Here is a 56,932-nt window from a genome sequence, read left to right as displayed (position 1 = left end):
CGCCAGTTAATTCTACTACAACAGGATCTGGAGGCGCCATGCCTGCACGCCAACTTTCTCGTTGGCAGGCGATAACCAAAGGCATGAGTTTATAACGAGGATCCTGTAATTTTGCGGGATAAAAATCGAAAGTCTTACCTTTGTTATACTTGTCCTCAACCCTAACTCTGAAAGTAAGTCCGTGCTGACACATGCCTTCACAGAAAGCAATATCGTAGACTCCATTACAATTCGCATTTTTATGCCATGGGTCGGAATTATAATTAAGACAATATTCGGTTAACGTTTTTTCAAAAATAGAAGGAAGATCACTGTTAGAGCCTGTAAACACCAATTTGTTATGAGCAGAAACATATACTTCAGAACATCGGCTTGCGTTAAAAGCATCCTCGTCTTGCTCAAAAGTTAATTCATATAGCTTATCAAAATCATTATTAGCCCAGGTCACATTAGAATCGGTTTGCAAGCAGGGACGACCCTTACTATCAATGATAGTTCGGGTTTTTAAGATATCTGCAACACTCCCCATAGATTCGCAATTTCTTAAGAAATCAAGCTCTGCTTTTGAAACCTTTGTCTGTAGAAAATCTTTAATGAGAATTCCTTCTCCGTAAAATTTCCTGGCTTCATCAAGCATTTTTTGTTTTGTTTCTAGATAAGATGGTGATGTATAGTCTTCTCCCTTCCTCCAGTCTGGAACAAGAAATAAAGTAATTTCCACCTGAGGCAGTGTCTTCCCTCTTTTTGTAGCAGCAAGTTCCAGGCCTTCCTTTAACCGCAAAATATCTTTTTTGTTAGCTGCGCTAAAAATTCCTGTATGGTATCCAGGATTATTATCAATTCGCCTAGAATAGAATGTAATTGCCACCACTGGGGATTTTTTATTTGATTGGACACGAAACATAATCATTACCCAAATTCGAAAGTTAATCCAAATTTTTGCCCATTTCATGTCCAGTTAGGGCGTTATCCATTCACAAACTTCCTTTGCTTTGATTATATATGTCGTATATTATGTAAACATTAAGAGCGCGAAGTAATCACCATTTTCATTGAGAAGCGTTTTAACAATTTGATAATGCATTGAGGAACACGATTCATCAGAAAGAGGAATAAATTATGAGACGTAAAACCGACTTAATGGACCAAAGTTTATGCGAGGCTGTTTTGGATGGAAACCTTGATCAGGTTAAGTGGATTATTAAACATCATGATAATGTGAATGCTCAAAACCAATACGGATTTACACCAGCATTGATCGCTGCAAAACAAAATAACTTAGACATGTTAAAATTTTTAGTGGGGAATGGTGCGGATTTAAATCTCAGTGATGGCATGGGTCAAACACCTATGAATTGGGCTGAAATTAACAATAATCAAGAAATGATAGATTTCATAAAAGACCAAGGATCAAACAGTTCATTAAAGCCTAAATAATTTCTGCAAGCTCCATCTTATAACCTCTTTAAGTGACTTGGATTTGGCGTGCGTGATATCCCTCTAAAATTTTAATAGCTTCATCCATTTGCTCATCAGTAGTCACGGTTATCCAAAGTACGAAACCTCCTTTTCTTTCTTGTTTTCTTATCTGTTCGATCTGATGATTTCTTACGAACTTTGCGAGAAGAGCTCCACTAATCGCACCGATTATTGCGCCCAGAAGCCCGTAAAATAAATTATCAGAGGGGGAGCGTACATCGCCAATGAGAAAAACGCCAATGACTACACAGATAAAGACCGGGATAGCAAAGGAAAAACCAATAACCCAACCAAAATCATCGCGAAGGAAAGATTCTCTCTTGGGCGGATGAGAACTTTTCTGGATCTCCTCAGGTCCTACATAGGCTTCTCCATATTCACTAGCAACTGCTGCTGGAGAACCCTGGACACTTATATCGTGACGAGCGACAGTTTTTTCCGTTAATTTATTGATAATCAATTCTAATACGCCTTCACTGCTGACAATGGCACTTATCGTTTTAGTAGGTAAGCTAGCCATAGTAATCTCCCTTTAATGCACTCAAACTGCACTATCCTATTAATAAGGATAGTTGCTTTCCTTGCAACACTGAAATTTATCAGCTGGAATTTCTTTGCTTTTGCAATACGATAAGACATTCTGGCTTTAAGTTGAGTATAATTTGGATGACATTTTGCTTTAAATAGCCAGCAAGGGTAAGGCTAATTGATATAGTTATTCGCTAATTTTTCATTAGGGAGCGCTGCAATGGAAAAGGATTTCAGAGTGGAGCGCATGACCCAAGAGGAGCTCGGCTGTGCAATAGAATGGGCTACTCAGGAGGGTTGGAATCCTGGTTTGCATGATCTTGCATGCTTTTATCAAACAGATCCAAAAGGCTTTTTTGCTGGTAAATTAAATGATCAAATCATCGCTGTTGGTTCTGCGGTAGTCTATGATGCACAATTTGCGTTCTGTGGTTTTTATATGGTTAATAAAACTTACCGAGGGCATGGCTATGGATTGGCATTAACACAGGCACGTTTAGCTTATATAGGCCAACGCAATGCAGGACTAGATGGGGTTATCAATATGCTCGATAAATATGCCCGTCTTGGCTATAGAATTGCGCATTACAATAATCGTTATCTTGTAAAGAATATACCTACTCTTGAACATGTTGATGAGAAGATCATTCCGTTGTCAGCTATTGATTTTAATAGGCTTTGTACTTATGACCGCCTGCATTTTCCAGCCCCACGTGAAGTTTTCTTGAAATGTTGGATCAAACAGCCAGAGGGTGCTAGCCTGGGTTATGTTAGTGGAGGGAAGCTTTGTGGTTATGGTGTACTAAGAGCTTGTCAAAATGGGTTTAAAATCGGACCTTTATTTGCGGATAATCCAAATATAGCAGAAACATTGTTCTTAACGTTAGTACATCATGCTCAAGGTGAGGACGTTTTTATCGATATCCCTGACAATAACCCTAATGCTACTGAGGTCTTGATTAAGCGCTATCCATTAAAAAAAGTATTCCAAACCGCAAGAATGTATTTGAGAGGGCAACCGGCGGACCTTCCAAGTAAGCAGATTTATGGCATAACTTCACTAGAATTAGGATAGATGATGATTCGCGACATGGTGGGGTATGGACGAGAGACACCAATCATATACTGGCCCAATCAAGCCAAGATCGCTGTTAATTTTGTGTTGAATTATGAAGAAGGGGCTGAGCTTACCCCTTTAAATGGGGACAAACAGGCTGAAGTTTATGGGGGTGAATTTCCTCTGGCAAAGAAACCGGCAGGAATGCGTAACTTAAGCATGGAATCTTTGTTCGAATATGGTAGTCGTGCTGGTGTGTGGCGTTTACTTAGGTTATTCGATAAAGAGAACATCCCGCTCACCTTTTTTGCAACGGGGCTAGCGCTAAATTTGAATGACGAGTTATGCAATTACTTAAAGACCGCAAACCATGAGATTGCTGGGCATGGATGGCGATGGATAGATTATACTCGCGTCCCTAAAGAAGAAGAAAAAAAACATATTCTACAATGCAAGGAAACCATACAAGAACATACAGGCAAATCCATACAAGGTTGGTACACCGGAAGGCGAAGTAAGAACACTCGCAACTTGTTATTAGAGATTGGCGGCTTTGTTTATGATTCAGAAAGTTATGCTGACGATCTACCTTACTTTGAAGGTCAGCATTTGATCATTCCTTATACTCTAGATTGTAATGATTTTCGTTTCAGCACCTCCCCAGGCTTTTCCCATGGGGAGGAATTTTTTAAACATCTCAAATATACATTTGACTACTTATACCAGGAAGAAAGGACAGCTATGATGACGATAGGCCTTCATGCCAGAATATCTGGGCACCCTGGACGTTGCATGGCTGTTAAACAGTTCATTGATTATTTAAAACAATTTTCCAATATATGGCTAACGCGACGCATTGATATCGCTAATTATTGGCTCCATCATGAAGTTAAGAACGAAGGAAAAGGAACGTCATAGACGTTCCACAATGGGTTTACTCTGCCTCAGCAAGCTCCAGAGTAGCCGTTATTTCTTCATGCATCTCGCTGTTTATAAGGACGTGTTGTGATAAATAAAGGATGAGGATACTTAGTGGAAGAATCAAAATAATATCTAAAGGAAATTGCAATTGTTTTGTGCCCCCAAATGAACCAAAGTAAGAAAGAACTAACATTGAAATCATATAGAAAGCAAACCAATAAAGACTACGGCTGCAATCGCTAAATCGGCGTTTTTGGTAGATAAGATTGATAATAAAACCAATAAGAAGTGCTAAATCCAATTTCCATAAAATATCAAAGCCACACCAATATAACATCAGATTACAGACATAAAAGGCGACATGGCAAAAAAATAAACTAGCCCAAAGTTTGAAAGGACGGTTTCGATGCGGCTTAAGTTTTCGCATAGCCAATAGACAAATAGGTCCTATCCCATAAGATAAGATGCTGCAGGATGATAAGAAGGCTACCATCTTTTGCCAGCCAGGAAACGGCAAGAAAGATAAAATTCCAACCAGGAAATTGGCATATAGGGTGACATAAGGAATTTTATGCTTATTTAACTTTAAAAAGAGTTTGGGTAAATGTTTGTTTAAAGCCATGCCGTATAGTATACGAGAAGTAGCAGCTGTATAGACCAAGGTGGTTCCAAAAGGTGAAAATGCGGCATCAAACATAAGCAACATGGCAACAACCCCCAAGCCCACCAATAAGGTTAATCCAACCAATGGTCCACTATCACCGGGAAAGCTTAAATTTTGCCACCCCTGGGCTAAATAGGATGAAGGTATTGCTGCCAGGAAACTTAACTGCAGCATAAAATATAATACGAAACCAACAAACACTGCCCCTAAAATAGCAATGGGGATATTGCGTTGTGGATTTTGTACTTCACCCGCCAACATCAACCCATTTTGGAATCCGGTAAAAGCAAAGGCAATCCCTCCTGCGGAAAGTGCGGTGAAAATCTGTACCCAGGCGTTTTTATTATTTAGATTCACTTCGATATTACTCATGGAGGGTGCGCTAGAGAGCAGGGCGATAATGGCAATACTGGGAACCAAGAATTTGATAATACTGGCGATTTTATTGCATTCCGCAAGCATTTTAATGCCATAAGAATTTAATAAAACCACAAACAACATAATTCCCATCGCCACTACATACCCAGTGCCTGACAACGTAAATGCTGTGGTGTCTTTAACGATCAAACTGGGAAAAAAGTGACTTGAATACTGCAAGATAGCTTGAATTTCAATGGGCGTCATAACCACATAAGATAACCAAGATGTCCAGGCAAACAGAAAACCCACGTCATTGCCATGTGTAAAACTCGGATAGTTAGTCATACCCCCTGAGATAGGGAACATAGCACCGAGTTCGCATAAGGGTAAAGCAATAAATAGCATAAACAAAGCAGCAATAATCCAACTAATCAAGGCATTGCTACCAGCCATCTGAGCACTAATAAAAGGACTAAATAACCAGCCAGACCCTATCATGCCGCCAGCGGCGGCAATTAATACGTTTGTGCGGGAGATATCGCGTTTCAGCATAGCTTTATTCCTTGCTAGCTAGTGTGAGTGCAAAAGGGGAATTATATACTCTCCCAGAGAAGACGTCATCTTGAACGTAGTGATAGATCCTCTCAAGATACAGGGGATTCTTCGCTGTGCTCTGAGTGACAAGTTTGTTGTCATCCCGAAACGTAGAGAGAAAACTTCCTAACCCGGGAAAATTGCTACGAAAAAAAAGAACAGCAGCTTAGATGCTGCTGTTCGAAACCTAGGAGACGGTAAGTCAGGCTCAGTATTATTGAGTACCGGCTGCAGTGGTTGAGGTTGAGGCGCTTGCTTGACCTGTTGCCGCTAGAGCTCCGGTGGGTTGAGAAGCTCTGGCATTCTGCAGCAACAACATGCTATTGGTTAAGAGAAGCCGTTCTTCTTGTTGACGATTGAGATAGAGCTGGTAGTTAATTTCAGCAAGCAGGATTGCGATTTCTTTTTGAATAGTGGCTGCCGAAGCCTGATTTAAATTTGTTATCCATTGCGTTGTTGTCGGTTGACCCGGTTGGCCTTGAGTTTGAGACGCTGTGGTTGGATTAAAAAGCCGCCACGTGGCCATATTATACTCGCTAAGAGCCTGACTGGTAGTTGTGCTTTCAGTGGTTTGTGTTCCTTGGATTGGCTGAGGCATTCTTTTTGACAAAATATAATACAGATTGCCAATACCTACAGAAGCTTGTGCAGCATAAACTCTTAAGTTCGCAAGGTAGTTAGCAATGGTGGAGGCCGCTTGCCATTTTTGTACGGCTGTATACTTATTCGTAGTATCTATGATTTGCAGATACAAATTACCATAGTCATTGTAACTAGGAAGGGCAAGTGGAGCCACTGCTGATGTAGCATAGCGAATAAAATTTAGCGCCTGTTGCGCTTGAGTTTGCGCTTGTAGAGGACCACTGGGTGTCGTACCTGAGGGTGCTCCGATTGTCGCAGTGTTTACAAAATTAGATCCACTCTGTGTTTGGTCAGTACCAAGTGAGGTACTAGAGTACATCAAGGGTGCAATAAGACTATTACTATTGAGTTGTGGTATCACATTTTGATTAAATTGGGGGGTAAAAAAGGTTACTGGATTTGGGAGGGCACCAATGACATTTTGCATGATCTGAGCTTCATTTTTTAGCCCGGAGGGATAGTTGCACTGTTGGATAAAATTAGCACCCGCATTATCCAAGCAATAGCTATAATCAGGTGTTGTCAAAATATTAGCAACAGCTTGGCTGACTGGATCAGATTGGTATTGCTGTCCTTGGCTGGTGGTAGTAGCACCTACATTGGGTTGATCGATTAATGTGGATACTGAAATCCCGCTGGAAGGTGTGTAGAATTGAGAAGACATAAATGTGCTGTTAGCAGCGGCATTAAGTTGCGAATAGGTTTGGACATTCGCTGGAACAAAAATGGGATTAACTGTGCCGCTTAACATGTTAAGTCCAGCTGTATTCACAGGAAGAGCGCCCCATAGGCTTTGAAAGGCAGGTAATAATGTGGCTGTTAGTGCTTGTGTCGTTACCTGCATCAATGTGTCGCTGACTGGATTATCTTCAGTTTGCGGACTTTGGTCGATGTTGTAGCCTAAATACTGACCTAAATTTAGTAAATAAGTCTTGATGGTACTGAGAGAGTCATCGTCCGTGCTTCCGTTACTCCCTCCTTGAGAAGCAAAGATGGAGGTAGTAAAAAGTAATATACTTGATAAAACTAAGTGACGACTAAGTGATTTCATCTATTCTTCCCCTTCAAGAGCGCGAGCTACAAGTTTTAAACGATACTCGGAAAAAACACGGGCGAGCAGACGTAGCCGCTCAAAAACGATATTTCTTTTCAGAAAGAAACCAGCTGGATCATGACTGCCTGTACTGGTTTCTTCAGCATGTATTAAAATTCGTGAGGCACTTCCAGGATGAACGGTGTCAATGGCTTGCAAAAGTCGCAAACCCCTTCCGGATTTAATATTCCCAACCAAACGTATAAAATTATCTTCCTGACCTAAGGTACTCATGTCAATTTTTTCGATATCATCAAGTTCCTTACCCAGGCGGTTGATTGCTTCTTCTAACTCAGGGTTCCCATCCAAGGTCCAGTCTTCTACACTTTCCATAAACGTGATGACCCTGTAAATCATCGGATCAACATACTCAAACCAATACCTGGATGAGGCTTCATGACTAAGATCGGGCATTTTTTACTCTTTTTTTACGGTATAACTCATTGATGAACTGCGTATATTCTAACTACTATAGTATAGTAAGAAGAGTAAAAGTCCATTAGCAAAAAGTAAATTTTATGAAAATCAAAAAAAGCACCCGACTCGTTAATATTTTCAAGCAGGTTTTCAATGTGCGGGCATGGTCTGATTTTGATCGTACCAGATCGTTTACCAATTATTTGGTAGCTGGTTTTTTTAGAATGTTTGTTCCTCAAGGGAAAGCAGACAAAGGAGAGTCTTTTGATGCAGCAATCGCAAGAATGAATTTAAGTGATCAAGATTTGCAGGCTAAGCAATCTGCCTTGTATCGTCTGAGTATACTTATGTGTACAGCAGCGATATTTATCTTTGGATATGCTATATACCATCTTTATTACGGAAGTTATAGAGCAGTAATAATTAGTTTCATTTTGATGTTAATTGCGTTGGCCTTAGCCTTTCGCTATCACTTTTGGTACTTTCAGATCAAAACGCGAAAGTTAGGTTGCTCAATTAGCGAGTGGTACAGGCAGGGCCTGAAAGGTGATAAATGATGAATAAAATAGCATTTATTTTGCTGGGTATAATATTCCCTGGTCTGGTTCTCGCTTCAGATGGTGGTTCCTCTCTAAACTTCTCGCCACCACCGCAGGATTATTCTGTGGTTTTCTTAGGAAATATTTTCGGTATTGTTGACGGCATATTGCATGGTACAGGTAGCCAAATTATGGGGACGATGTTTGGAGTGTTTAACTCCGCAGTCCTTGCCATAGGCGGCCTCATCATCATGTATACCCTGACAGTGTCTACCATGAATACGGCACATGAGGGGCAAATGTTAGGGCAAAAATGGTCTTCCATTTGGGTTCCATTGCGTTCTGTCCTTGGTCTTGCCCTTTTATTCCCAAAAGCATCTGGCTACTGTGTAATGCAGATTTTTGTGATGTGGATTGTTGTTCAAGGCGTGGGGGCCGCAGATAAAGTTTGGCAAGCAGCCCTTGGTTATCTAAATCGTGGTGGAGCGATTATTCAGACCCAAATGAAACCTGCTGTCTCATTGGGGGCTGCTGGTAATGAAGTTGCTACCGGGGCTGAAACGATTCTGACTGGTCAGGTTTGTATGTTAGGCATTCAATCGGCACTAGAAACGCAACGCCAATCTTTTCTTGCTGCTAAAGAAAAGCAAGTTGGACCTTGTTTTAACGCTACGGGTGACATGCAGGATTTTTGTAATACCCCTGTACCGGATTTCTTAAGTAGCGTAAATGTGATTTCTTATGAGAATAACGCGAAAAAAGACAAATCTTTTTCTATACCTATGCCGAATCTTACCGTTAAGCCCTATAGTCAGCTTAACGGTATCTGTGGCAACATCGCGTGGAACAAATTTACTGGTGCAGATGGCTTGGATCAGCAGAATCCCAGTGGGGTAACGATTACCAAGGATGAACTTCAAACGACGCAAATGTCGAGAGCTATCGCTGTTCAGCAAATGTACATTGATCTAGGTATTGTTGCCCAAATCATGGTCAATAATGATCCCGGTTTAAACCCAACTAACCAAACAAACACGGATGACTCATCCGGGCAAAAAAACTTCTCAATAAATGCAGTACAGCAATTCGGTGTTCCTTTGCAGGCTAATGGCCAAACGGTCTGTACTAGTCAAACCGGGTCTGGTAATTGTATTAATTGGGGTTCAGATCCAGGAAGTTCAAACAAATCAGCACCTCTTTTTAATGGTACTGAATTCCAGGGCGCTATTGCCGATTACAACGGTATCATGCTACCAGCCCTTAATTTACTTGAGCAGGTTAAAAAAGGTTCTGCTGCGGCTAATGCACGGGCATTTATCCAAGATGCTAACAACTACGGCTGGATATTAGCAGGCAGTTACTTTTTTAACCTAGCGCAATTGAATTCTACCTCAATGCTCAACCCTGATAAAACGGATACAGGAACAGGTTTAAATGGAAGTAAAGTCGATCTGTCTCAACTAAATAATGCGTTTGTTGGTGGAAAATGCAGCACCGGAGAAACACCCTCCGTTTATCTATGTAATTGGATGAATGGTGATCCAACATTGATTAATCAAGTCATTGGTTTAATCAATGGCGCTAACCTTGGAAGTCCTCTTGATATGCCTGGCTCTAGTGCCATACCTGGTTTACAAGCTGGAACTTCAGATGCACAAACGGGGGCATTTTCTTCTACGGTGTATGGATTTCTACAAAACTCCATGATGGTTCAGTTGCCTGATCAACCTGGACAAAGTCCGCCACAATTCACAATGAAGTTCAATATCAATATTGATATGGGTAAATTCCAATTACCCGAGCAGAACTTCCCTTGTGGGGAACTTAAGATCATGTTCTGGAAGACTTGTTTCGGTCAGATGATGGGAAATCTTTTCTACAATTATATTATTAGAAATATTTATAACTTCTTCTTGAACATCGTGGCTCAAATAATAAATGCGGTAGTGCTGACTTTCCTTTCTGTGCCATTGATGGGTATCGCGGGCACATTTCGGGCCGGGGTAGCTCTGATTCAGCAGCCTGCTGTCAATCCCGTGATAGCCTTGGCTAATATGGGGGTGAACTATATTAACTATGCTAATGAGTTATGGATTGTCTTGCTGACCGTAGCCATTATGACCTCGTTGATCCCACTTTTTGGAATTTTCATATTCGCCCTGATAGCAATGGTATTTCCGCTGTTATTTGCCTGGATGGCAGTAATGGTGAGTATTGGCTTTGTAACGGCCTACTATATACCATTTGTGCCTTATATGATTTTCACCTTCGGCTCCATTGCGTGGTTGATGGTGGTCATCGAAGCAATGGTTGCAGCACCTATTGTGGCATTGGGAGTTACGCATCCTGAGGGTCATGAGGCCTTTGGTAAAGGTGAGCAGGCTATCATGATTCTCTTTAATGTTTTTCTGCGCCCAGCGATGATGATCATCGGTTACATTGCTGCAATTGCTCTCACTTATGTATCCGTTTGGATAATTAATGCTGGATTTGCAAATGCAATGTCCTTTATCCAAGGTAGCGCAAGTGGCATGACGTATAACTACACTTCAAACTGGGATCCGAATTCAAATGTACAGGCACAGGCTGGTAACATAGATACCACTCAAGGTTATTCGGGTTGGGCTGGTATTTATGGTTTCTTCTTCTCAATCCTCGTATATACCACAATGTATTTGATCGTTGTGCAGAAGGCCTTTACGTTGATTACCGTTCTGCCTGATAAAGTATTACGCTGGATTGGTGGGCAAGCTGAAACTGTTGGTTCAGAGGCTGCTCAGTGGGGTGAAGAAGCCAAAGGACAGGTAAAAGAAGGTGGGGGGGCTACAACGAAGGCTCAACAACAAATTGATTCTCAATTGTCTAGTCAAGGTCAAAAAGCCTGGTCTAAGGTCAAGGGAGCCTTTGGCGGCGGTGCCAAATTGGGAGCAGAGGGACAAACTCCTGAATCTACTCCAAGTAAAGAGGATCAATAAAGCGAATTTCGAAAGGTCTATAATCTCTCAAAGGGGAGCAATTTTGCTCCTTTTTTATTTTGCAGTAGGAGTTTAACGTTGGTATTCCTTGGTACCGGCAATAATTATCTTATAGGTTCTTTCACTAATGAGCCCTTGTTCGAATTTTTCTCTGGCATCAACAGTCATTAATTGTCCTCGTTGACGAACAAGTTTACGCGTCGTCGAAGTCACTTCATTTGGGTCGCCTTCTAGTAAGATATCACGAACTTCTTCATTGAAGACGAGGTATTCTCGTAATGCCACACGTTTGCCGTCCACTGTAGGCACGAGCTTTTGCCAAATACAAAGTCGAATAGTCTCCAAAATATCAATGGTTCTCCCAATTCGTTCTTCTCCAGCAAACGATGTAACCAAACGTCGCATGGTTTCAGCAACTCCAGATGTGTGGAGTGTAGTATAAACGGGGTGGCCGGTTAGGGCTGCCTCAAGTGCTGCGCTAATGGTTTCGGCATCACGGCACTCTCCAACCATGATTAATCTTGGTTTGCGGCGAAGGGCATTACGCACCCCATCGGCAAAATCTGGCAAATGACGTGGGATCTCGGATTGGCTCACAATAGCAGATATGGTTTCGATCTCATCGTAGACAAATTCGATAGGTGCTTCGTAAGTTAAAACCTTACGATGTGATTCTTCTTTCTCTATTAATTCGCGAATGATCGAGGCTAACAGGGTCGATTTACCTGAGCCAGTAGCTCCAGTAATAAATACAATGCCTTCTTGGGGAGCTATCGCCTCAAGAATGTCATCAGGTAAGCCCATGGTTTCCAGTTTTGGTGGTGTGGTCGGAATTGTTCTTAGCGTGATTTGTATAGCATCATGACCTTCAACTAGGCAAGAGGTAGCATTTACCCGATACCTGTAACGTACACCGCGGGTGGGTCTGAATTCATAATGGGTATCAATGTCCTTACCCGATAGCAATTGCGTAGTGGCATTTGGGCCATAAATTGCATTGATTAAATCACCTAACTCTGTGTTAGAGAGTCGCCGATTAGTAATCTTATAGAGACGGCCATAAACTTCAGCAAAAATAGGCTCACCTGTTTGAATGGTGATATCTGAAGCTTTTAAGCGTTCAGCATGTTCCAGCATTTTATCCATAAACACTGGAGAAAAACGCGTTGGTTCATCGGGCATTAAATTAACATTAGTACTACTCATAATTCTTACATCAACTTAAGAAATTGGTTTATCGTTAATGGGGGCAATAACAGGTTGCCATGCTTTACTAGTAATAGTAATTTTAGTGCTCTGTGCTAATTTTTCCATGTTTCTGAAGTGCTCCAATGCGTCTTCATCTTTGGCCACGGCAGCTACCCATTCTTTGCTATTAACATTAAGTCTGGGCAAGGCTGTAATACGTAAGACCCTATCATCAATATGCATTTCGGCTTCATCGCCAGTTACCCCTAAATCCGTGTGGGAAACAAAGGGTGGTGACACCATATTCATAGCAAGTAATTTGCGGTAAAGGATCATTCCTGCAAAATCTTCTTTAATTCGAGCAATACTTTCTTCAAGAATAACACCCGCTTGGTCAATACCGTTTTTCCAGCCTTTTTCAACATAATAGCACCACAGCTGTTTTTCTTGCTTTGTCTTTGGTAGGAGAGTCATATGGGGAGGATCAGGTTTCTTGTAGTCCATCCATAAATATTGCCGCCAGTTAGGAGGAGTCGTAACAAAACGTGCTTGCTTGGCCACTTTATAAGTACGATCAGAGATACGAATGGTTTGTGCATCTGCCAAATTCAAGGTATTGCGGCCCTCAAGTAAAACAGGGGGCAAAATATTATGTTCAAGAATTAAGGAATTGAAGTCAAAAATAGCATCAAGATTACGGGCTTGTTTAACCAGATGCTCATCAATTATTTTGGCACGCCAGGCAAGACCGGCTTGTGCTCCTAAACTTAGAGCAGTTTCTTTCAGTGCCATTTCCCGGATTTTACCCATACTGGCTTTACTGCGTTTTTTGGCGCTTTTAGTATTTGCCATGGCTTGCAGACCAGCAAGAGAACCTGTATCTGGGACGACTACCATTCTGTGGCAGGCAATCAACAGAGCCATGCATAAGATACAAAAACTAAGAATAAATTTTCGCATAGCGCAATTCAACAACTTGACTGTTAGGGTACACATAAATGCTTGCTTTCTTACCGGCCTGATAATCAATATCACGTAGGATTTCAGCTAAGCTCATATCTTTATAATTCAGACTAACCAGGATAGGCACAGCGGGCTCCTTTCCTATAACGCGCAAGCGAAAATGTGCTGCCCTAGCAACTCGTAACGTTACCTCTTCTATTGGACCAGACCAATCCACGGAAGCTCGTATCTGAAAATTATAAGCGTTGGGTATGGTCAACGTATTATCTTTATTTTGTGGGATGATGACTTTTTCTATCCGCTGAATTTCAAGCATCGAATCACTGACAGATGAAGCAGCTTGTGCAAGTTTTATGGTGGCATCGTCACTTGGGTCATTGATTGGTGGTTTCATGAAAATTTTGCTACCGCGACATCCTGTCAATAATATGGCAACAATGATAAGCAAAACCAGCTTGTTGGTCATCTTTTGGGCTTTGTATAGAGTGTGTATTCCGGTGATTGAAACAGGAGCCTTAGCCCTTGTCAAGGGAAAGGCGGGACCTTTCAGGATGTTAGTTCTTTTTATAAAGGCCATAGATTACTTGTCCTGCTTGTTTTGATTTTTTTTCTTCCCAGCGCTCTGGATCAACTGAAAGTTTATCAGGTGATTCAAGATAAACCAAGCCACCAGACACTAACAAATTGGAGTGAGACAAGATATCCAAACATTTCGGAAGAAGATAACTTTTCGCAAAAGGAGGGTCTAAAAAAACAATGTCAAAGGATTCGCTACTTTTTTGCATGTAGTCTTCGGCATTGCCATGAATGATCAATAAATTAGGGGAGTTAAAAGAGTGGGCAATTTTTTTGAGATTCACATAAACCTTGGACGAAGCTTCTACAAGAACAACGCTCCTGGCGCCCCGTGAATACGCTTCAAACCCAAGAGCGCCACTTCCTGCAAACGCATCAAGACAGTGCGCACCCCCGATATCGTGCATTAACCAGTTAAAGAGCGTTTCTCGCACTCTGTCTGGGGTTGGCCTTAGGCCTTCAATATTGGGAAAAGACAGTTTTTTGCCACGATATTGCCCCCCAATGATACGAACAGTCTGCTTCACAATTTTCCTACTGAAACCAAAAGCATTTTGTTTGGATTTACTTGCTTTTGAAAAGCTTTTTTTATGTCTGCAATACTGACGGCATTGACTCGTGCAATGTAAGTGTCTAAATAATCATCCGGTAAATGAAAAAATGCGATACGCAATAACATACTAGCAATACTGCTATTACTTGCCAGGGATAAAGGGAAGCTCCCTGTTAGATATTGCTTGGCAGCAGTAAGCTCGGCTTCATTAGGACCTTCGGTGATGAATTGTACTAGGGTGTCTTCTGTTATCTTTAGTGCTGTAATAGCCTGTTTATTCTCTGTAGCTAAGCTAATTAAAAAAGGTCCATCACCAGGCATCGGCATAAATTGGCTAACGACACCATAGGTTAATCCCCGCTTTTCTCGCACTTCATTAGCCAGTCTTGAAACCAGAGTCCCCCCACCTAAGATATAATTTCCTACTGTAAGAGGAAAATAATCAAGGGAGTGGTGATTGATGCCAATTTGTCCTAATCGTAAGATAGTTTGCGATGATGGAAAATTAACGGTTAGCTTTTCACTTGCGCTTAATTGGGGCGCTTTAGGGATAGTGGGTGCTGCTTGACCTCGGGGGAGTGCTTTGGTTAGTTGCTCCGCAAGTTGGCGGGCTTTTTCTTTATCGATGGCCCCAACCATAACAACCACTGTATTTGAGGCAACAAAATAGTGTTTGTAGAAGTTGCGGACATCTTGAGGCTCAATAGCCTTAACACTTTCTTCCGTTCCTATGACGGGGTGAGCATAGGGATGATCCCCATATAATTTATTAAAGAAAAGGATATTGGCGACATCCTCAGGGGATTCTTGTTTTTGCGCGATGGCTAAGAGCTGTTGACTCTTTGCCCGATGGAATGCATCTTGTGGGAAATCGGGTTTGGTCAGAATTAATGTAAACGTATCTAGAGCTTGTTTAAGGGCTTCCTGAGTGGTTAGCGTCTTTAATCTCAGCACCACCATATCGCGACTACTTTCCCCTTCAAACTGAGCACCAATATTTGCAAGTCTTTCTGCGATAGTGGTAGCGTCCAAACCTGCATTCCCTTGATTTAACAGATCTGTGGTTAAGCTACTTAAGCCAAAATGTTTCCCATCGTAGGCTGAACCTGCCGCAAAAGCCACACTAATATCCAACATGGGGACTTCTAGAGCCTGGTAAAATATAACGCGTGCGCCATTAGCAGTCTGCCATTTCTCTGTCTTAAACGTATCCGCAGTTGCCGCTTGCGGTAGCAACAATATGGCAAGGGCAAATAAGAGTTCTAAGATTTTCATGCGCTTTCCTCTTCGGGTATCGGAATCAATAATGCTTCGGTTTCTGCTGTTTCTTTGAAATAACGCTGCGCGACTTCTCGTATTTGTTCGGGGGTAATGCTGTTTATTTTGTTAGTGTAAGTATCTGCCGTTTCCCAACCAAGGCCGATTGTTTCCAGTAGTCCTAACTCCATAGCTTGACCAAAAATTGAATCTTTTTCAAAGGTCTTTTGTGCAATAATTTGTGTTTTGACTCGTTGTAACTCAGCATCCGGAACCAAGTTATTTTTTAAGTTGTCTACCTCTTTAACCATGGCGGTTTTCAACTGATCTACCGTGTGTGATTGAGAAGGGGTGCCAAAGACAACAAATTGGGTTTGATAACGAGCATATAAATTATAATAGATATCCACGCCACTCGCGATATGCTCCCCACGCACGAGATTCTTTGCAAATCTTGCGCTTTCGCCCGCATCTAAAATACCGGCAATAAGTTCTAGAGCATAAGGCTCCCAAGTATTTTTTGCCGTGTTTACACTGGGTACTGTATAGCCAAACATGAGCATAGGTAATTTGGCAGGTGCATAAACCTCAACTAATTTGGGACCAAATGTCGGGGGTTCAACCTGTAATCTGCGAGTGTAATGCGCTTTTTTTGTTATCTTGCCAAAGTATTGAATGGCTAATTGATGCACTTTTTCAGCATCCACATCCCCTACAACAACCAAGGTGGCATTATCAGGCGCATAAAATCGCCGGTACCAATCTCTAAGATCATCAATACTTATTTGATGCAAATCACTCATCCAACCAATGACAGGGTGATGATAAGGAGCTGCTAAATGAGCCGTAGCTAAATAGCGTTCAAAGGCAAGGGATTGGGGGTTATCGTCAGTTCGTAGACGGCGCTCCTCGCGAATGACTTTAATTTCTTTGGCAAACTCTTCTTTATCGAGAAGTAGATTTTGCATACGATCAGCTTCTAGCTCAAAGGCTATGGGCAATTGTGAGGCAGCAACTTTTTCAAAATAAGTGGTATAATCAAAATTAGTAAACGCGTTTTCTTGCCCGCCGCGAGCTGCGACGGTTTTAGAGAAGACGCCGAGCGGATATTTAGGTGTTCCTTTAAACATCATATGTTCTAAAGCATGCGAAACTCCGGTCAATCCACCAGGTTCATCAGCTGAGCCTACGTTATACCAAAGCATGGATACGGCAACAGGTGCGCGGTGATCTTCCTTAACGAGTACTTTCAAACCGTTTTCTAGAGTGAATTCTCGTACTTGGCTCATGACTTGACAGGAAAGTGCAGTCAAAAGCACCATTAAAGCTATCCGCATGGATTAACTCCGAAACAAAAAAAGTGATAGAATTCCACATTTCTTCTGTTTTGTATACTTATGATTAAATGGTTTAAGCGAAATCAAAATGAGACGGATTCAGTTGCGAACCCGCCCGAACTATCGACTACCGCCTCCGAAGAAGGAGCACGAAAAGAGGAGGTTGGTGAGCAAGATAATGTTCATGGTAATGAAAAACAAGGCTTTTTTGCGCGTTTTAAACGAGGACTAACAAAAACTCGACAGCAATTTGGTGATGGTATTGGTCGGTTGTTACTAGGCAAAAAAGAAATTGACAATACCATTCTTGAAGAGTTGGAAGTCCTATTGTTGGGCGCTGATTTAGGGGTTGAAACTTCGCAAACGGTCCTAAAGCAACTGATTGATGGTTTGGCAAGACATCAATTAACAGATGGTAATGCTGTTTTTGCGGCCCTTAAAAAGCGCTTGGAAGAGATATTACTCCCTTGTGAAAAACCGTTACAGATAGAAAGCTCAGCTACAACGCCCTTTGTCATCTTGACGGTGGGAGTTAATGGGGCAGGAAAGACGACGTCTATTGGAAAAATAGCCAAGCAATTTCAACAGCAGGGTAAAAAAGTCATGCTTGCTGCGGGTGATACCTTCCGTGCAGCAGCGGTCGAACAGCTACAAGTATGGGGCGAACGTAATCAAATACCGGTCATTGCTCAACACACCGGAGCTGATAGTGCTTCGGTGATTTACGATGCCCTGCAGGCAGCGAAAGCACGCGGTATGGATATTTTGATAGCAGACACAGCTGGTCGTCTTCATACGCAAGGTAATTTAATGGAAGAGCTAAAAAAAGTTAAACGTGTGATACAAAAATTGGATGCCGAAGCGCCACAAGAAGTTCTTTTAGTTTTGGATGCCAGCATAGGCCAGAATGCCCTTAATCAGGCTCGACAGTTTCATCAAGCTATAGGTTTAACAGGTATCATGATGACCAAGCTTGATGGTACAGCAAAAGGGGGAATTTTGTTTGCAATTGCCAATGAATTAAGAATACCATTTCGCTATCTGGGGATTGGCGAAGGAATTGATGACCTTCGTCCCTTCAATGCCTCACAATTTGTTAGAGCCATATTTAATGATGATTAAATTTGATCACGTCAGTAAGCGCTATCCAGGTGGTTTTGAAGCCCTAAGCAATGTTAATTTCTCCCTGCAAAAAGGGGAAATGGTTTTTTTGACAGGACATTCAGGCGCGGGAAAAAGCACGTTACTTAAGTTAATTGCCATGCTGGAGCAGCCCTCATCAGGGCAGATCGTTATTAATGGTGTGCGCTTAAACCAACTTAAAAAGAAAGATATTGCTGGATATCGCAGCCGTTTAGGAATTACTTTTCAGTCTCCTCACTTGTTAAATGACCGAACTGTTTTTGATAACGTTGCTCTTCCTTTGCAAATTCAAGGTCTTGCTCCTGCGATGATTAGCAAACGGGTGCGTGCTGCTCTTGATATGGTTGATTTACTAAGCAAGGAGAAAATGTTGCCTATCCATTTATCAGGTGGTGAGCAACAACGGGTAGGGATTGCACGTGCGGTCGTTCATAAACCAGCTCTTCTCCTTGCTGATGAGCCAACAGGCAACCTTGATCCAAGCTTATCTTCAGAAATCATGAAGCTTTTTGCGCAATTTAATCAGGTGGGAGTGAGTATTCTTATTGCTACTCATGATCTTGCCCTAATAGCAGGGATGAAACATCGCATCGTTATGCTTAAAGGGGGGCGGATGTGTTAAAGACGATTCGATCATTGGTTTCATATCATCTACAAGCCGCGAATGGTAGTCTTACTTTGCTTATGCGACAGCCTATGGCAACAATGATGACTGTCATTGTCATTGCCATTACGTTAACTTTACCGGCATTGTTTTGGGTGTTTAGTGACAATCTGCAAAACATTACTAAACATTGGCAACGAGGCGGGCATATTTCCCTTTACTTAAAGACCGCATTATCGGCTACAGAAGAGCAAGGTCTCTTGGAACAGGTGAGAGCCATGGATGGGGTGGGAAAGGCAAGTTTGAAATCGTCCGCGGAGGGATTGACTGAACTCCAGAAGCAAGAGGGGATGCATGATATTATGCGTTACCTACCTGAAAATCCTCTCCCTGCGGTCATTGAAGTTATCCCGGCTCTTGCGCTTAGTCAGCCATTTCAAGTTCAGCAACTATTTACAAGGTTGCAAACGTTGCCTCAGGTGGAGCAAGCCAAATTGGATATGGAGTGGATAACTCGTTTGCATGCTATTCTTGGTTTTGCTAGCAAAGCAGCTCAGGCTATTATGGCGTTGTTGGCCTCAGCTGTCGTCCTTATTATTGGCAACACATTACGTCTTGCGATTCATAATCGCCAAGAAGAAATTCGGGTGTTGAAGCTCATTGGAGCTACTGATCCCTTTATTGCTCGCCCCTTCTTATACTCGGGAGTCTGGTATAGTCTTGCTGGTGCAATACTCGCGGTACTTTTTGTGAACATATTTATGCTAGCTTTTGCTGTAGCTATCAAACAGCTTGCCTCGGCTTATCAAATGCATTACCCAATTATGGGGTTGACAGTTAAACAAGCTTACTTGCTTGTATTGGTATCTAGTATACTTGGTTGGTTAGGGGCTCGGTTATCAGTAAACCAACAACTTGCTTCAATTGAGCCCTATAATTAGTTATAATAAGGAAATTTTACCAATCAAACCGTGTCATTCCCGCGTAGGCGGGAATCCACTCAGGACGGATCCAAGTCCTGAGTGGGGATGACCGTTGGATTTAATACGATGTTGGTAATTGGAGGATGTATATGAATCAGCAGTTACAATTGGCATCATTGACACTACCTATTGGTAGCCTGGATGCTTATATTCATCGTGTCAATCAAATACCGGTACTGTCTGCTGAAGAAGAGTATGACTACGCCGAACGTTTCCAGAATGAGGGTGATCTGGAGGCTGCTCGTCAGTTGGTGCTCGCTCATTTACGCTATGTTGTGCGTGTTGCCCGGGGCTATTTAGGTTATGGTTTACCCCTCAATGACTTAATCCAGGAAGGAAATATTGGTTTGATGAAGGCAGTTAAACGTTTTGATCCTAAAATGGGTGTTCGTTTAGTTTCCTTTGCTGTTCATTGGATTAAAGCTGAAATCCATGAATTTGTATTGCGCAATTGGCGCATCGTGAAAGTGGCTACAACAAAAGCTCAGCGCAAGTTATTTTTTAATCTTCGTCATATGAAAAATCGCCTGGGCTGGTTGAGTCACGAAGAAGTGGATGCTGTAGCCAGGGATTTGGGGGTTAGTCGCGAAGATGTTTTGGTAATGGAGCAGCGCCTTAGTGCCATGGATGCCTCTTATGATGCCCCAGCTTCTAACGATGAAGACGACGCATATAAAGCACCTGAGAATTATCTGCATGATGCGAATAATGATCCTGCTTATTTGATTGAACAAGAAGTTAGTGGTGAGCATGGTCGTGAACAATTGTTCCTGGCTTTGGAACAATTAGACGAACGCAGTCAGGATATCTTGCAGCAACGTTGGTTGACAGATGATAAAGCAACTTTGCATGATTTGGCTGCCAAGTATGGTGTTTCGGCAGAGCGGGTGCGCCAGCTTGAGAAAAATGCGATGAAAAAACTTCGTCAATACATGGAAGTTGCTTCATCTTGATGGCATTGTCTATGCCATGTAGCCCGTATTAGCGCAGCGTAATACGGGAAAGCACACAAGACATGCGCCTAGACTTCCCGGATTACGACTTCGTCTAATCCGGGCTACATTTTTCTAACTACTCCAGCCAACGTAAGGCGCTGGGTTTTTCCTGTCGAAGATTTTCTGTGTGCTCTCTGAGATTAAAAATGTCGCTTAAGGTCATGCCTTGTTGTAATTTATCTAGAGCCTTTATTTCTCTAGCTTTAATTTCTGTGGCAATAGGTAAAATTTTGTCCATTTCATCAGCACTCATTGCAATAAGACCGCTGTCATCACCAAAAATAATATCTTCAGGATAAACGCTGACGTTGCTACACATGATGGGGACATTAAGTTGACCCAGCCTAAGTTTTGCTCCGGCTGCAGGGTAAGATCCTTTAGCATAAAAAGGTAAAGCAAAATTGCGAATGGCCTCTACATCACGACAATAACCATCCAACACAACCCCCTTTACTCCTTTTCGCATAGCAGCTGTTGAAAGTATTTCTCCTGCTAACGCTGTTTTTACGCCACCTGAGGAAATAACTAACACATCACCAGGCTCAGCCAATTCGATCGCCTGCATAATGGGGAGTAAATCACCGTCTGTTTGCACAGTCAACGCTTTACCTATCATGCGTACATTCTCAGAAATACAACGAAGGTCTGAATCAAAAATCTTAACATTGGGAGAGGCGTCACAAAAATGAGTGGTGCTTAGTAATGCCAGTTTGGCAGTTAGGTCCTGTGGCTTCATGGGATAGCGTCCTTGTTATAAAAAGATAAAATAATATCATCTTTTTTTATTTATTACAGGAAGGCATTGCGATTAAGGTTAACTGTTTTAAGGGAGATGTACCTGGATGGTCGCGTTAGCGAACCTCCAGGTTATCTAAAGAGAAAAATTGATCAGAATCTTATATTTCAAGTTTTTTTGCAGACGCGAATAACTCATGTAAATCGTCAACCCCCATGCTCACTAAATTTATGGAAATCAAATTTTTTAGTTTGGGATCATTATAGATTGGATTTTTCAAGAATGCAGTGTCGTCGACAGCTTCGTCTTTCGATAAATGCTCAAGCGCCTTTTTAAGAGCCTCTGCAGCTTTTATCTTATCTGAATTAGAAAAACTATAAAAGTTAAAACGCGAAATCTCTGGTTCTTCTTTTAGTTGGGTCAGATAGCCTTCCATGTCTTTAATAAATTTGCCTAGGTTTTCTTTATTGATTTCGGGAGGTTTGGGTTCAATAAAAATAATAGAGCGCATTAAGGTAGACGTAGACAAATCTTCATTTATTACACGTGGGGATTCAGAAGTCTGCGCTTTAGGCTCTATCATCTCCCTAAATTCAAGATCCGTTATACTAAATGTTAGCAAATCCGGTTGTGGCGTTTTAAACTTACCAAAATGTATGGTGGATTGCATTAGCTGACTCTCTTCTACTGTTTTTATACTTAATAATTGCTTCAATTCCAGTTGATAGTCTTCTAATAATTTATCTGCAGCTGCAAGCTCTTTAGATTTTAAAACCTCGTCTTTCTCGGTCGTTTTCTTAGGTACTGCCTCATCGCATTTTACGATTTGTTGACGTAAGGCCATAATTTCATTATGACAATCGTAGATGTAACACGCTAAAGCCCCCGTTTGCTTTAAAGTATTTCTCTCCCCCATTGCTTTGAGAAACTCTTTTGTTGTAGCAATCGTTTGCCTTATCTTTTCAACGTATTCGGGGGTTGGTTCTGGAGTCAACTGAGCTTTTGAGTTTTCGTAAGAAAACATGGTTCGCTCGGTATCAGCTTTCTTAATTAAGAAGTCTTTTGCTTCTGGTGCAATCATCATTCTTGGCGTAACCGCTTTGGAAGCGTAAGCTAAATCCACGCGGATAGCATCAGCGATATACTCCAGATCGCTTAGCGGACGTTTGACACCCAATGGGTCTTCGATACTGGGACCAGATTTATCGCGCTCAATAAATAAAGCTTGCTGCATGACATTGTCGAATACAACTTTGGGATCAATGTGCAGTTTTTCTCGTGCAAATGTTTCAATTTCACGTCGTACCAAATCATCAACGCGAAGGTTGTTTGGATCATACAAGCTTGCTAGTTGTTTAATAAGCAGTGTTCTATATAAAATGAATTCCATACTGTTTTCGAAGGGCTCATCCAACTTGGAGGATTCATAGGTTTGTACGCTTCGATTAAGAGAATAAAGAAAATCAAAGGAATGATTTAAATATTGCTTAATATTTCCAGCATTGATTTTATTTTCGATTCGCTCACTAGGACTAGTAACACTTAAGCCAAGCATGTCACGATAACCATCATCACCTCTTAAAATAAAGTCTCTATTTTCAGCTTGCGTCAAGGCATAATTAAATCGTTGTGCCGTAACCAATATTTTATTATAGGGATGGAATTTATTCGCTGGCGCGTCAGTTATAGGAGCTAAAGCTCTTACTTGCTCGAGATCTTGTTTTAAACCACCCAAACCACCTTCTGCAATAGGGGCTGTATAGAAAGCTATCAGTTCTTCTGGTAAGGGGCTTTCTTTATCCTCTTCTGGAAGCGCGGCAACGATCTCTAATACCTGTTGCTTAATTTTCTCAACCAGTTTAAATCTTTGAATAAAATCGCGATGTTCAGGTGTACGTAAGTATTCTTGCGTGTGCTCAATAAAATGTTGCAATTTAGGAGCTTTCTTGTTATGTACTGCGTCTTTTAATTGTGCCTGCATTTCTTCAGTTTGTCTTAATCCATTGTCGATAATGCCTGTATGTTGTTCAGATAAATCGATTTCCACGAATTTGCTGTGGCGATAGCGAGAAGCATGCTCTCTAATCCATGCGGTGTTAGCCCCCATGGCAACTTGTTTTTTCCCTTGGCTAAAAATGTTGAAATAAGATAAAAATCCCTCTGGCACACCTTCTTTTTTATACTCCGCTAATCGTTCTACATCCTCCGGTGTCGTGTGAACCACGTCTTGAATTAAACGCTCCAGGCGCTCACTTTCTTTGGTGACATCATCAATGGCTTGTTGAATGGCAGTGCGGTTTTCTTTACTACGTTTGAAATGTAAGCTGTCAATATTATTCACTGCCCAATAAGTAGCAACGGCAGTCACGCAAGCGATAACCAAACCGATGCTTAAGATCCCCAAGGTGATTGGGCCACCAATGATGGCTGCGGCCAATCCCAAAGCAATCGCGCCAGCTATTAAGCCGCTCATACTTGCCGTAGCATAAGGGTATTTAGCAAAGAAGCTGGGCTCAGCCATTTGGGCTTCGAGATAATTTAAGCATTGCTCCATGAAGCGAAGTTGCAACTGCTGACTAAACTCTTGTCTCTTTTCCTTATTTTCAAAAAAACTTCTTAACCATCTGACGACTCTATACTGAGCACTATCTTCTTCTATTTCTTCATCATGAATGGCGTAAATTTCTTTGAAGGCATTGTTAAATAGCTCATTTAACTGGGCCAAAAAATAGACCTCAATGGCGGCATTGAGTGCTTCCTCATTGTAGGGCTCGCTATCAGGCGCATATTTTTCTTTGAATTCCTCGCGCATATTCATACCAGCGGTATCTTTCAGACCTAACAAAAGACATTCTCTGAAATGGAATAACTTCACTATCTCTTCGGATAGTTTTTCATATTTCTTATTGGTGAATCCTGCCTTTTCCATGGCCTCTTTAAACATTTTTTCATCAGCTTCTGCGGGTTTTTCAGTCCATTTTTCAAAGGCGTTGTAGGCTAAGTAACTGACGCCTACTCCTATTACAGCGCTAAAAAGACCTGCTGCGGTATTTTGTACCCCTGCTAAGGGATTGATTGCGTCGGTAATAGAACTGCTTTTTTGAGCATAAAAAGCAAGCCCACCCGCACCAACCCCGAAAAGGGCGGCCAATGCACCATGACCTACTTTAGTAGCCAATGAGGCTTGTTCAATCGCACGATTTAAATAACGTTGTTTCTTTCCATGGTAAGAACCTATTTTTTTAGTATATTCATCAACTAACTTGGCCTGTTTTAGATCGCCTGTCAGCTCAAGATGGGTAACCATATTTTCTTCTAAATACTTTCTATGGTTTTCTTTGATAATTTCAAAATATTTGGCTGTCGGTAACTTCTTAGGCATTTTGGGTTCTCGTTTAACTTAGCTACATGAAGTATAACAATTAAACATTAAGGGGAAATTAAGGATCTTGTTGCGGGGAGAATGCGCGAATTGCCTCAAATTATCTGTTGCCGAAGGATGACGTAAATAAGTCCATAAATTGCTTCGTTGCCTCAATATGGCTGTTGCCGAGCGAGAGGAACAGAAATGGGGCAAGTGAATATGGATTTGTATCTAAAAATACAGCGTATCCGCTATCAACGAGGCAATAGAGCGTTAAAAAAACGCATTCTGGAGGAATTTTGCGAGACGCATCATTATCATCGCAAAGCAGCAGCTCGTTTATTAAGACAGTTACCCATTTCTGATAAAAGTCCGAAGAAAGTTGGAAAAAAGAAGACCTATGACCCATCCATATTGCTGGAGCCTTTAAAAAAGATATGGCTTGGCACGGATCAGATGTGTGGTAAACGATTAAAGAGAGCTCTTCCCTTATGGTTACCTCATTATCAAAATCATTATGAGCCTTTAGCGGCGGAGATATCCTCTCAACTGCTAACCATGAGCGCTGCTACAATTGATCGCTTACTCAAGCCTGTTAAAACTCGCTATGGAAAAGGCTTAAGTGGAACAAAGCCTGGAAGTATTCTCAGGAATCAAATTCCAGTCAATACGAATCAGTGGAATACTAACGAAGTGGGTTTTATGGAGGCCGACAGCGTTGCGCATTGTGGAGCATCACTAGCCGGTGATTTTGTTTGGTCTATTACGCTGACGGATATTTTCAGTGGCTGGACAGAAATGCGGGCCACTTGGAATAAAGGAGCTCATGGTGTCTTGGGGGGTATTCAAGACATAGAAAAAAATTTACCTTTTGAAATCAAAGGGTTTGATTGTGATAACGGCTCAGAGTTTCTCAATTGGCATCTCATTCATTATTTTACTGAGCGGGACCCACAAAAAGCGGTTCAATTTACTCACTCTCGTCCTTATAAAAAAGACGATAATGCACATGTTGAACAAAAGAACTGGACTCATGTGCGTCAACTGTTTGGTTATCATCGTTTTGGTAATCCAAAGCTCGTTGAGCTTATGAATGACTTATATTCTAACGAAGTCTCCTTGTTATTTAATTTTTTCTATCCTTGCATTAAGCTCATTGACAAAGTACGAATTCAATCCCGTGTAATCAAAAAATATGATCAACCCCAAACGCCCTATCAGCGACTGATGACGTCGAATGGTCTTACTCTCGCTCAGAAAACAAAATTACAAGAGACCTTTAATACACTCGACCCGTTTGACTTGCAAAAAAAGATTCAAAAAAAGCTAAAATTAATATTTAGATTAGTGAATATTCAACATGTAAAACAAAGAAAGGCTCTTTAATGAAAGTCTTATTCAATATTGTAAAAAGACAGGAACATAAAGCCTGTGGATATGATGGACGAGTCCTTCGGACCAGCCTGTGCCCTATGGGACGTGTGGACAAAACCATGAATAACAAAAAGACGTTATTCACAGTTATTGCCCACACTCACAGGCTTCTCGCCCACACACCCACCAGGCTCAATAGCAATTATTTTTTAATCGCAACAAAACCTCTCAAAAGCAACACCTATTCTGAGGCAACGACTCAGTATATTTTTTGTCCTTCGGCAACAGGTTCTATTGAGGCAACAGGTGCGCCTTTGTATTGGACAATTTTTAAAAGGCAGTCTACATGAGAGAATTTCAATCATTTAGAATGATTAATGAATGATTTGCATACTTGACGATTATTGAGCTCACGAGTATCGAGAGACCTACTTGAAAGAGGCTGCTTTGAGGTCTTTATCTCTCTAGTTGTTTCTTAAGTTTTGCTTTGGTGTTGTCATCAGCAAAACTCGATTCAATAGCCATTACCGTAAAATTCTTCATTTGTTCATCCGTGTATTGATAACTCTGCTGTACACGCTCGTATTCTTTGGCAAGGTCGGTACGAAAAAAGGGAGGATCATCAGAACCTAAGCTAATGGTAATGCCAGCGTTCACAAACTGCGGGAGAGGATGAGCTAGCATATCTTTAAAAAGTCCTAGGGTAATATTGCTGGAGGGACATATTTCCAAGGCAATGTTCTTATCCTTTAGTTTTGCCAGGGTTTCGGGACAATGAATAGCCTGAACACCATGCCCAATCCGTTTGACTGGCAAGTGTTGTATGGCTTCAAGCACGCCGCTAGCAGGGGCAAACTCTCCTGCGTGTACTGTACAATGAAGACCGCCAGCAGCAGCGATTTCATAGGCTTTCTTGAATAATTTTGGTGGGAAATTAATCTCATCTCCTCCCAAGCCAAAACCAACAATACAGGATTCTTTCTCTTTAGTAGCTTGTTTTGCTACCTTGGTAACGGCTTCTATGCCAAAGTGACGTACTCCAGTAATAATAATTCGTCCAATAATGTTAAATTTCTCCTCAGCATCATCTATGGCCTGCTGGATTGCTTTTAAATGTTCACAGGAATGAATTCCGCTTGCTTGTTCAGCATGATCGGGTGAATACATCATTTCTATGTAAATGGTATCGTTTTCAGCATTCATTTTCAGATATTCGAAGGTAATGTCATAGTAATCTTCAGGCATTCTGATGACCTCGGCTACCTTATCGAAAGTCTTTAAGAAATCCAGGAAATCTTGATACTGATAGCTATGCTCATCATCCGAAAAAAGCGCAGGTGGCAAAGTCATTTTATTGCGTTTGGCCAGTTTTTTTGCTAGCCAGGGAGGAATAGTTCCTTCGAGATGACTGTGTAGTTCTGCCTTTTTTATTGTCATAATAATTTCCACCTGGCTGCTATAATGATCTTGATGGTAACTAAGTGCAAAAACCGATAAAATGCTTCGTTTATACTATTATACCTCAAGCAGGATGATTCAATGAGCAAACAAACAAGAAAACCAGATATTGATAAGGCTTATGTAAGTCCTTACGATAAATTTTTATCTAAGTTTGATGCTACACATAAAAAATCAGCATCACAATTAAAAGAAATTAAAAAGCATCAACGTATTTTTTACCTCCGTGACAACCCCAACCCTAAAGACGAGGAAGGCGAAATCTGGGAAGGTTTCTAGAGGGGGCCGGTTGAAAAGTGTAGGTTTAAGTTATTCCTTACGTCGACACGCCGACTTCCCGCGGCTTGACCGCGGGCTCCAGGATCTATTAGCATCACTGGGTTCCGCGGTCAAGCCGCGGAACGTCGAGCCTACACTTTAAACAGCTCCTCCATCTCCATGATGTTTCCTTACCCAATAAGAATATGCAAGGCTTTATAAGAAAGAATAGTGAGCAATGATGCGGCAGGTAGGGTTAAAATCCAGGATGTGAAGATATTACGGATAACAATTAAATTTAATGCACCAATACCTCGAGCCAAACCTACGCCAAGTACAGCACCCACCAAGGTCTGTGTCGCGGAAACCGGTATTCCTGTGCTTGTGGCCACTACGACCGTGGTTGCAGCAGCAAGAGTCGCTGCAAAAGCGCGGCTTGGTGTTAACGCAGTGATTGAACTTCCCACTGTTTCTATTACTTTTCTACCATACATGAGAAAACCAATAACAACACCAGCAGAGCCAAGAAAAATAATCCATGCAGGATAATTGGCCGCTGCCATGGGCTGATCTCCATTCATGAGCAAACTGTATATGATGGTTAAAGGGCCGACTGCCAGAGCTACATCATTGGAACCATGGGCAAAAACCATGGCACAGGCTGTCAATCCCATGAGAACAGCAAAATACTTCTCTACTTGCAGAAAACGTTCACGTCGTCGGATACGTGGTACTTCAGGAATACGTTTGATAAAAATCATACCGATAATGGTAAGGCTAATACTCGTAGCTAGAGTTACTGCTAAATCCTGCTTTAAATTCAGGTGGATATCGAAATGATTCAGACCTTTAAAAACAGTAATAAAAGACAAGACTGATCCCACTAAAAAGAGGTAAATGGGGACATACCATTTGGCTTTTTCTAATGGATCACTTTTAATAAAGATGGTTTGCTGGATACTTATAAATAAAGCATAACCTGTGAATCCAGCAATCAATGGGGAAGTAAACCAGCCAATGGCAATATGATAAACTTGCTGCCAATGAATCGCATTGGTGCCTAAAACCACCGAACCAAAGCCTACCATGGAACCTACCAAAGCGTTGGTAATAGAAACAGGTACACCCAAATAACTTGCAAGATTCATCCACACCGTGCAAGCAATTAAAACACCAAGCATGCCTTCAATAAGGATTAGCGGTTGATTCGATAATTGACTGCTAGTAATAATACCATCACGCATGGTTTCAGTTACGCCACTCCCACCAAGAAAGGCACCGGCAAATTCAAAAATAATAGCGATAATCATGGCTTGGCGGACCGTAATGGCTTTTGATCCCATCGTTGTGCTCATGACATTGGCAAGATCATTAGCTCCCACACCCCAAGTCATGAAGAAACAAAAAGCAATCGCAAGGAAAAATAATAAAAAAGGATAAGTCATAGGAATTTACTACCGAGCAATAAGAATTTGTAGCCGACCACCTACTGTTTGAGCATGGTCTGCTAATTCACCAATCCATTGAACAAGTTTATAGAGAAAAACCACCTCGATGGCAGGTAAATCCTTTTCCAACTCAAAAATACGATGTCTGATGTCAGCGAGTTTATCGTCACTGTCATGCTCAATCTCATCCAGGGTCACAATCATTTCTTCAACGATTTTGACTTCGTTTCCACGGAAGCCGCTTTCAAGCAATTCGTCCAGTTCATTAATCGCTTTACAAGCTTGTCTGGAGGCATCCAGGCAACGATCTAAGAATGGCATAAAGACAGAAACCAGGGCTTCAGGGATAACCATTCTTCGGCTCACAATTAATCCTGCGATATCTTGCGCTTTATTGGCAATACGATCTTGTGCGCTTAGCAGCTCAAGTAAATCCGTGCGTGATACTGGCAAGAATAAACCTGTCGGTAAATGTAGCCGCAAATCTCGTTTAATTAGATCCGCTTCTTTTTCAATGCTGGAAATTTTTTCTTGAATGCCTTCAGCAGTCGACCAATCTTGTGTGAGCACGGCTTCAAAAAAAGGATGTAGTTGCTTAGCGCAATGATGCGCTTTACGCATATGCTGTTCTATCGGCCGGATAGGCGATGGCCCGAACATGTTAAATATACGACTACCCATACCCTATTTTCTTGAAAAAAAATTTTGCAGGAATTATAAACCAAACCTAGCCTGGAACAAATATAAATTGTTAAAAACAGAAACAAAACGCCTCTGTCGTTCTGAGCGTAGTGAAGAATCTCCTGAATCTTGGGAAATCTTCATTGCATCCGGCATGACAGCACATTTATAAGACTTGACAATATTTCTGCGTGGAAAAACAATAGCCACTCCAAAGTTCACTATCTGTAAGACGCAGATCTTTCTCAGAGGCTAATATGCAAATAGTCAGCATCAAAGGGCGAGAAATTCTTGATTCCCGAGGTAATCCAACGGTCGAAGCCGATGTCATTCTAAACAATGGTGAGATGGGGCGAGCTAGTGTGCCCTCTGGCGCATCGACAGGAAGTCGAGAAGCTTGTGAACTACGTGACGCAGATAATAGACGCTATGCTGGGAAGGGGGTGCGGCAAGCTGTTACACATATTAATGAGGACATTAATCAGGTTTTGAAAGGATTCTCCGTGAGTGATCAAGAGCGCTTGGATAAACGACTCATCGAGCTGGATGGCAGTGCTAATAAATCTCATCTTGGTGCCAATGCTCTCTTGGCCGTTTCTCTGGCTAGTGCCAGAGCTTACGCCAATAGCGTTAAAAAACCTTTATATGCCGCTCTTAACGAAGGTCAGTCGATGTGTTTGCCAGTGCCAATGATGAATGTCCTCAATGGTGGTGCTCATGCTGATAATAATCTTGACATTCAAGAATTCATGCTTATGCCAGTAGGTGCGTCCGATTTTCCTACAGCCTTACAGATGGGCACTGAAATTTTTCATGTTCTGAAAGCTGTTCTTAAGAAACAAGGTCTGAACACCGCTGTAGGTGATGAAGGAGGTTTTGCTCCGGATCTTAAATCGAATCGACAAGCTTTAGACATTCTTGTCACAGCTGTAAAACAAGCAGGTTATCAATTAGAACAGGATATTGTCTTTGCACTTGACGTTGCAGCATCAGAATTATTTAGCGATGGCTTTTATCATTTATCTTCTGAAAATAAAAAACTAACGAGCGAACAAATCATTGCCTACTATGCTGATTTAAAAGCAAATTACCCCATCGTAAGCATTGAAGATGGCTTGGATGAAAATGACTGGGATGGATGGAAACAATTAACAATGCGCTTGGGAAATCGAGTCCAACTTGTTGGAGATGATTTGTTCGTAACCAATAGTAGCATTCTGCAAGAAGGAATCACGCAAAAAATGGCCAATGCCATCTTAATCAAGTTGAACCAAATAGGAACTTTAACAGAAACCAGGCAAACCATTCATTTAGCGCATGCCAATGGCTATCGTTGTATTATGTCTCATCGCTCAGGTGAAACTGAAGATACCTTCATTGCTGATTTGGCGGTGGCCACAGGGTGCGGTCAAATTAAGACAGGTTCTCTCTGTCGTACAGACCGTGTAGCTAAATACAATCAGTTGTTACGAATTAATGAAATGGTCGCCATGCCTTATGCTGGTAAAACGGCTTTGCAATTAAGTTAAGGCTAAGATTGGATCTTCGAGACTGTGTCATTCCCGCGCAGGCAGGAATCCATTCTGGAGTGGCACAAGGGTTTGAATCAAGGGATCACCCCTACGCGAGGATGACAACTCAGTAAACACTCTCGGCCCTTCTAGCCAAGGGCTTTTTATTGAAAATACCTGGAATTGATCGAAAGATTTTGAGTTTCGGCAATTCGCCAAATAACGAGCAATTAATATTCTCTTAATTTTATTCTTTTACTATATATAGCATTTTTAGCTTTAGACGTTTGCTATGTTTAGATTACGGTTTACTACGTTTAATCTGTTTGAGGAAATTAAAAAAACACGTTCTGCTCCGACTACATTTATACCTAGTCTTGTTGATCTTAAGAAAAATATATTCCTTAGAGACAAGTGTGGAAATACGCCCTTACATCTTGCTGCAATAACGAACCATTTCGTTGCGGTACAGCGATTTCTAGAATTAAATAGACCTCATCTTTCTACTACCGAGCCACAATTTGGAAATACTCCTTTATTATGGGGAATAGCTAATAGCTCCATTGAGTCCGTAATGCTTTTACTAAATCCTCAAATTGTTACTGATAAAAACGAGATGACTCAACAGATTAATCAGGCTTCTCACAATGGAAATACACCACTAATATTGTCAATTGCTAAAGGTTGGGAACATAAAGACAGTGATAGAAAAAGCGAGCGCTTCCAATCGGAAGTTGCTATGCAATTATTGAAATTAGGAGCAAATGTTCATGCTAAAGATCGTTTTGGTCGAACAGCGTTACATTATGCTTGCCTTCATCGAAATAAAGAAGCAATCGAAGCTCTTGTTGAGAGAGGCGCTGATTTACATGTTAAAGATCTGGAGGATGTAACTCCTCTTGATATGAAAGAGTATTCTGGTTATAAAGCTGATGAAATTTTAAGGTCAGCTGTAGGAATCTACACTCGCAATCATAATCTATGGGCAATCTCATCCAAGACCACCGATGCATCAGGCACCGCTTTTTTCAACTCTAACAGCAAGATTTCATTCAATCAAATAAGTCTATGTCCATCACCTCTAGTCATGATTAAAGACCCTCTAGGGGTAGAGGAGCAGTGTGAAGTAAAATCGCCCTTTACATCGATTTTTTGCATTTGACATTACACTCTCAGAAGATGATGTCCAAGACTTTCTACCCCTGACTGCCGGAAGGATTCGCAAACAGTAATCACAGGTATATAATGTAAGAAAAATTATTTTTTATTTCTTATGCGAATGATCATTGCCATTTTGCTCTTAGCACTTATTGGCCTGCAATATAAATTGTGGTTAGGTGATGGCAGTGTTTTGCAATGGAGAAATCTTGAGAGAAAACTGGATGCGCAGGCACATGAAAACGAAAAATTGCTTGCGCGTAATCGTGCAATGGAGGCAGATATCCTGGAATTAAAAAGTGGTGATCAAGCGCTGGAAGAACAAGCTCGCCATGAATTGGGCATGGTAAAAGAAGGAGAAATTTACTACCAGTTCGTCGATTAAGCAGCTAGTGAATTTTATTGATAATCAATAACTATTCCCTAGGAATTGCTATTCTAAATCTTGGTTTGCTAGAATGGTTTGGTTGTAGGCCGTACCTAATAACTAAAAAAGGGATGCTAACCATGAAATCAAAAATTTTATTTTTGTCGTTGTGTACGATGGCTTGCTCTTCAGTTTTTGCGGTAACCCCGAGTCATACAACCAATTCCGGTACGGCTGCCCAAGCCTCTGCCGCCCAAAATCAACAGGATGGTGAGGTCATTGGGTTTCTTATCGTTCTCAACCAAAATGAAATGGCTGCTGCTAAAGATGCCTTAAACAAGAAAGTCAATCCAAAAGTTAAATCCTATGCAAGAATGCTTTATAACGATCACAGCAAAAATTTGAAGGATACAATGAAAATCAGTAAAAAAATAGGGCAATCTCCGGCACAAACAAACAAGGTTGCTTCTTTAAAACGAAAGGGAGAGAAAGCGCAAGCCTCTTTAAGTTCTTTACAGGATACTGATTTTGAAGTTGCCTACATTGATGCTATGGTAAGGGGTCATGAAGAAGCGCTAATTATCATTGACGAAAATCTTATCAATAACGTCAATAATCCTGATTTGAAAAAGCACTTAAAAACCACTCGCTCTCATGTGCAGCAGCATTTGAATGCAGCCAAACAGATTCAACAAAATCTCAAATCTCAAGCAAGTTCTTAAAAGCATCAAGGAGGCTCTGTCTAAGCAGAGCCTCTGTCAAATTTGATCATTTTTGTCATAAAGCAGCATCGTGGAGAATACTCTGAATCTCGAGGAGCTCCAAAATGCACTATAATAAAATCGTTGAATACTTAAGGTATTTATGCGATGAAAATTAATCCGGAATCAGTAAAAGCTCTCTGTGGTGAAAACAGCGAAGTGGTGGTATATGGTTTTAAAATTTTTAAGTATCTTGAGTTATGCGAGGCAATTAACGATTTACCAAAAATGAAAGCTTTGCATTCCGATGATTATGTCTTTAAGAATGAAGTCTTTGATAAAAGACAACCTTATAGTATGTACAGTCATTTTAAATATATCATCAATGATCTAGTGCTTGAGAATTATAAAAAGCAACAAAGGGGCGAACCAATCACTCCATTAATTTTTGTCGTGGGGTTAGATAAAGAAGAATATAAGACATCTAGAATCGCGGAAAGAGAAGACCCTTATGATAAGGGGGTGACTCTAACTGAACTTCGCAGATGCTATAAGATTGCTCATGAATTTGGTGATCAATTAAGTGATGTAGCGGAAAAAACTTTCAAATTTGTTAAATTAACCCCATCAACAAATGGTTATGAATTAACAGTTGTTGAACCCTTCTGGAAAGAAAAAGAATGGCAGCAACAATGGAGTACTCGCAAGCAAAGTACTCAAAAGCAGCCTCATAGTGAAAATAAATATAATTATTGGCGAGAAACTTATAGAAATCTTATTAGTAAATCAACTGTTGAAGAACAGAAAAAAGTTGGAGAAGAGAAAAAGACAGAAGGAACATCAAAAATTGATACTCCTTGATAGATTTACGGACTTGGAAAAAATGCTCATAAGCGTTGCCACAAACATCACAAGTTGTTATAGCTGATATCTTTTTATCATCAATGACATGAACTATATATCATGATGACATAAGCATGGAGAATAGTGCGTTAAACCGCTATAAAATCAATAGACAGTGCTGGCGGAGGGGTTTCTTTCCATAGGCTCAAAACATAACCGCCTCCTCCTGAGCCAGTGGGTTTAACGGCTAAGGCACCGGCGTCCTGCAGTTTTTGCATATGAGACTGTAAATTGTCACTAATTAGCCCCCATTCTCTAAAACAGGCTGCAGCTTGCTTTATCGCTTCAGCCAAGCGTTTTAAAGAAGAATCATTGTTTTCCAAAGCTGAACGCGCCTTTCTCACGCTATCATTCATGTTTTCATCAATGAGTATTGCTTTGGTAGCATCTGTTTTCCATAAATCTTGTACCTGGTTGATGCAATGAGAGGTGATGCCAATTTGTCCACAGGAAGAGAGAAACCATTGGGGACGCCAAAATTGTTTGATTGGACTCATCTTGCCTTCTTGGAAATAGATACCGGAACTTGCAGCTACCCCCGCTATATCTAACCCACTACTTTTCCCATGAAATAAATTTTCTAAATCTTTTGCAAAAGCGTAGATGGAATCCGGTGGGATCATTTTTTGTGCCGAAAACCAGCGAGCCATGGCAGCACAGAGTGCAGCAGAAGCTCCCATACCAACGCCGATAGGAATGTCATTGTATAGATGAAAATGACCATGCAAATCGGTGAGTGATTTTCCCAGCAGCTGTTGTCCTTGTTCTAATACACTCCAAAATAATAAATGGATGTCTGCACTTGCTTGGCCTTCATAACTAGCACTTAACTTTGAATTACTTCCCTGATAACTTAAGGTAAGCGTTTTTCCAGGAATAGGAAAAACCAACGCCCCGTGACCTCTAAGAACAGCATGTTCACCAGCAAGTATCCATTTACCATAGGTGGTTGTTTGAAAATCATAAGAAGACATCGTAATTCCCAATCAGATAATCCTGCCTAAATTGTCGTGCCATTTCAGCTTGATCAGGTCTATAGAGCAAATGAATATTTGGACCCGCATCCATTGTAATAAGTGGGCCGTCACCTTCACGCTGCCACAAGTCCTGTAAACTGCGTAAGGCTTGCTCGCTTGCTTCAGTCATATAAGTGAAAGGCTGCGCACAACTGGTAAATAGTTGGTGCATGTCTTGAAATTCGCGCCAACAAATTTGATAGGCGCTTGCCCAATCTTGAGCACGTAGGGCTGTCAATAAAACTTTGAGGTTTTCTGTCGCACGTTGACCTCTTGTCGAGTATAGATTGCTCGTTTTAATTCGTTGGTGAGCTTCGCTAGAGGAAATTTTTTTTTCGTCATGACTTATAATGATAACTTGATGTTCTAACCTAGGATAGGGGATTTCAATAGGGCCAACTTTATCATCTTGCCAAATAGCCCATGGAGAAAAAAAGGAACGGCAGGAAGAGCCTGAACCCAAGCGGCTCAGCTGCGCTTGCTCTTCAATTGAAGGAGCTGGCTTTTGGGTTAGTTCGCTTAGAGCTAATATTGCACATTTCGTTAAGGCAGCAAAACTTGAAGCAGAGCTTGCTAAACCACTGCTATGAGGAAAATTATTCGAGGAGCGGACAACAAATGCACCCGTATATTGAAAATACTCTTTAAAGCGAGCTAAATGCTTTAAGAAGCGCGTTTGTGCTGTAGCTGATAAATTAAAATTAGCGCCACCAGGGATGTCTAATGCTTCCCAAAAATCTTTTTTCCCGGTATAAGTTTCAAGCATCACACTGCTTAAGAGATGATTTAATGTATAGGACAAAGAGGGATTAATGGGTAGATTATTCTCATCGTCTTTTTTGCCCATGTATTTGATTAGAGCAATATTAGATGGTGCTTGCGAGAACCATTGCATATAATTATCTCCTCCTAGTGTCCTGGCACATCACCCCATAGAATTTTATGCAGCTGCAATTGAAAGCGAACAGCTAACTTATCCTTTATTATCCATTCGGCAAGTGTAGTTGGATTTAACTCACCCCAACTCGGGGAAAACAAAACTTGAACTCGTTTCGGCAAATGATATTCTGCCATAATCTGACAGGCCCATTCATAATCTTTGCGATCACAGAGCACAAACTTGATTTGATCGCTGGATTTCAGATGAACCAAATTGTCAAATAAATTCTTTTCACATTCACCCGAACCTGGTGTTTTTAAATCCATTACAATCATTACACGCTGATTAACCTGACTGATATCACGAGCCCCGCTTGTTTCCAACGAAACATTATAACCTGCATTACATAACTCGTTAAGGAGCGTTAGACACCCTGGTTGCGCTAAAGGTTCCCCACCGGTGACACAGACATGCTTGCTGTGATAGGTGGCTACCTGCGAGAGGATGGCATCAATAGAATGTATTTCGCCACCACTAAAAGCATAAGCTGTATCGCAGTATTGACAGCGTAGTGGACACCCGGTTAATCGAATAAAGACCGTGGGCAAGCCCACGGTGGTTGATTCACCTTGTAGGGAATGGAAGATTTCGGTAATACGTAATTGTTTACTACTTATCATGAAACGCCTAGGGACTCCAGTTTCGTTGTTGCTAATTGTGCAGTTGGCGTATCAGGATAGTTTCTTAAGACTTCGTGTAAACGCATTCTTGCATCTTCAATTTTACCCGAAGCAGCGAGTGCATACCCAATCTTCAAGGTGCTAGCTGCAGCTTTACTTGAGGATGGGAATTGTTTTAATACAATTTCAAAATGCTCGATGGCTTTTGGATAATTATTCTTAACCATGTACAGCTCGCCTAGCCAATACTGAGCATTTGCAGTATAGCCGCCTTGAGGGTATTGAGCAACAAAGGTTTTCATTGCGGTTAAGGCTTCATCAAAACGTTTGTTTTTGACTAAGTCATAGGCCGCGAGATAGCTGATTTGTTCATCAGCAGGATTGCCTCGAGAGACATTGGTTATGGGTTGAGTGTTAATTTTCTGCTCGTGAGTAGCAGACTTCGTCGCTGTTCCAGAAGGGTTGGCAGGTGTTTTTGCATCTGGCCCAAGGGATAAGTTCGTTATTTTTTCTTGTGCTGGAAGCGGCGCGGCAGCGTGCGTTGATTTGGAGCTACTACTATCATTGCGTAAGCGGTTATCGAGATCTTTATAAAATGCTAATTGTTGTTGTTGTAATAATTTCAAATCCCGCGCTTGCACTTCTAACTGTCCACGCAATTCTTGAATTTCTTGCTGCAATCCTTGCAACTTATCCAGTAATCCTGCGTTAGCATTGTTACTATCGTGATTATCTTGCGCAAGAGCAATCTCTTCCTCATTATCAATATCTTCTAATTGAGCTTTGGCAACAGGCTGCTCTATGGCGGCCTGTTCATCCAAAATCGCAAAATTCTCGCTATCATCAACTACAGGCGCTTCAGCTAAAACCTGAAAGGGGAAAAGACAGGTAAGGCATAAGCAAAGTAGAAGTCGATGGGATTTGATCATCGCGTTGCCTCATAGGTTAGTTCGACACGACGATTCTGCATATGAGATGCCTCGTCATGCCCGAGATTTGCCGGACGTTCTTTACCATAACTTACAACACGAATCTGATTTCTGCCAACCCCAGCCATACGCATAAGTTCAGCTACAGTATTCGCGCGACGCTCTCCAAGAGCAATGTTGTATTCACGACTACCACGCTCATCGGTGTGACCAGCTAATAGCACACGGGCACCTGGATGGGTTTTTAAATATTCCGATTGTGCGTTAAGAGAGGCGGTATATTTGGGATTAAAAGAGGCGTCATCATAAGAAAATAGATAAATTTGGTTGTGTGGTGCTTGAGTAGTATAAGACTCACCAGGCTCTTGACCAGCAAAACGACTCAATTGTCCGAGACCATGAGCAGATGCTCCGCCTGCGCCCATGCCATCGGCACTACCGGGTGTCTTGGAACAGGATGCGAGCAGCACCACGCTGGCGGCAGCAATTCCCAACTTGAAAAACAATCTGGCTTTCATCCTCTTATTCTCCTTCTTCTTCGAATTACTAATAATTACTAACAGGGACGTTCCCTAGTGAAACCTAGAGAACTACTTTTTCTAGGTTAAAGCGCCAAATGGCGGCTCATTGTACAATTGTTTTCTTGATTTCGCCATTGCCTCTGAAGCATTAAGATAAAATTACGAAGCGTGGCGATCTGCTCTAATCCGGTTCACCGTAAAGTTTGTTATTGCTGCGGTCAGCAGTTCTGTGGCTCGATTAGCGGCCACAACTCCACCATAAGGGGTATCTGCTGCACAGGTGACTTTATAGTTAAAAATTCGTGATGCCACAACATGATTATCCTCAACGCGTACCAGAACAACTTTAACAATCAAGCTGACAAAGCTGGGTTTCGTTAAAAAGTTTTGATGTAACTCAATTAATTGAGTATCTATGCGGTATTCCGTTATCTCAGCACCTGGACTTGAAGCAACCACATGAAAATAACCGCTACGTTGTAAGCTTTGGACAATTAAAGGCAATAACATTTCGGCCGGTTGGTCAACCCAAGCACTGTGAACAAAATGTTTCAATTCAAAGGGTCTATCCGTATATAGCATTTCTTCACCCTGATACCCAGCCACAGCATCGGGAGTATTAACAAAAATAGAATGACGAGAAGCTCTGTTCGTCAATTGTTTTTTACTATGAGCGGCTAGTTTAAATTGATCAGTAACCAAGGGTTTCACCGCACACCCAGTTAATCCAACGAAAGCACAGGTAAGCAAAAGGAAGATAAATTTTTTCACAGTTACTCTCCTGGCCCGGGTTTAGGAGGTTGCGTTCCACGAATAAGAACGGAAGGATTCTGACGCATTTGCGTGCTAATTTTCTCTAGATTGGCGGCTATGACATCAAGGCGGCGCAATAAAACCACCGCTGGAGGTACAGCTTGCTGCGAAATCTTATTAATCGCTAGTTTCCCAGCTTGCATGGTATCAGCAACTTCATTACCTGCTTTACTAACAGAGGTCGCCATGACATTGAATTTGCGCACGCCCGTTTTTAACTCAGCAACAACGGTAGGGAATTCCTGGCTCACCCGAGCAGCATTTTTTAAAAAGACATCAGCATTTTCTAGGCTTTTGTGAATATGTTCGCTATCTTTAGCGATAACGTCTGTAACAGTTTTGAAATTAGCAAGCGTCTTTTTAATGTATTCGGAGTTTTCTTTGTCAAATATTCGACTAACCTCGATACTGACCTTATTGACATTCTCAGCAACCTCTTTAAGTACTCTATCCAGTTGGTGGAACAAAGAAGGTTTTGAAGGGATGATGGGATAACGGTGATCGGGTACTTTTTTTAGGGGTGTTAAGTCCGATGAGCTGGCGGAAAGACCAATATAGGTAGTCCCCGTAATTCCTTGAGAAATTAAGGTCGCGCTGGTGCTTGTAGTAATTGGTATTCCCTCTTCGATACTAAGAAGCAATTTAACTTGTTGCGGATCAGCATGATTAAGTTCGATTTTGCTTACAAAACCAACTTGCACGCCATTGAATTTCACAGAGGCTTCATTGCTGAGACCTGAGACGGCTTCATGCATGTATACTTCGTAAATCTTATATTTTTTTTGTTCAAAACCAACAGAAAGCCATAAACCGGAGGCGATAAGGCCTGCGATAAGAATTAAAACAATTATCCCGACAACGGTGTAGTTGGTTTTAGCTTCCAAAAAGCATGCTCCTATAGATTTTATGCACTTTTATGTATCAGTTAAGAGTTTTAAGAAATACTCTCACTCAGTTTAAAGTTTACTGAAGTAATCGGCAATTAATGGATGCTTATTTTTCATAACTTTATCCAATGGCCCAACATCCAATATCTTACCTTCGCCAATAAAGGCAATTCTGTCTGTTGTTTTCTTTAACGACTCCATGTCATGACTAATCATAACGATTGTCAACTTTAAAGCATCTCTTAAAAAGAGCAGTAAATCATCAAATTCCCTGGCACTATGTGGATCAAGTCCCGTTGTTGGTTCATCTAAAAATAATAATTCGGGATCCATGGCAAGGGCACGGGCAGCAGCGGCTCGCCGCTGCATGCCCCCGCTTAATTCAGAAGGAAATTTACCAGCTGCTTCTTTTGGCAATCCCACCAAGCCAATTTTAAGCATAGCGAGCTCCTCCATGAAGTTTCGATCGAGGGTCGTGAATTCGTGCATGGGGAACATAATATTTTCCATCACCGTCATCACTGAGAAAAGGGCGCTATGCTGAAACATCATGCCCCAGCGACGTCGGAGTGCATCTGCCTCATTTCCCGTCAATTGATAAATATCTTCGCCAAAGATTTTTAAACGGCCTGCAGTAGGTTTTAAAAGCATAAGTAGGCTGCGCAAAATGGTTGTTTTGCCGCTGCCGCTCCCACCAATGATGGCTAAAATCTCTCCTTGCTCGACAGTGAGATTAACATCAGAATGAACCCACTGCTCCCCAAGGCGATTTTTTAAACCGATGATTTCTATGACCGGCTCACTCATTTTATAAATCCAGCCAACTATAAATGATGGAATAAACAGCATCAGCCACAATAATTAGGAAAAGAGCTTGCACAACACTCTTGGTTGTTTGACTACCAATGGTGTCTGCCTCGACTTTGAAGCCTTGGTAACATCCAACAAGGGCAATTAATATGGCAAAGGCAGGCGCCTTATACAAACCTAACATCAATTGATCCAGACCGACGGAATCTCGCAGGCGTGTCATAAAATCGATATAACTGACATCCAACATCCATTTAGACATATATAAAGATCCGAGGATGCTAAATACATCAGCCCAGAAAATGAGCAAAGGAAAAATAAAAAGCAGAGCTAAAACTTTGGGTAAGACCAAAAGCTCGGTGGGCGATAAGCCCATGGTCTTGATGGCATCAATTTCTTCATTGATTTTCATGCTACCAATTTGCGCAGTAAAGGCAGAGCTTGTACGGCCTGCGACAATAATGGCAGTGATGAGAGGTCCAAATTCACGAAAAATAGCTAGCCCGGATAAGTAAGCTATAAAAATGTGAGCCCCATATGTTTGCAACTGCAAGCCCATCTGATAGGCGAGCACAATACCAATCAAAAAAGCCAACAAACCCACAATAGGTAGTGCTTGGATACCTGCAGAATAGATATTGGAAACAATGCTGGGTAACTGGAAGCGCCGCCAATAGCCAAAAGCTTCGAAAATTTTAGCACTCAAATCACCGATCAGAATAATAAAACCATCTAATTGCTTTAATTTGTGAATGGTTTCTCTACCGATAGTGGCCAGGATATTTTCCTTTGGTGGAGGAGGTGGTTTGTAATGGAGAATGTCCTGTTTTTTTTCAACAAGTTTCAATAGGGAAAGCTGTTCCTCGGTAAATTTCGTGAGATTGACTTCATTATTTCTGATTTTAAGTGTTTTAATGCATTCTAATAAGGCTATTGCACCTGCACTATCAAAATAATGCAGTTCTGCACCACTGATGGTCAGTTTGCTTTCTTTAGGAGTAGTAGACTCTAGAAATTGTTTTAAAAGACCATCCATGTGAAGAACGGACCAAGAACCTTCACAGCGGTATGTATTATTTTCTTCATCGAAAAGAAGTTGAGCCGCAGGTTTTACCTTAGTCATCGTTTGCAATCATCTCAATAAATAGCCTATTGTCAACAGACCCTAGCATAATACGAATTTTTCTTTGCAGCAAAACCAATTGCTGCGCAAATTATCGTCATCCTGAGCGTGGCGAAGGATCTCCAACAGATAAACATCGATGTTTACTCGAGAAGCCCCTCGTCATGCTCATGATAATGCCATTTTGATCATATTTTGATAAAAATATGATTTTGCCCCCTGATAGGTTTGTATCATACAGAATATTTCAATAAATTGTGCTAGAATAAACGGCATTTTTTCTGGTGCAGTATAGCGTATGCAAGACAACTACAGCCAATTTGAAAAACGTAAACAAGATCACATTGTACTTGCTTTAAAGGACAGTAATCAGGCCAGTGAATCAAATTTTTTGGATGATTTTTTTCTCGTGCATGAAGCATTGCCCGATCTCAATTTTGCTGACATTGATATACAGAGCAAGCGTTTTGGACGACTCATAGCAACGCCATTTTTCGTAAGCTCTATGACCGCAGGACACCAGGATGCTATGAATATTAATCAGCATCTGATGGAAGCTTGTTCCCAAAGCAATTGGGCTATGGGCGTTGGTTCGCAACGACGCGAATTAACAGATAAAAATGCGGCAAATGAATGGCAAATGCTGCGGCGTAATTTTACAAAAGTAAGCCTGTTTAGTAACTTAGGTATTGCCCAATTAATTGAGACGTCTATTGATCATGTACAACGGCTAACGGATGCCTTACAAGCCGAAGCTTTAATCATTCACTGTAATCCTTTACAAGAGGCTCTGCAGCCTGAGGGTACCCCGCAATTCAAGGGTTGTTGGCAAGCGCTCGCCGATTTAGTAACGAAACTACCTATTCCTGTTGTAGTCAAGGAAACAGGGTGTGGTTTTTCCATATCGACGCTACAACGTTTAAATGACATTGGCGTCGCTGCTGTTGATGTCAGTGGTTTGGGTGGCACGCATTGGGGACGAATAGAAGGGCATCGTGCTGTACAGGGTAGTGTTCAACAAAAGGCGGCCATCAGTTTTCGCAATTGGGGCATCGATACCGTGCAGAGCGTCAGGAATGCTGTGGTAATAAAACCAACTTTTGAAATATGGGGTTCAGGTGGTGTTCGTCATGGTTTGGATGCGGCAAAATTGTTCGCTTTAGGCGCATGCTCTGTAGGTTTTGCTAAGCCAATGCTAAATGCAGCCTTACAAAATGCTCAGATTGTTTATGAACTCATGATGACTATCGAATATGAATTAAAAGTTGCTATGTTTTGTACAGGTAGTCGCATACTCACTGAACTCAAGGAGAAGGCATGCCGTTAAGCAGTCAAGCCAGTCGTTTATTCCAAGGGTTTTCCAAATTAGAACCTGAAGAACGATTTCAGCGTTTATTGGATTTAGGTGCACTCACGCTTGAAGATATTCAATATCTAAAAAATGGCGGCGTTAAAGACACCGTGCTTGCAGATAAATTAATCGAAAATGTGATTGGTTACTTTCAACTTCCCTTAGGTGTAGCGACTAATTTTTGCATTGATGGGCAGGATTATGTGATTCCTCTGGCTGTGGAGGAAACGTCAATTATTGCCGCGTTATCAAAAACGGCCAAGTGGATTAGACAGCATGGCGAAATTCACACTTGGGTCACTGGTGATTGCATTCTGGGACAAATTCAGATTGCAAACGTGAGTGATTTTTCACGATTCTCAGCCATATTCAGCAAAAATAAACACTTTTTTCTTGAAAAAGCCAATGAAGAAGTAGCTGCTAATATGGTCAAGCGCGGCGGTGGAGTTATGGATCTGCAATTACGCCATATACCTCGTGAAGATGGTGGTGATATGGCAGTAATTCATATCACTATGAATACCTGCGATGCTATGGGTGCGAATATTATTAATCAAGTTTTGGAGTTTCTAAAAACACCTATCGAAAATTTAACTGGTGAACAGGTCACCATGTGCATTCTCTCCAATTTGAACGATGAGAAGCTAACAACGGCCAACGTTCTGATTCGTGATGTGGAACCAGAGTTAGGGAAGCGTCTTGAAGAGGCTTCTCTGTTTGCAGAAATCGACCCTTATCGTGCCGCCACCCATAACAAAGGGGTAATGAATGGAATTGATCCTGTCTTGATTGCTACAGGTAATGATTGGCGAGCAGTAGAAGCAGGAGTTCATGCTTATGCAGCACGATCAGGTCATTATCAGGCGATCACTCGTTGGCGATATAAAGATGGTTTGCTAACTGGTGAATTGACAGCGCCGATTATTGTTGGCACCGTCGGTGGAGTAACAGCGCTGCATCCAACAGCAAAATTGTGTTTACGCATGATGGGCATTGAATCTGCAAATCACTTATCACGGGTACTTGCTGCAGTAGGATTGGTGCAAAATTTAGGTGCTCTTAAGGCACTGTGTACTGAAGGGATTATTCAAGGCCACATGAAACTGCATATCGATAATTTGCTGCTCGTTGCAGGTGCTTCTGACAGTGAAATACCTCTCCTCAAAGAGCGCTTACAAAGCTGGTTAAGTGTTAATAAGCGGGTGAGTTTAAACAATGCTTATGAACTCTTAACTGAAATCAGACAGGCCAAAATTGCATCATGAGATGGCGTATCCCAGCTAAAACGTTTCTATTAGGTGAGTATGCTGCTTTGGCAGGAGCTTCGGCAATGTTATTAACAACTACGCCTTGTTTTGCATTGTCAGTTACGGCTGATGAAGGTCTGAATGGAATCCATTCTGATTCTCCAGCAGGCCAATGGTGGATACACCATCGTATCCCAAAGCAAGGACTATTGTGGCATGATCCTTATGAGGGCAGGGGTGGATTAGGCGCTTCAAGTGCGCAATTTATAGCAACTTATCTTGCCACCAGCCGTATATTGCGTGTTACAGCAAATCATAAAAGTTTACTTGATGCGTATTATCAATCAACATGGCGCGGTGAAGGACTAAAACCAAGTGGTTATGATGTATTGGCACAAACGCAAAATCGCTGTGTTTATATTAATCGTCAGAATGATTTGCTGCATTCCTATGATTGGGTTTTTAAAGATATTGCATTTTTATTACTGCACAGCGGTCAAAAATTAGCGACACATTATTATTTACAAAGGGTCAAGTTACCTACTTCAATTCATACCTTAGCGGCCATTGTCGAACAAGGGAAAGAAGCGTTTGAGAAAGAAGATAGTTCTGCTTTAATTGCTGCTGTGAATAGCTACCAGGAGCAGTTAGTTACTCTAGGGCTCATGGCTGCTCATAGCTTACAACAAATTCGTGCTTTTAGAGAGCAACCGGATATCTTAGCAGCAAAAGGATGTGGAGCATTAGGCGCTGATGTAATGTTGTTGATCGTGCCTAGTTTGCTTTTAAAAGCCAAAGCTACTAGCCTCACAGCGGAAGGTTGGAAAATTTTGGCAACAAGCGATGATTTATACGCAGGTTGTGCATTATTAAAAAATAAAACCCAGAAAACACTTGAAATTTTACCTTGATCCGGTATGATTCCAGCCTCTTTAGGGCCGTTAGCTCAGTCGGTAGAGCAGGAGGCTTTTAACCTCTGTGTCATAGGTTCGATTCCTATACGGCCCACCATTTAAGTGTAACTTAAGTGTTATACTGAAATATTTAAAAAGAAGCATCTGATCAAAAATTATTAGCTGTAGAGGGCCGTTAGCTCAGTCGGTAGAGCAGGAGGCTTTTAACCTCTGTGTCATAGGTTCGATTCCTATACGGCCCACCATTCTGGGCTCCTACCGCAAAGACCAGATAACTAGTGTGACATTAACGATTTACCTAAACCATCCTATGCGCTCGTAGCTCAGCTGGATAGAGTACTTGGCTTCGAACCAAGGTGTCGGGGGTTCGAGTCCCTCCGAGCGCGCCATTTAAAATCGGTCTATTCCGGAGACATGGGTTACAAATTATACCGGAGACATAGGTAACACTTTAGGCCCAAAAGGATTGGGTAAAGGCTCCAATTTACATGTCTGCTCATCAAAATATCCTAGATCATACTGCATAAAACTAACTAACCAAATATCATCATCTACCTCCTTAATTCCAACATTTTGCCCTGCCAAAACGCTAGTTAGATTTATTTTCTTGCCCTTTAGACAGACTCTACCACAATGAGTGACCGTAATGGTTTTATCATGAAAGGGATACTCAACTTCGGGTAGACCTTTGTATTCTTTATTTGAAGGAACATAAACTTCACCTGGGTATCTCATTTGCAAAGCCTGATGTGGGCGGTCATGGTTATACTCTTGTATAAAGCGATCAAACTTCTCTTGCTGTTGCAAAAAATTTTCTCCCGCAGGTTTCGTCGTTTCTTTTTTCAAAGTTAAATGCATACGTTCATGACGGCCATTTTCCTGTGGGTTCCCCGGTTTTATTCGTTCTATGCTAATGCCTAATCGAAGCCACCATACGGAAAGTTTACTTAGACCAAATAAAGCATGCGGAGAAGAAAAAGGAACGCCATTATCGGTGCGAATAGCGTTTGGGATACCAAACTCTCTAAAAACACGTTCAAATACAGTAATGGCATATTGCTCTTTAGTAGTCACTAAACCCTCACAAGCAAGTAAATAGCGACTATTAAAGTCTGTAATTGTTAATGGATAACAATATTGTTTATTCCCTAGTTGAAACTCGCCTTTATAATCTGCACACCATAATTCGTTGGGCTTCTTGCCAAATGATAGATCGGTCCCTTGCGCTTTATAGCGGCGTCTCTTCTGCCGAGTAACAAGCCCATATTTATCCAAAATAGTGTGAATCGTGCTAATCGCTGGTGGTTTTACATCGGGGTATTTCCTTAAAATCTTTTCTCGAATCTTGGGCGCCCCCCATGAAGGTTTTTCTTTTTTTACTTTTAATATTTCTTTTTCCAGCTGGAATGGAAGTTGATTAGCATATCGATGCGGTCTTCTACTCCGATCATTTAAGCCTTCTAATCCACTATGTTTATAGCGATCATAAATTTTATACCCAGTTTTTCGAGAAATACCGAATTCTTGGCATAAAGTAGACATTTGCTCGCCATCTAATAATCTTGCTACAAATTTTATCTTTTCATCCACTTTATTACACTCCTTCCAAGGGCATTCCCTTCTCCTGAAATGCCTATGAGTGTAACCTATGTCTCCGGAATATTTTGTTACCTATGTCTCGATAAGGACAATCAAAGACTTAGCCAAAAGTTTGACTTAGGAACCAAGTCGGGGTGACGTAAACGTGCCTGATACTCTCTCTGAAGCTTTCCGTAAATGGTCACTTGCAAGATGTGCGTAGCGCAGTACAGTATCATATTCTGACCATCCACCAAGTTGCTGTAACTCGTGTAAGGATGTACCATTTTGGACATGCTAACTCGCCCAAGTATGGCGTAAGTCATGCCAGCGAAAATCTTTAATGCCTACCCGCTTCAAAGCCTTCAGCCATGCATGGTTATTACAACGAGTTATTGGTTTTCCCTGATACGTAAATACAAAATCAGGGTGTTTTCCTTTTTGCCTTTCTAATATTTCCAGTGCAATAGAATTTAACGGCACAGGGATTGCTTTTTTAGTTTTGGATTGATCGGGATGAATAAGTGCATGGCCTTTTTTCATATCCACTTCATTCCATTGCAGTCCTGTGACATTTGATTGTCTTAACCCAGTAACCAGAGTAAACGCCGCCATATCTTTTAGATGTGGTGGTAACTCATTCAGCAACTGCTGTGCTTCAGCCCTTGTTAACCACCGTAACCGCTTATTTTCAAATTTTCGCATTCGAATTGCTGGAACTGAATCCAACCATTTCCACTGTTTATATGCTCGATTTAAAATTGCACGGATTAACTCCAATGTGCGGTTAACAGAAGAAGGTTTTAATGATAAAGGGAGTCTCATCTTGTATTATTCTTTAGTTGTTTTAACAAGCGCAGTTTAATTGCGCGTTTGTGATTAGAATTAAGAAAGTTTGTTGCATGGGCTTGATCATTAGTTTGCGTGTTTTCTTGATCGATTAATTATCATTAAAATCCTTGCCAATTAACACTTAACCATGCTCTAAAATTCTTTAATAATTCTTCCGCTTGATCAATACAAGTTGTTACGGTACTTTCAGGAATAAAGTCTCCGGAATAATCAGCAAGATTACGTTGTTTACGCATGGCATCCAATATAATTACGGTATTCCTATCAATTCCCAAGGTCTGAGGTAATAACTGAATCATGGTTTGATGATGACCTGGTTTACTGGTTAAGGTTCGGTAGCCATTGGCTTGTAACGCTGTATTTGCGATTTGCATGATCGCTTTATAGGCAGCATCAAAACGATTCTCTGCGCTCACGGCGTTGATCTTGGAATCAGCAATATTTCTTTCAGCAGCATGTAAAAGTCGTTTTATTATGTCTTGATGAGGTGTAGTTTTCTCAAGGGTTTTACCAACGAGATTATCTAATGTCATCAAACTCTCCAATAACAAAAAGTTTGGGACTGTTCATAATCTCTTGGATAAAAACATCCTGATCACTTAAACATTTTTTCCATTGAGTCTGGGAATATATTTTAGGGTTAATTTCTCGCCCCAAACTTGTTTGGGCAGGATAGAGTGCTGCCACAACTTCTGCAAAGCCAACATTACCAATGATTAGAACATCAATATCACTTCCTAAGTTTTCGGTCCCTCTTGCCACAGAACCAAATACAAAAGCCACTTCAATTTTTTCGATTAACGGCGCTAAAGCATCCGCCAATATATCTACTAATCCAGAAGTTTTCTTTAAAATGCTAGCGAGCTCATTAAAAATAGGAAAATTGCGATTAGCTTGATAATAAACTTGATTGCCACTGACTTCGCGTATTAACACCTGAGCTTTAGCAAGTTTAGAGAGTTCACGATGAAGGGTTCCTGCAGTTGTGCTGGTTAGTCGAGCAATCTCACGAACATGATAACGGTTTTCTGGATGAAGTAATAACAGTCCAAGTACGCGGCGCCGATATTCAGAAAACAATACTGAAGTATTTACCATAAGTTTTTATGAAGCCAAATAAGCTACAAATATAGCTTAAAAAGCTACAATATACAATTTTCATTAGTGTTGTTTTTATTGGTTTCAACTGAGTAGATTGCAGTTAATATTAGTCCGGATTCCTACCAGGATTATACTTCAGGTACCATTGCTCTTTAAACCATAGTGCAACATTAACTAATAAAATTAATACCGGGACTTCAACAAGAGGACCAATTACTGTCGCAAAAGCGATAGCTGAGTTTAGACCAAAGGTTGCAATAGCAACTGCAATGGCTAATTCAAAATTATTGCTAGCTGCGGTAAAAGAAGCCGCTGTCGTTTTTTCATAATTGGTATCAATCAATTTTCCCATGACAAAACTGATTATAAACATGACAAAAAAATAGATAACTAAAGGGATGGCGATATGAATAACATCAATGGGAAGTTGTAAAACCATAGCGCCTTTCAAAGAAAACATAGCAAAGATAGTAAAAAGTAAGGCAATCAAGGTAAGTGGTGTAATTTTGGGTAGGAAAACTGATTCATACCAAGATAAGCCTCTCTGTTTGATTAAAATATAGCGGCTGGTAAAGTCTGCACGAAAAGGAATTCCTAGATAAATAAACACACTTTCCGCGATGGTGAGGAACTCAACATGAATGGTTTGTCCCTGCAGTCCAATCAGTGGCGGAAGGATTGTTAAGAAAAACCAGCATAGATACTAAAAAATACTAGTTGAAATAGACTGTTAAATGCAACTAAGGCAGCAGCATACTGATTATCGCCTTGAGCCAATTGATTCCACACAATTACCATTGCAATGCATCGAGCAAGACCAATCAAAATCAATCCAGTCATGTATTCAGGATAATCGTGCAGAAAAGAACAATACCCTGATCGGTTGCGTAGTCATTACCTGCAGCAACTTGTGGATTTTGAGGTTGGATTGCAACACGTATTGTCTTTATCTTTCTTTGGGAGACAGCAGGTACTATCCTCTGTTTTCTGCTCACCTGAAAACAATTGAACATCATCCATTGTATAGTAGGCTTCCCAGGCCAAACCAGAAGGATCGTTTACCCATGATTTTTCTGATTTAGCATAACAGCAGACGGTTTCACCATCATGATGGGTTAAAATATTAGCTTTTGAAAATTGGTCTCTGAGGGCACCTAGTTCGGCAGCATCATCAACCTGTAAACCAAGATGGTCTACTCCACGTTTACCAGAGCGGGTTGATATGGCAAAATTAATACGAGGATCATCAAGCATCCATTTGGCGTAATCTTCTTTAATTTTTACGGGCTCTACACCAAATAGTGCATTGTAGAACTGGATACTATCAGCTAGGTTATTGACTCTAAGATGAACATGAAAGCGTTTCATAACTCGCTCCTTTTGTTTGAATCACAGCAACTATTTAATTCAATAAGCAAGCAATCATTGTTGTCAGAGTGCCTTATTTTAACCTGTTGCTTACTGCAACAATCCTGAACTATGAATGCAATAAAATCCTTCATTAACGCAAAATTTGCCGCGTAGTATATATAACGTCCCTGGCGAGAAGAGCTCACAATTCCTGCATTCGACAAATGGTTAAGATGAAATGAAAGTGTGTTATGAACTATCTTTAGCTCATCGCCTATTGCACCAGCAGACAATCCTCCAGGACCAGCTTGAACAAGTAATCGAAAAACTTGCAGGCGTGTTTCCTGGGAAAGCGTATCAAATATTTTTAGAGCGTTTTTTATGTCCATATTTCTAGAATAGTAGATATATTTAGCATTGTAAAGTAGGAGCCAGTGATCAAATTGGTTATAAATTTGATTAAGGATGCATGATGAAAATAAATATGCAGCAATAAGGCTGTAGATTCTACTATTAATTCCTGCAATTATTCTACAATAAACATATTAAATTTAATGTTAATGTTGTTCTTAGCACGTTTCTATCTGCTATGACAACAGCTTGATGGGCATTCGCAACCCATGTATACCTCTGATATTAAGAACAACATCTTATTTTATATTAAGTAACTTTATAAAAGTTCCGGGATCAATAGCATTGATAACTAAGGGAGTCATAATCAAGTGTCATTAAATCCACAATTACCTAAAGAGCCCATACATCGGATATCCAAACCATTGGCACGATTTATTCGTATTGAGACAAGCACAGCATGCTTATTGTTATTATTTACCATTATTTCGTTAATAGTTGCAAACTCGCGTTGGTCAAGGCCTTTTTTATCCGTTTGGGAAATATCCTTGGGAATTCACATGGGGGATTTTGAATTTTCTCGTCCAATACATGCTTGGATAAACGATGGATTAATGACCTTATTTTTCTTTTTTGTCTCTTTAGAATTGAAAAGAGAATTGGTATTTGGTGAGTTGCGAAATCCTAGAATGGCTGCACTTCCTGTAGCGGCTGCTCTTGGTGGGATGCTTGTACCGGCTCTAATTTACCTCATGCTCCAAACAGGTGAATCAGGACAGAGTGGATGGGGTACAGTTATGGCAACTGATACTGCTTTTGTGATTGGCTGCTTGGCACTTTTTGGTCAACATATTCCTCAAAGCCTTCGTATGTTCATGTTGTCACTGGCGATTATTGATGATATTGGTGCAATTCTGGTTGTTGCCATCGGTTATAGTCATGATATTTCCTGGATGGCTCTTTTTATATCGACAATAGGGTTTATTTTTGTACATGTAATGAAAATGCTGGGAATTCGTAATATAGCCGCTTATTTTTTTATTGGTGTTCTCATTTGGGTGGTGGTAGATACATCAGGTATTCATCCTACGGTTACCGGTGTTATTCTAGGTTTAATGACACCCCCCACAACATGGATAAAAGACAAACAAATGCATGAAATTTTAGCGCATGTGGTTTCTTACCCTCCAGGGGAGCACTGGAGCGGCGACACTGAAGATCGTAGAGCATTGCAAAGGGCTGAAGTGGCTGCTCGTGAAGCTCTTTCCCCGGTTGAACGATTAGAATTTTTTTTGCATCCATGGGTCGGCTATCTAATTTTGCCCTTATTTGCGTTAGCTAACGCAGGTGTGCCGATATCTCCTACAGATTTTACGAATTGGGTTACTGCAGCTGTTTTTTTAGGTTTCATTTTGGGAAAACCAATCGGAGTTTTGGGTTTTAGTTTTATCGGTGAATTTTTTGGACTAGCGAAACGGCCTAGAGATCTTAATTGGATAATGTTAGCTTGTGGCAGTATATTAACTGGGATCGGATTTACAATGGCTATTTTTATCGCTAATTTAGCGTTCGATAAAAACCTTATTAATGCTGCTCGGTTGGGGATACTATCAGCAAGTATTTTTTGTGCTATAGTGGGGATTTTTATGCTTTTAATATATAAATTGTTTTTTTCAATCAATTTGAATCAAAATTATTCTAAATGATTTTTAATAGCCTTATCTATATAGTTAGCACTACATTCTGTCTGTGTTCTTATAGCAAAACCAATCAGAATCTGTATGTTCGAATTTGTAAAACCCTATGAACATATTAATAAGCTTGTTAAAGGATTAGCTTCAGCCAATGTTTCTGCATTAGCAATTCATGGTAATAAAAGTCAGCCTCAACGCATTAAAGCACTCAATGATTTTAAAGCGGGCAAAGTAAAAATTTTAGTTGCAACCGACATTGCGGCAAGAGGGATTGATATTGAACAATTACCTTTAGTAGTTAACTTTGTTTTGCCCCAAGTTGCTCATGATTACGTGCACCGTATAGGTCGTACCGGACGAGCAGGACACAAAGGTCTTGCTGTTTCGTTGGTATGCGCGGATGAGTTTAAGCAATTACAAGACATTGAAAAAATGATTAATCATCGACTCGAAAGAATAGAGGTCGATAATTTTGAGTCAACTCATCGCCTACCCACTCAAAATAACAACACACAAGCAATAAAAAAGAAGGGGACTCATAAAAATTATAAATTGGGGCGAAAGAATAAAAATCGGATATCAACTTGAACATTTAGGATATTTTGATGCAAATTTGGATTGATGGGGATGCTTGTCCTAAAGTTATTAAAGATCTTTTATTTCGAGCAGCAATCAGAACCCAAACCTATTTAATTGCTGTGTCAAATCACAATATATCAGTTCCTCCGTCGCCATTTATAAAAAAATATCAAGTTGGTTTTGGGTTTGATGTAGCCGATAAATATATTCTGAATAACATGAACTGGCGGTGATTTGGTGATTACGGCTGATATACCATTAGCCGATGCTGTGATTACTAAGGAGGATTGCTCTAAACCCAAGAGGGGGAATGTATTCTGTCCAGAATGTTAAACGACATCTGGCTATTCGAAACCTTAATGAATCACTGCGAAGTTGCGACTTGTTAATAGGAGGAACTGCAAAACTAGCTCAAAAAGAAATTCGAGAATTTGCAAATAATCTAGATAAGTTTATGTCTAGAAAAATGTGATTCAATTTAGAAAGCTATTAAAGCGAATAGCAAAAATGACAATAAGGCTAGTATTTTATTTTTGAGCCGCATGCTTTTATCATTGTTAATTGCCCATTTAAAATGCTAACCTGCCGTTTGATAATTTAAATTAATGCGCACAATATTCTTTTTAGTATGTTTGGTTTCTAGCCATTCTCTGGAGCATTGTTCGTGAAACTTAAGGAACGCAACAATGAAACAAAATAAAATATATGTGGGCAATTTACCATTTGGGATTACTGAAGGAGCATTGCAAGCAGAGTTTTCTAAATATGGGAAGATAGAGGAGCTTCTTTTAATTAAAGATCGCCTTACTGGTCAAATCAAAGGATTTGGTTTTATCACGTTTAGTTCTCAACACGAGGCAGAGAAAGCTTTAGAAATGAATGGGAAGCCATTAGAAGGACGACCATTAAAAGTAAACATGGCTCAGCAGAAAATGAATCAAGCTTCGCGTGGTCATTACCGATAACTAGAGGCTCATCCGGTAATACAGCCAAAGTATAATGCTTCAGATTGATTGTAGATAAATGACACGCATAGCCATGATTAAATCTGTTGATGCAGGCAATCTAGCAACTAAAGGAACGACTCATCATACAAGATGAAGCAACAGATTTATTTGATCGCAAATACAAGGTGTAGCAGATTTGTAACAAATTAAAATATAATCCCTGTTGTTTCAGGCAGTTGTAGGCAGCAATTGGCAGATTTGTTACATCGCAAGGTTACTGATTTTATTTGTAATTAATCTTGATTAATGTGCCTCTTCGTTGGGCAGAGCCTTAATTCTTTGTGACACCTAAAATCCTTAGGCCATTTTCAATACAGTTTACTACATTGGGTTGTGATAATAAGTATTGCCCTATATGTGTTGTTAGTTGATCTTGAGCGACCCCAAAAGCCTCACTCCATTCGCTTTTCTTAAAATCCCCATGACCTAAATACATTAAAGCGACCAAGGTTGCTTGTTGGTCAGGTGGTAAGTTATTTATTGTATTAAGCATACTTTGATACCAAGGATCAGATAAAATGTAAGGTGTATCCTTTTCAGTGGTCAATTTAGGGTACTCATCTACTTTTTCTTTAAAGCGTTTTATTTGATCAAGAATATCTCTAACTTTTCGAGGTTCCATATTTAGCATTTTAATTTCTCTTTTTTCCATAATAGTTAATTATAGTCCATGTATGTAGAAGGGGGCTTTTGTCGCAAAAATATTTGCGGACCAGAAAGGAAGAAATTCTGGCGAGTTTAGGCAGCCAACTTATTATTGCTTGATGCATTCCAATGCCTATCAATTACATAGAATGAACCACGAACCCTCATTTACATTTTTTCAGCATTTTCACTGATGAGCCATCTGTGTCAATTAAGACGTAGCTTTTTAGCCGAAGAGAAAATTGATGCAATACATCTAGGCCTGATTCTTCCGCTTTTTTACACCATTGGCTTAAAGACTCAATTAACTCCTTTTGAGAGGATGCTTTTTTTAACCAAATTTGTTGCAATGATTTACGATAATTATAAACAAGCTGTAATTGTTCAAAATGATTTAGTAAGACTTGCAAATGAGAGTTAGCTTTTGTGGTTTCTTGGCGTAATAGACGTTTAGCACCCTTAAATAAATACCATTCTTTTTTATTTTTAATATGGTTGCGTTTTTCATTTTTCAAAATGGGAACAGTTACCCTTTTGTAGTAATCGGACATAATTTGAAAACGATTACTAATGACGGCTTTTATAGTATTTAAATCAACATATAGTTTGGTATCGTCTCTGGCTAATGTGGGAGGTACTTTTTTTACCTTAGCAAGTCCTAAAAAGGATAGACAACATATATAAAACCAGCCCAAATCGAATTCCCACCATTTCACAGAAAATTTAGCAGAAGAAGCGTATGTATGATGATTATTATGAAGCTCTTCCCCACCTATTAGAAAGCCCACGGGAAATACATTGGTTGACTTATCAGAGCATTCAAAATTGCGATATCCCCAATAATGACCCACGCCATTCACTACACCTGCTGATAGCGGGATCCAAATCATTTGTATTGCCCAAATAGTAATTCCAGGCAGGCCAAACAGTAGCAAATTAATTAGAAATATAAGAAGTATACCCTTGTTAGGGTAACGAGAATACAGATTACGTTCAATCCAATCATTTGGAGCGCCATGAGAATACTTGTCAATCATATCTTTATCTTTTGCTGCTTCGCGATACAATTCAGGGACCTGCCAAAAGACCTTTTTTATACTAAAGATGTGGGGGCTATGTGGATCCCCTTCAACATCTGTCATTGCATGATGTTTACGATGGATAGCAACCCATACTTTGGTCACCATACCGGTTGTTAACCAAATCCAGAATCGAAAGAAATGACTCACTATTGGATGCAAGTTTAAAGCACGGTGGGCTTGATAGCGATGCAAATAAAGAGTGACTGAAGCAATGGTGACTTGAGTTAGAACAAGGGTTGCTAAAATATATCCCCAAAGTGTTAGGTTTAAAATACCAAAAATCATAGGGTAGCCTCATTATCTGCGCTTAACCCAACTTCGTACCACATTGTCTCCCCAAGATTAAATTAAAAGCTGCCTAGTTCGCTTTTCTCCGATTTCAATTTGCTATAAGGGACATTCAGGTTGGTTAAGACTAATTCCAATTAGAACCCAATAGGTACTTTACCCAGTAGAACAAGTATCAGATAGATAACCAAGATAAGTCCAATAATCCCCATCGGTGTATATCCCCAGCTCCTACTATACCCCCATCTTGGTACGCTACCCAAAAGCAAAAGGATGAGCAAAATTAGTAAAATTGTTCCTAACATGATGACTTTCCCTAAAGAATCCATTCATGATTAATTATAGCACAGTCTGCTTATAAGAGCTTCATATTATACTTAGACATATATGGATAATAAAGGTAGACA

57 protein-coding genes, 3 tRNA genes and 4 pseudogenes (1 of these 64 only partly in view) are annotated in these 56,932 nt (G+C 40.7%); 29 read left to right on the top strand and 35 right to left on the bottom strand.

Annotated features, from left to right (window positions below; genetic code table 11):
• Positions 1 to 904 carry the 5' portion of a hypothetical protein gene (locus CKV79_RS11275; protein WP_131796058.1) on the bottom strand. The gene continues 764 nt to the left of window position 1, outside the view, so the window shows 904 of its 1,668 coding nt (coding positions 1–904); the start codon lies at positions 902 to 904; its stop codon lies beyond the left edge, outside the window.
• 215 nt (positions 905 to 1,119) lie between these two features.
• On the opposite strand from CKV79_RS11275, the gene CKV79_RS11270 reads away from it, so the two are divergent.
• Positions 1,120 to 1,437 carry an ankyrin repeat domain-containing protein gene (locus CKV79_RS11270; RefSeq protein WP_028373172.1) on the top strand — a complete coding sequence of 106 codons (318 nt, stop codon included), beginning with the start codon at positions 1,120 to 1,122 and terminating at the stop codon, positions 1,435 to 1,437.
• Positions 1,438 to 1,465: 28 nt separating this feature from the next.
• Here the strand turns inward: CKV79_RS11270 and CKV79_RS11265 are convergent, their stop codons facing one another.
• A complete protein-coding gene (locus tag CKV79_RS11265; protein ID WP_028373171.1) occupies positions 1,466 to 1,999 on the bottom strand; it encodes an AtpZ/AtpI family protein in 534 nt (177 codons plus the stop codon).
• Between the two features lie 228 nt (positions 2,000 to 2,227).
• Between CKV79_RS11265 and CKV79_RS11260 the strand changes: the two genes are divergently transcribed.
• Both CKV79_RS11260 and CKV79_RS11255 read left to right on the top strand, forming a co-directional pair.
• Entirely contained in the window at positions 2,228 to 3,082 is an 855-nt protein-coding gene (locus tag CKV79_RS11260) for a GNAT family N-acetyltransferase (RefSeq protein WP_028373170.1), read from the top strand.
• Between the two features lie 3 nt (positions 3,083 to 3,085).
• The gene (locus CKV79_RS11255) at positions 3,086 to 3,982 is read left to right on the top strand and encodes a polysaccharide deacetylase family protein (protein ID WP_028373169.1); all 897 of its coding nucleotides are present in this window, start codon (positions 3,086 to 3,088) and stop codon (positions 3,980 to 3,982) included.
• A 16-nt stretch (positions 3,983 to 3,998) separates the two neighbouring features.
• Here the strand turns inward: CKV79_RS11255 and CKV79_RS11250 are convergent, their stop codons facing one another.
• The 3 genes from CKV79_RS11250 to icmW form a co-directional block, all read right to left on the bottom strand.
• Positions 3,999 to 5,561: an APC family permease gene (locus tag CKV79_RS11250; protein WP_028373168.1), complete on the bottom strand. Its 1,563-nt coding sequence runs from the start codon at positions 5,559 to 5,561 to the stop codon at positions 3,999 to 4,001.
• A gap of 256 nt (positions 5,562 to 5,817) precedes the next feature.
• On the bottom strand, positions 5,818 to 7,296 hold the full coding sequence (gene icmX / locus CKV79_RS11245; protein ID WP_028373167.1) for a type IVB secretion system protein IcmX: 1,479 nt from the start codon (positions 7,294 to 7,296) through the stop codon (positions 5,818 to 5,820).
• Positions 7,297 to 7,752 carry a type IVB secretion system protein IcmW gene (icmW, locus tag CKV79_RS11240; RefSeq protein WP_028373166.1) on the bottom strand — a complete coding sequence of 152 codons (456 nt, stop codon included), beginning with the start codon at positions 7,750 to 7,752 and terminating at the stop codon, positions 7,297 to 7,299.
• Between the two features lie 104 nt (positions 7,753 to 7,856).
• On the opposite strand from icmW, the gene icmV reads away from it, so the two are divergent.
• Positions 7,857 to 8,312 (top strand): type IVB secretion system protein IcmV, encoded by a 456-nt coding sequence (gene icmV, locus CKV79_RS11235; protein WP_028373165.1) that lies wholly within the window; start codon positions 7,857 to 7,859, stop codon positions 8,310 to 8,312.
• A complete protein-coding gene (gene dotA / locus CKV79_RS11230; protein WP_051546152.1) occupies positions 8,312 to 11,269 on the top strand; it encodes a type IVB secretion system protein DotA in 2,958 nt (985 codons plus the stop codon). The genes icmV and dotA overlap by 1 nt, the downstream gene beginning before the upstream one ends.
• Positions 11,270 to 11,341: 72 nt before the next feature.
• On the opposite strand, the gene dotB is transcribed toward dotA, so the two are convergent.
• From dotB to CKV79_RS11200, 6 genes are all read right to left on the bottom strand, one after another.
• The gene (gene dotB, locus CKV79_RS11225; RefSeq protein WP_028373164.1) at positions 11,342 to 12,475 is read right to left on the bottom strand and encodes a Dot/Icm type IV secretion system ATPase DotB; all 1,134 of its coding nucleotides are present in this window, start codon (positions 12,473 to 12,475) and stop codon (positions 11,342 to 11,344) included.
• Positions 12,476 to 12,490: 15 nt separating this feature from the next.
• Complete coding sequence (locus CKV79_RS11220) at positions 12,491 to 13,417, bottom strand: type IV secretion system DotC family protein (protein WP_028373163.1); 927 nt, start codon at positions 13,415 to 13,417, stop codon at positions 12,491 to 12,493.
• Positions 13,398 to 13,814 (bottom strand): type IVB secretion system lipoprotein DotD, encoded by a 417-nt coding sequence (gene dotD, locus CKV79_RS11215; RefSeq protein WP_231950110.1) that lies wholly within the window; start codon positions 13,812 to 13,814, stop codon positions 13,398 to 13,400. Before dotD ends, CKV79_RS11220 begins: the two co-directional genes overlap by 20 nt.
• A gap of 160 nt (positions 13,815 to 13,974) precedes the next feature.
• On the bottom strand, positions 13,975 to 14,523 hold the full coding sequence (rsmD, locus tag CKV79_RS11210; RefSeq protein WP_028373161.1) for a 16S rRNA (guanine(966)-N(2))-methyltransferase RsmD: 549 nt from the start codon (positions 14,521 to 14,523) through the stop codon (positions 13,975 to 13,977).
• Positions 14,520 to 15,824 (bottom strand): M16 family metallopeptidase, encoded by a 1,305-nt coding sequence (locus tag CKV79_RS11205; RefSeq protein ID WP_035915462.1) that lies wholly within the window; start codon positions 15,822 to 15,824, stop codon positions 14,520 to 14,522. The genes rsmD and CKV79_RS11205 overlap by 4 nt, the downstream gene beginning before the upstream one ends.
• On the bottom strand, positions 15,821 to 17,143 hold the full coding sequence (locus CKV79_RS11200) for a M16 family metallopeptidase (RefSeq protein ID WP_028373159.1): 1,323 nt from the start codon (positions 17,141 to 17,143) through the stop codon (positions 15,821 to 15,823). Before CKV79_RS11200 ends, CKV79_RS11205 begins: the two co-directional genes overlap by 4 nt.
• Before the next feature lie 60 nt (positions 17,144 to 17,203).
• Between CKV79_RS11200 and ftsY the strand changes: the two genes are divergently transcribed.
• The 4 genes from ftsY to rpoH all read left to right on the top strand — a co-directional run bounded on the left by ftsY (position 17,204) and on the right by rpoH (position 20,826).
• Entirely contained in the window at positions 17,204 to 18,265 is a 1,062-nt protein-coding gene (gene ftsY / locus CKV79_RS11195; protein WP_028373158.1) for a signal recognition particle-docking protein FtsY, read from the top strand.
• Complete coding sequence (gene ftsE, locus CKV79_RS11190; protein WP_028373157.1) at positions 18,258 to 18,908, top strand: cell division ATP-binding protein FtsE; 651 nt, start codon at positions 18,258 to 18,260, stop codon at positions 18,906 to 18,908. The genes ftsY and ftsE overlap by 8 nt, the downstream gene beginning before the upstream one ends.
• Entirely contained in the window at positions 18,902 to 19,831 is a 930-nt protein-coding gene (ftsX, locus tag CKV79_RS11185) for a permease-like cell division protein FtsX (protein WP_028373156.1), read from the top strand. Before ftsE ends, ftsX begins: the two co-directional genes overlap by 7 nt.
• A gap of 131 nt (positions 19,832 to 19,962) precedes the next feature.
• Entirely contained in the window at positions 19,963 to 20,826 is an 864-nt protein-coding gene (gene rpoH / locus CKV79_RS11180) for an RNA polymerase sigma factor RpoH (protein WP_028373155.1), read from the top strand.
• 118 nt (positions 20,827 to 20,944) lie between these two features.
• Here the strand turns inward: rpoH and CKV79_RS11175 are convergent, their stop codons facing one another.
• Entirely contained in the window at positions 20,945 to 21,604 is a 660-nt protein-coding gene (locus CKV79_RS11175) for an RraA family protein (protein WP_028373154.1), read from the bottom strand.
• Between the two features lie 160 nt (positions 21,605 to 21,764).
• Positions 21,765 to 24,986, bottom strand: coding sequence for a hypothetical protein (locus tag CKV79_RS11170; protein ID WP_028373153.1), 3,222 nt, complete (start codon positions 24,984 to 24,986; stop codon positions 21,765 to 21,767).
• Positions 24,987 to 25,172: 186 nt separating this feature from the next.
• Here CKV79_RS11170 and CKV79_RS11165 point away from each other — a divergent pair, with 186 nt between their 5' ends.
• Complete coding sequence (locus CKV79_RS11165) at positions 25,173 to 26,354, top strand: integrase (RefSeq protein ID WP_095141803.1); 1,182 nt, start codon at positions 25,173 to 25,175, stop codon at positions 26,352 to 26,354.
• Complete coding sequence (locus CKV79_RS11160; RefSeq protein ID WP_095141801.1) at positions 26,354 to 26,692, top strand: hypothetical protein; 339 nt, start codon at positions 26,354 to 26,356, stop codon at positions 26,690 to 26,692. The genes CKV79_RS11165 and CKV79_RS11160 overlap by 1 nt, the downstream gene beginning before the upstream one ends.
• 106 nt (positions 26,693 to 26,798) lie before the next feature.
• Here the strand turns inward: CKV79_RS11160 and CKV79_RS11155 are convergent, their stop codons facing one another.
• Positions 26,799 to 27,779: an adenosine deaminase gene (locus CKV79_RS11155; protein ID WP_028373446.1), complete on the bottom strand. Its 981-nt coding sequence runs from the start codon at positions 27,777 to 27,779 to the stop codon at positions 26,799 to 26,801.
• Positions 27,780 to 27,881: 102 nt separating this feature from the next.
• Between CKV79_RS11155 and CKV79_RS11150 the strand changes: the two genes are divergently transcribed.
• On the top strand, positions 27,882 to 28,079 hold the full coding sequence (locus tag CKV79_RS11150; RefSeq protein WP_028373447.1) for a CBU_0585 family protein: 198 nt from the start codon (positions 27,882 to 27,884) through the stop codon (positions 28,077 to 28,079).
• Between the two features lie 170 nt (positions 28,080 to 28,249).
• Here the strand turns inward: CKV79_RS11150 and CKV79_RS11145 are convergent, their stop codons facing one another.
• Both CKV79_RS11145 and CKV79_RS11140 read right to left on the bottom strand, forming a co-directional pair.
• Positions 28,250 to 29,503, bottom strand: a complete 1,254-nt coding sequence (locus CKV79_RS11145; protein ID WP_028373448.1) for an inorganic phosphate transporter — start codon at positions 29,501 to 29,503, stop codon at positions 28,250 to 28,252.
• Positions 29,504 to 29,512: 9 nt separating this feature from the next.
• Entirely contained in the window at positions 29,513 to 30,166 is a 654-nt protein-coding gene (locus CKV79_RS11140; RefSeq protein ID WP_028373449.1) for a TIGR00153 family protein, read from the bottom strand.
• Here CKV79_RS11140 and CKV79_RS13890 point away from each other — a divergent pair.
• From CKV79_RS13890 to CKV79_RS11115, 6 genes are all read left to right on the top strand, one after another.
• Positions 30,165 to 30,359: a hypothetical protein gene (locus CKV79_RS13890; RefSeq protein WP_028373450.1), complete on the top strand. Its 195-nt coding sequence runs from the start codon at positions 30,165 to 30,167 to the stop codon at positions 30,357 to 30,359. The genes CKV79_RS11140 and CKV79_RS13890 overlap by 2 nt on opposite strands.
• Positions 30,360 to 30,444: 85 nt before the next feature.
• Complete coding sequence (gene eno / locus CKV79_RS11135; protein WP_028373451.1) at positions 30,445 to 31,716, top strand: phosphopyruvate hydratase; 1,272 nt, start codon at positions 30,445 to 30,447, stop codon at positions 31,714 to 31,716.
• Positions 31,717 to 31,990: 274 nt separating this feature from the next.
• Positions 31,991 to 32,860, top strand: a complete 870-nt coding sequence (locus CKV79_RS11130) for an ankyrin repeat domain-containing protein (protein WP_028373452.1) — start codon at positions 31,991 to 31,993, stop codon at positions 32,858 to 32,860.
• Between the two features lie 111 nt (positions 32,861 to 32,971).
• Complete coding sequence (ftsB, locus tag CKV79_RS11125) at positions 32,972 to 33,241, top strand: cell division protein FtsB (RefSeq protein ID WP_028373453.1); 270 nt, start codon at positions 32,972 to 32,974, stop codon at positions 33,239 to 33,241.
• A gap of 122 nt (positions 33,242 to 33,363) precedes the next feature.
• Positions 33,364 to 33,945 carry a DUF4142 domain-containing protein gene (locus tag CKV79_RS11120; protein WP_028373454.1) on the top strand — a complete coding sequence of 194 codons (582 nt, stop codon included), beginning with the start codon at positions 33,364 to 33,366 and terminating at the stop codon, positions 33,943 to 33,945.
• Between the two features lie 147 nt (positions 33,946 to 34,092).
• The gene (locus CKV79_RS11115; protein ID WP_051546167.1) at positions 34,093 to 34,785 is read left to right on the top strand and encodes a hypothetical protein; all 693 of its coding nucleotides are present in this window, start codon (positions 34,093 to 34,095) and stop codon (positions 34,783 to 34,785) included.
• 131 nt (positions 34,786 to 34,916) lie between these two features.
• Here CKV79_RS11115 and CKV79_RS11110 read toward each other — a convergent pair whose 3' ends face one another.
• The 9 genes from CKV79_RS11110 to CKV79_RS11070 form a co-directional block, all read right to left on the bottom strand.
• Positions 34,917 to 35,801, bottom strand: a complete 885-nt coding sequence (locus CKV79_RS11110; RefSeq protein ID WP_028373455.1) for a mevalonate kinase family protein — start codon at positions 35,799 to 35,801, stop codon at positions 34,917 to 34,919.
• Positions 35,788 to 36,738: a diphosphomevalonate/mevalonate 3,5-bisphosphate decarboxylase family protein gene (locus tag CKV79_RS11105; RefSeq protein WP_028373456.1), complete on the bottom strand. Its 951-nt coding sequence runs from the start codon at positions 36,736 to 36,738 to the stop codon at positions 35,788 to 35,790. The genes CKV79_RS11110 and CKV79_RS11105 overlap by 14 nt, the downstream gene beginning before the upstream one ends.
• Positions 36,739 to 36,752: 14 nt before the next feature.
• Positions 36,753 to 37,403, bottom strand: coding sequence for a 7-carboxy-7-deazaguanine synthase QueE (gene queE, locus CKV79_RS11100; protein ID WP_028373457.1), 651 nt, complete (start codon positions 37,401 to 37,403; stop codon positions 36,753 to 36,755).
• The gene (gene ybgF / locus CKV79_RS11095; RefSeq protein WP_028373458.1) at positions 37,400 to 38,332 is read right to left on the bottom strand and encodes a tol-pal system protein YbgF; all 933 of its coding nucleotides are present in this window, start codon (positions 38,330 to 38,332) and stop codon (positions 37,400 to 37,402) included. The genes queE and ybgF overlap by 4 nt, the downstream gene beginning before the upstream one ends.
• The gene (gene pal, locus CKV79_RS11090; RefSeq protein WP_028373459.1) at positions 38,329 to 38,850 is read right to left on the bottom strand and encodes a peptidoglycan-associated lipoprotein Pal; all 522 of its coding nucleotides are present in this window, start codon (positions 38,848 to 38,850) and stop codon (positions 38,329 to 38,331) included. Before pal ends, ybgF begins: the two co-directional genes overlap by 4 nt.
• A gap of 162 nt (positions 38,851 to 39,012) precedes the next feature.
• Positions 39,013 to 39,624 carry an ABC-type transport auxiliary lipoprotein family protein gene (locus CKV79_RS11085; protein WP_051546168.1) on the bottom strand — a complete coding sequence of 204 codons (612 nt, stop codon included), beginning with the start codon at positions 39,622 to 39,624 and terminating at the stop codon, positions 39,013 to 39,015.
• A 2-nt stretch (positions 39,625 to 39,626) separates the two neighbouring features.
• A complete protein-coding gene (locus CKV79_RS11080) occupies positions 39,627 to 40,550 on the bottom strand; it encodes an MlaD family protein (protein ID WP_028373461.1) in 924 nt (307 codons plus the stop codon).
• 72 nt (positions 40,551 to 40,622) lie between these two features.
• Entirely contained in the window at positions 40,623 to 41,360 is a 738-nt protein-coding gene (locus CKV79_RS11075) for an ABC transporter ATP-binding protein (RefSeq protein ID WP_028373462.1), read from the bottom strand.
• A 1-nt stretch (position 41,361) separates the two neighbouring features.
• Entirely contained in the window at positions 41,362 to 42,486 is a 1,125-nt protein-coding gene (locus tag CKV79_RS11070; RefSeq protein WP_035915627.1) for an ABC transporter permease, read from the bottom strand.
• Positions 42,487 to 42,784: 298 nt separating this feature from the next.
• On the opposite strand from CKV79_RS11070, the gene fni reads away from it, so the two are divergent.
• From fni to CKV79_RS11040, 6 genes are all read left to right on the top strand, one after another.
• Positions 42,785 to 43,813, top strand: coding sequence for a type 2 isopentenyl-diphosphate Delta-isomerase (gene fni, locus CKV79_RS11065; protein WP_028373464.1), 1,029 nt, complete (start codon positions 42,785 to 42,787; stop codon positions 43,811 to 43,813).
• A complete protein-coding gene (locus CKV79_RS11060; protein WP_028373465.1) occupies positions 43,804 to 45,102 on the top strand; it encodes a hydroxymethylglutaryl-CoA reductase, degradative in 1,299 nt (432 codons plus the stop codon). Before fni ends, CKV79_RS11060 begins: the two co-directional genes overlap by 10 nt.
• Positions 45,099 to 45,995 (top strand): mevalonate kinase family protein, encoded by an 897-nt coding sequence (locus CKV79_RS11055; protein WP_028373466.1) that lies wholly within the window; start codon positions 45,099 to 45,101, stop codon positions 45,993 to 45,995. The genes CKV79_RS11060 and CKV79_RS11055 overlap by 4 nt, the downstream gene beginning before the upstream one ends.
• A gap of 24 nt (positions 45,996 to 46,019) precedes the next feature.
• Positions 46,020 to 46,095, top strand: a tRNA-Lys gene (locus CKV79_RS11050).
• Positions 46,096 to 46,167: 72 nt separating this feature from the next.
• Positions 46,168 to 46,243: transfer RNA gene (locus tag CKV79_RS11045), tRNA-Lys, on the top strand.
• Positions 46,244 to 46,310: 67 nt separating this feature from the next.
• Positions 46,311 to 46,387, top strand: a tRNA-Arg gene (locus tag CKV79_RS11040).
• A 37-nt stretch (positions 46,388 to 46,424) separates the two neighbouring features.
• Here CKV79_RS11040 and CKV79_RS11035 read toward each other — a convergent pair.
• From CKV79_RS11035 to CKV79_RS11005, 7 genes and pseudogenes are all read right to left on the bottom strand, one after another.
• Positions 46,425 to 47,588: an integrase core domain-containing protein gene (locus CKV79_RS11035; protein WP_028373467.1), complete on the bottom strand. Its 1,164-nt coding sequence runs from the start codon at positions 47,586 to 47,588 to the stop codon at positions 46,425 to 46,427.
• A gap of 126 nt (positions 47,589 to 47,714) precedes the next feature.
• Positions 47,715 to 48,377, bottom strand: a pseudogene (locus CKV79_RS11030) (tyrosine-type recombinase/integrase); the annotation flags it as partial.
• Between the two features lie 149 nt (positions 48,378 to 48,526).
• Positions 48,527 to 48,961 carry a hypothetical protein gene (locus CKV79_RS11025; protein WP_028373468.1) on the bottom strand — a complete coding sequence of 145 codons (435 nt, stop codon included), beginning with the start codon at positions 48,959 to 48,961 and terminating at the stop codon, positions 48,527 to 48,529.
• Positions 48,948 to 49,526 carry a nucleotidyltransferase domain-containing protein gene (locus CKV79_RS11020; RefSeq protein ID WP_028373469.1) on the bottom strand — a complete coding sequence of 193 codons (579 nt, stop codon included), beginning with the start codon at positions 49,524 to 49,526 and terminating at the stop codon, positions 48,948 to 48,950. Before CKV79_RS11020 ends, CKV79_RS11025 begins: the two co-directional genes overlap by 14 nt.
• A gap of 109 nt (positions 49,527 to 49,635) precedes the next feature.
• Positions 49,636 to 50,369: pseudogene (arsB, locus tag CKV79_RS11015) on the bottom strand (ACR3 family arsenite efflux transporter).
• Between the two features lie 54 nt (positions 50,370 to 50,423).
• A complete protein-coding gene (locus CKV79_RS11010; RefSeq protein ID WP_028373470.1) occupies positions 50,424 to 50,897 on the bottom strand; it encodes an ArsI/CadI family heavy metal resistance metalloenzyme in 474 nt (157 codons plus the stop codon).
• Positions 50,894 to 51,268 (bottom strand): ArsR/SmtB family transcription factor, encoded by a 375-nt coding sequence (locus tag CKV79_RS11005; RefSeq protein WP_028373471.1) that lies wholly within the window; start codon positions 51,266 to 51,268, stop codon positions 50,894 to 50,896. The genes CKV79_RS11010 and CKV79_RS11005 overlap by 4 nt, the downstream gene beginning before the upstream one ends.
• 333 nt (positions 51,269 to 51,601) lie before the next feature.
• Here CKV79_RS11005 and nhaA point away from each other — a divergent pair, with 333 nt between their 5' ends.
• From nhaA to CKV79_RS10985, 5 genes and pseudogenes are all read left to right on the top strand, one after another.
• Positions 51,602 to 52,936 (top strand): Na+/H+ antiporter NhaA, encoded by a 1,335-nt coding sequence (gene nhaA / locus CKV79_RS11000; RefSeq protein WP_035915629.1) that lies wholly within the window; start codon positions 51,602 to 51,604, stop codon positions 52,934 to 52,936.
• 108 nt (positions 52,937 to 53,044) lie between these two features.
• Positions 53,045 to 53,512, top strand: a pseudogene (locus tag CKV79_RS10995) (helicase-related protein); the annotation flags it as partial.
• A gap of 17 nt (positions 53,513 to 53,529) precedes the next feature.
• Complete coding sequence (locus tag CKV79_RS14075) at positions 53,530 to 53,736, top strand: DUF188 domain-containing protein (RefSeq protein ID WP_331712962.1); 207 nt, start codon at positions 53,530 to 53,532, stop codon at positions 53,734 to 53,736.
• A 4-nt stretch (positions 53,737 to 53,740) separates the two neighbouring features.
• Positions 53,741 to 53,975: pseudogene (locus tag CKV79_RS14070) on the top strand (DUF188 domain-containing protein).
• A gap of 214 nt (positions 53,976 to 54,189) precedes the next feature.
• Positions 54,190 to 54,468, top strand: coding sequence for an RNA recognition motif domain-containing protein (locus CKV79_RS10985; RefSeq protein ID WP_028373473.1), 279 nt, complete (start codon positions 54,190 to 54,192; stop codon positions 54,466 to 54,468).
• A gap of 313 nt (positions 54,469 to 54,781) precedes the next feature.
• Here CKV79_RS10985 and CKV79_RS10980 read toward each other — a convergent pair whose 3' ends face one another.
• The 3 genes from CKV79_RS10980 to CKV79_RS10970 all read right to left on the bottom strand — a co-directional run bounded on the left by CKV79_RS10980 (position 54,782) and on the right by CKV79_RS10970 (position 56,830).
• Positions 54,782 to 55,162: a DUF3775 domain-containing protein gene (locus tag CKV79_RS10980; protein WP_051546169.1), complete on the bottom strand. Its 381-nt coding sequence runs from the start codon at positions 55,160 to 55,162 to the stop codon at positions 54,782 to 54,784.
• Between the two features lie 157 nt (positions 55,163 to 55,319).
• Positions 55,320 to 56,522, bottom strand: coding sequence for a DesA family fatty acid desaturase (locus CKV79_RS10975; protein ID WP_028373475.1), 1,203 nt, complete (start codon positions 56,520 to 56,522; stop codon positions 55,320 to 55,322).
• Between the two features lie 140 nt (positions 56,523 to 56,662).
• Positions 56,663 to 56,830 carry a DUF3309 family protein gene (locus CKV79_RS10970; RefSeq protein WP_065235531.1) on the bottom strand — a complete coding sequence of 56 codons (168 nt, stop codon included), beginning with the start codon at positions 56,828 to 56,830 and terminating at the stop codon, positions 56,663 to 56,665.
• Positions 56,831 to 56,932: the final 102 nt, after the last annotated feature.

The sequence above is a fragment of the Legionella lansingensis genome (assembly GCF_900187355.1).
Taxonomy (GTDB): domain Bacteria; phylum Pseudomonadota; class Gammaproteobacteria; order Legionellales; family Legionellaceae; genus Tatlockia; species Tatlockia lansingensis.
Note: the sequence above shows the minus strand (reverse complement) of the source record. Positions and strands in the feature narration are given on the sequence as shown.

What these genes read in the sequence shown, in the direction of transcription:
- icmW (WP_028373166.1), bottom strand. Translation starts at nt 7,752, where the DNA reads ATGCCCGATCTTAGTCATGAAGCCTCATCCAGGTATTGGTTTGAGTAT.
- CKV79_RS10975 (WP_028373475.1), bottom strand. Translation starts at nt 56,522, where the DNA reads ATGATTTTTGGTATTTTAAACCTAACACTTTGGGGATATATTTTAGCA.
- CKV79_RS11020 (WP_028373469.1), bottom strand. Translation starts at nt 49,526, where the DNA reads ATGGTAAATACTTCAGTATTGTTTTCTGAATATCGGCGCCGCGTACTT.
- dotA (WP_051546152.1), top strand. Translation starts at nt 8,312, where the DNA reads ATGAATAAAATAGCATTTATTTTGCTGGGTATAATATTCCCTGGTCTG.
- dotB (WP_028373164.1), bottom strand. Translation starts at nt 12,475, where the DNA reads ATGAGTAGTACTAATGTTAATTTAATGCCCGATGAACCAACGCGTTTT.
- CKV79_RS11005 (WP_028373471.1), bottom strand. Translation starts at nt 51,268, where the DNA reads ATGGACATAAAAAACGCTCTAAAAATATTTGATACGCTTTCCCAGGAA.
- CKV79_RS11200 (WP_028373159.1), bottom strand. Translation starts at nt 17,143, where the DNA reads ATGCGGATAGCTTTAATGGTGCTTTTGACTGCACTTTCCTGTCAAGTC.
- CKV79_RS11075 (WP_028373462.1), bottom strand. Translation starts at nt 41,360, where the DNA reads ATGAGTGAGCCGGTCATAGAAATCATCGGTTTAAAAAATCGCCTTGGG.
- pal (WP_028373459.1), bottom strand. Translation starts at nt 38,850, where the DNA reads ATGAAAGCCAGATTGTTTTTCAAGTTGGGAATTGCTGCCGCCAGCGTG.
- CKV79_RS11115 (WP_051546167.1), top strand. Translation starts at nt 34,093, where the DNA reads ATGAAAATTAATCCGGAATCAGTAAAAGCTCTCTGTGGTGAAAACAGC.
- CKV79_RS10970 (WP_065235531.1), bottom strand. Translation starts at nt 56,830, where the DNA reads ATGTTAGGAACAATTTTACTAATTTTGCTCATCCTTTTGCTTTTGGGT.
- CKV79_RS11120 (WP_028373454.1), top strand. Translation starts at nt 33,364, where the DNA reads ATGAAATCAAAAATTTTATTTTTGTCGTTGTGTACGATGGCTTGCTCT.
- CKV79_RS11140 (WP_028373449.1), bottom strand. Translation starts at nt 30,166, where the DNA reads ATGTTCGGGCCATCGCCTATCCGGCCGATAGAACAGCATATGCGTAAA.
- ftsB (WP_028373453.1), top strand. Translation starts at nt 32,972, where the DNA reads ATGCGAATGATCATTGCCATTTTGCTCTTAGCACTTATTGGCCTGCAA.
- eno (WP_028373451.1), top strand. Translation starts at nt 30,445, where the DNA reads ATGCAAATAGTCAGCATCAAAGGGCGAGAAATTCTTGATTCCCGAGGT.
- CKV79_RS11165 (WP_095141803.1), top strand. Translation starts at nt 25,173, where the DNA reads ATGGGGCAAGTGAATATGGATTTGTATCTAAAAATACAGCGTATCCGC.
- CKV79_RS11105 (WP_028373456.1), bottom strand. Translation starts at nt 36,738, where the DNA reads ATGCAATGGTTCTCGCAAGCACCATCTAATATTGCTCTAATCAAATAC.
- icmX (WP_028373167.1), bottom strand. Translation starts at nt 7,296, where the DNA reads ATGAAATCACTTAGTCGTCACTTAGTTTTATCAAGTATATTACTTTTT.
- CKV79_RS11145 (WP_028373448.1), bottom strand. Translation starts at nt 29,503, where the DNA reads ATGACTTATCCTTTTTTATTATTTTTCCTTGCGATTGCTTTTTGTTTC.
- CKV79_RS11070 (WP_035915627.1), bottom strand. Translation starts at nt 42,486, where the DNA reads ATGACTAAGGTAAAACCTGCGGCTCAACTTCTTTTCGATGAAGAAAAT.
- CKV79_RS11155 (WP_028373446.1), bottom strand. Translation starts at nt 27,779, where the DNA reads ATGACAATAAAAAAGGCAGAACTACACAGTCATCTCGAAGGAACTATT.
- fni (WP_028373464.1), top strand. Translation starts at nt 42,785, where the DNA reads ATGCAAGACAACTACAGCCAATTTGAAAAACGTAAACAAGATCACATT.
- CKV79_RS14075 (WP_331712962.1), top strand. Translation starts at nt 53,530, where the DNA reads ATGCAAATTTGGATTGATGGGGATGCTTGTCCTAAAGTTATTAAAGAT.
- CKV79_RS11220 (WP_028373163.1), bottom strand. Translation starts at nt 13,417, where the DNA reads ATGCGAAAATTTATTCTTAGTTTTTGTATCTTATGCATGGCTCTGTTG.
- CKV79_RS11265 (WP_028373171.1), bottom strand. Translation starts at nt 1,999, where the DNA reads ATGGCTAGCTTACCTACTAAAACGATAAGTGCCATTGTCAGCAGTGAA.
- CKV79_RS11150 (WP_028373447.1), top strand. Translation starts at nt 27,882, where the DNA reads ATGAGCAAACAAACAAGAAAACCAGATATTGATAAGGCTTATGTAAGT.
- CKV79_RS11110 (WP_028373455.1), bottom strand. Translation starts at nt 35,801, where the DNA reads ATGTCTTCTTATGATTTTCAAACAACCACCTATGGTAAATGGATACTT.
- CKV79_RS11270 (WP_028373172.1), top strand. Translation starts at nt 1,120, where the DNA reads ATGAGACGTAAAACCGACTTAATGGACCAAAGTTTATGCGAGGCTGTT.
- CKV79_RS13890 (WP_028373450.1), top strand. Translation starts at nt 30,165, where the DNA reads ATGTTAAATATACGACTACCCATACCCTATTTTCTTGAAAAAAAATTT.
- CKV79_RS11170 (WP_028373153.1), bottom strand. Translation starts at nt 24,986, where the DNA reads ATGCCTAAGAAGTTACCGACAGCCAAATATTTTGAAATTATCAAAGAA.
- CKV79_RS11250 (WP_028373168.1), bottom strand. Translation starts at nt 5,561, where the DNA reads ATGCTGAAACGCGATATCTCCCGCACAAACGTATTAATTGCCGCCGCT.
- ybgF (WP_028373458.1), bottom strand. Translation starts at nt 38,332, where the DNA reads ATGATCAAATCCCATCGACTTCTACTTTGCTTATGCCTTACCTGTCTT.
- CKV79_RS11060 (WP_028373465.1), top strand. Translation starts at nt 43,804, where the DNA reads ATGCCGTTAAGCAGTCAAGCCAGTCGTTTATTCCAAGGGTTTTCCAAA.
- CKV79_RS11205 (WP_035915462.1), bottom strand. Translation starts at nt 15,824, where the DNA reads ATGAAAATCTTAGAACTCTTATTTGCCCTTGCCATATTGTTGCTACCG.
- CKV79_RS11260 (WP_028373170.1), top strand. Translation starts at nt 2,228, where the DNA reads ATGGAAAAGGATTTCAGAGTGGAGCGCATGACCCAAGAGGAGCTCGGC.
- ftsY (WP_028373158.1), top strand. Translation starts at nt 17,204, where the DNA reads ATGATTAAATGGTTTAAGCGAAATCAAAATGAGACGGATTCAGTTGCG.
- ftsE (WP_028373157.1), top strand. Translation starts at nt 18,258, where the DNA reads ATGATTAAATTTGATCACGTCAGTAAGCGCTATCCAGGTGGTTTTGAA.
- icmV (WP_028373165.1), top strand. Translation starts at nt 7,857, where the DNA reads ATGAAAATCAAAAAAAGCACCCGACTCGTTAATATTTTCAAGCAGGTT.
- CKV79_RS11055 (WP_028373466.1), top strand. Translation starts at nt 45,099, where the DNA reads ATGAGATGGCGTATCCCAGCTAAAACGTTTCTATTAGGTGAGTATGCT.
- CKV79_RS11025 (WP_028373468.1), bottom strand. Translation starts at nt 48,961, where the DNA reads ATGACATTAGATAATCTCGTTGGTAAAACCCTTGAGAAAACTACACCT.
- CKV79_RS10985 (WP_028373473.1), top strand. Translation starts at nt 54,190, where the DNA reads ATGAAACAAAATAAAATATATGTGGGCAATTTACCATTTGGGATTACT.
- CKV79_RS11130 (WP_028373452.1), top strand. Translation starts at nt 31,991, where the DNA reads ATGTTTAGATTACGGTTTACTACGTTTAATCTGTTTGAGGAAATTAAA.
- CKV79_RS11010 (WP_028373470.1), bottom strand. Translation starts at nt 50,897, where the DNA reads ATGAAACGCTTTCATGTTCATCTTAGAGTCAATAACCTAGCTGATAGT.
- CKV79_RS11255 (WP_028373169.1), top strand. Translation starts at nt 3,086, where the DNA reads ATGATTCGCGACATGGTGGGGTATGGACGAGAGACACCAATCATATAC.
- CKV79_RS11175 (WP_028373154.1), bottom strand. Translation starts at nt 21,604, where the DNA reads ATGAAGCCACAGGACCTAACTGCCAAACTGGCATTACTAAGCACCACT.
- CKV79_RS11160 (WP_095141801.1), top strand. Translation starts at nt 26,354, where the DNA reads ATGAAAGTCTTATTCAATATTGTAAAAAGACAGGAACATAAAGCCTGT.
- dotD (WP_231950110.1), bottom strand. Translation starts at nt 13,814, where the DNA reads ATGAAACCACCAATCAATGACCCAAGTGACGATGCCACCATAAAACTT.
- rpoH (WP_028373155.1), top strand. Translation starts at nt 19,963, where the DNA reads ATGAATCAGCAGTTACAATTGGCATCATTGACACTACCTATTGGTAGC.
- queE (WP_028373457.1), bottom strand. Translation starts at nt 37,403, where the DNA reads ATGATAAGTAGTAAACAATTACGTATTACCGAAATCTTCCATTCCCTA.
- CKV79_RS10980 (WP_051546169.1), bottom strand. Translation starts at nt 55,162, where the DNA reads ATGGAAAAAAGAGAAATTAAAATGCTAAATATGGAACCTCGAAAAGTT.